The organism is Luteibacter yeojuensis (assembly GCF_000964085.1).
In the GTDB taxonomy this organism is placed as follows: Bacteria; Pseudomonadota; Gammaproteobacteria; order Xanthomonadales; family Rhodanobacteraceae; genus Luteibacter; species Luteibacter yeojuensis_A.
On record NZ_JZRB01000004.1, the window covers coordinates 111074 to 168025 of the forward strand.

Below are 56952 nucleotides of genomic sequence, written 5' to 3' on the forward strand. Positions count from 1 at the left end.
AGTGGGCGGAACGGTTGTGGTCCTGGGCGACGTGGTCACCGTCGGCGTACATGACGCCGACGCGAAACTGCGCCTGCGCGTCGCCGAGCTGCGCATCCTTCTCAAGCCGGCCGAATTTTTGCAGCGCATCCATCTCGGCGACAAAACGGTGGTCGCCGAGCACGCCGCCCCTGGTACCTTCCGACATCCCGTTCCCCTGCAAACGCCTGTCGTCGTTGTGGGCGCATCATAAGTGGTTGCGCGGCGTTGGGAAATCGGCAATTTCGGCCGGGGGCCTACCCGAGCATGCCCCGTACGCGCTCGTACAGGGTCGCGACCTCGAACGGCTTCAGCAGCAGCTCGACGCCGGGCTCCAGGAAGGTGCCCGGTTCCTCGGCGTTTTCGGCGTAGCCGGTCATGAAAAGCACGGGCAGGCCGGGCCGCCACGCGCGGGCCGTCTTTGCCAGTTCGCGCCCATCCATGTCGGGCATGCCCACGTCGGTCAGCAGCAGGTCGAGCGTTTCATCGCCACGCAGGTGGCGCAGGGCCGCCTCGATATCGCCCGTGGCCGTGCAGTGGTAGCCCGCCGATTCGAGGGCGGCGCAGGCCAGTTCGCGCAGCGTCTCGGTATCCTCCACGATGAGGATGTGCTCGCCATGCCCACCCTCCACGGGGGTGCCGCGCGGCTTCACCGGTTCGATCTCGCCCTCGTCCACCGGCAGCCACAGCGAGACTTCCGTGCCCTTGCCTACCTCGCTGGCGATCTGCACGCGGCCGCCCGATTGCCGGGCGAAGCCGTAGATCATGGACAGGCCCAGGCCGGTGCCCTTGCCGATGGGCTTGGTGGTGAAGAAGGGCTCGAACACCTTTTCCAGCAGGTCCGCGGGTATGCCCTCGCCCGTGTCGGCCACGCCGAGCACCACGTAGGCGCCCGGCCGCAACTCGCCGTCGGCGCCCACGGTTTCCAGCCGGGTGGATAGCGTGATGCTGCCGCCGGCGGGCATAGCGTCGCGCGCGTTGATGACCAGGTTGAGCAGGGCGTTGTCGAGCTGGTTGCCATCGACGCTGGCCACCATGCGCCCGTAGGCCAGCTCGGCCCGCAGCACCACGGCCTCGCCCAGCGTCCGCCGCAACATCTCGTCCATGGCGTGCACGCGTTCGTTGATGTCGGTGGCGCGCGCGTCCAGTGGTTGCTGGCGGGCGAAGGCCAGCAGGCGGTGCGTCAGCGAGGCGGCGCGGCGTGCCGAGCCCAGGGCGGCATCGGCGAAACGCTGCACGCCCGCCGGCTTGCCCGCCTCCACCTGGCGGTTGATGAGGTCGATGCCCGTGATGATGCTGGTGAGCAGGTTGTTGAAGTCGTGGGCGATGCCGCCCGTGAGCTTGCCCAGGGCATCCATCTTCTGCGCCTGCACCAGCTGCGATTCCGCGCGCTCGCGCACGGCGATCTCCACCGCCAGCTGGGTGTTCGCGCTATCGATCTGGGCCAGCTGCGACCGTTCGCGGCGGCGCTGGTCGGTCACGTCCTCGACGAACACCATGCCGGCGCCATCGCGGTAGGGCGTGATGCGCCATTCGGTCTCGCGGGTGCCGCCTGGCGCACGCATGCACAGCACGCCACGCCAGCGCAGGGTGCCGCTGAGCGCGCGGCGCATTTCCTCGATGGCCTCGTCCTGCCCGGCGTCGAACCACGCCGTGAGCCCCTTGCCTTCCACGTGGGCGTCGAACAGGCGGGCGAAGGCATCGTTGTTTTCCAGCACGCGCAGGTCGGCGTCCACCACCGCGATGGGGGCGCCGATGGTGGTGAAGATCTCACGCACCCGCGCCTCGGATTCGCGCAAGGCCCGCTCGGTGTCGCGGACGCGCAGCAGCGTGCGGATGGTGGCGAGGAGGATGCCCGGGTCGACCGGGTGCGGCAGGTAGGCGTCCGCGCCGTTGTCGAGGCCGGCGATGAGGTCGTTGGTGTCGATCGATGCCGCGGACACATGCACCACGGGCAGAAGCTGGGTCTCGGGCGCCGCGCGCAGTTCGCGCACGATGTCGAAACCGGTCATGTCCGGCAGGTTCACGTCCAGCACGAGGCCGTCGATGCCGCCCCCGCGCAGGGTCTGCAGACCCTCGGTGCCGGTGCCGGCTTCCAGCACGTGGTACCCGGCACGCTCGAGCGTGCGCTTGATCGCGTAGCGCGTGGGCCCGTTGTCGTCCACCACCAGCAGCGTGTCATGCCTGGTCATCGTTCGCCTCCGCGGGGAGCGCGAGCGGCAGGGTCACGAAGAACGACGACCCCTCGCCCACCACGCTGTGCAGGCCGACGCTGCCACCGAGCAGCCCGGCGAACTGCTTGCACAGCGACAGGCCCAGGCCGGTGCCGCGCACCCGTTTCTGCAGGGGTGAATCCACCTGCGTGAAATCCTCGAACAACACGTGCTGCAGTTCTTCGGGGATGCCGATGCCCGTGTCGCGCACGGTGAAACATACCTGGTCGCCCTCCACGAGGCTGGCGGAAACGCGCACCTCGCCGCGCGGCGTGAACTTCAGCGCGTTGGAAATGAAGTTGCGCAGGATCTGCGAGACCTTCTTGTCGTCGGTATACAGCTTCGGCAGGCCTACCGGGCTTTCGAACACCAGCGTGGCCTCGGTGCCGTCGACGATGGGCCGGAACATGCCGCGCAGCGCGGAGAACAGGTCCATCAGCTCGAACCACGCCGGCGAGATGGTGATGCGGCCTGCCTCGATCTTGGCCAGGTCGAGCAGGTCGTCCACCATGTCGCTGAGTTCGCGGGCCGCGCCGCTGACGAAGCCCACCTGCTTTTTCTGCTCGTCGGTCAGCGGGCCGTCCATCTCGTCGGTGAGCAGGCGCGCGATGCTGAGAATGGACCCCAGCGGCGTGCGGAACTCGTGGCTCATGTAGCTGAGGAAGCGGCTCTTGAGCTCCGAGGCCTCGCGCAGCTGCGCGGCCTGGTTGTCGAGCTCGGCGTACAGGGCCAGCACGCCCTGGTTGGTTTCATCCAGCTCGGCGCGCAGGGCGGCGTTCTCCTCCTGCAGCCGCGCGGTATCGGCATCGGTCATGCGCGGGCCTCCAGGCGCAGGGCGAACACGGTCACATCGTCGCGGCCGCGGTTGAAGTCACGGTGCAATACCGCGGTGGCCACGGCCGGGTGGCGGTTCACGAGCCCGGGGTAATCGCGCAGCGACCAGCGCGATTGCAGGCCATCCGAATGCATGAGCAGCAGCTTGCCTGCGCTGCCGGGGAAGTCGAACGGCTGCGGCCGGCGTGCCTGCACGCCGACGATGCCGGGATGCGACGCCAGGCCACGCGAGCCCTCCAGGGTCTGCAGCGACCCGGCGATGTTGCCGATGCCGGCGTAACGCAGCAGGCCCTCCTCGTAGCGCGCCAGCGCCACGGCGCCGCCGCGCGTGCCCGACATCGCGTCGTCCAGCACGGCCATGAGCCCCACCGGGTCGGCGAGCGGCTGGGCCTGCCACGCATCGATGCAGGCCGTGGCGGCTTCGTTGGCCGACGGGCCGTGCCCGAGGCCATCGACAACCAGCACGCAGGCTTCGCCGCCGCTGATGGCGAAGCCCCACCCGTCGCCGCACGCCGGCTCGTCGCGGAGGCGCGTCTGCGTGGCGCCAAACGGGATGTCGGCATCGCCCAGCCCCCGGGCATACAGGCGCGCCAGCACCACGGCCCCGCGCGCGTCGGCGTACATGTCCATGACCTGGGCCTGGCGCTGCACCGCACCGAGGCCCTCGCCGCGCGTGCCGCCCGTGGAATACCCGTCGGGCAGGCAATCGGCCAGGTTGAACCCGGGGCCACGGTCGACGGCGACGATTTCCACGCCGCGGGCGCCGCGGCCCGGCACCGCCGCCACGTGGATCTCGCCGCGCTGGGCGTGCTTGAGCACGTTGGTGGCGAGCTCGGTGGCCACCAGGGCCACGCGGCCCGTGTCGGTGTCATCGAAGCCGCAGGCCGCGGCCACCTGTGTCGCGACGCGGCGCGCCTGGCCCACCTGGCTCGGCTCTTCCACCGGCACCACGGCGGTCTCGCCACCCCGGCATATCACGTCCATTTGCAGATGGTCACCCGGGTGCCGGCGCCTGGGGCGCTCTCGATCGAGAATTCATCCACCAGGCGCCGCGCGCCGGTGAGCCCAAGGCCGAGGCCATTGCCCGAGGTCCAGCCATCGGTCATGGCGAGCTTCACGTCGGGGATGCCCGGGCCGTTATCGCGGAAGACGAGCCGCAGCCCTTTCTTCCCGCCCTCTTCCACCAGCGCCCAGTCCATGTCGCCACCTCCCCCGTAGATGACGGTGTTACGGGCCAGCTCGCTGGCCGCGGTGACGAGCTTGGTCTGGTCGACGAGGCGCAAGCCCGCTTCCACCGCCAGCTTGCGCGCGGCCTGGCGGGCCAGCACCACGTCCTGCTCGACGCGCACGGCCTGCGTGCCGCTGCGGACCGCGCTCATCGCGCTTGCACGCGTTCGCGCAGCAGGCGCATGCCACGTTCCACATCCAGCGCCGTGATGACGCCGGGCAGGTTGAGGCCCAGTTCCACCAGCGTGATGGCGACCGCGGGCTGCATGCCCACCACCACGGTCTCGGCGTCCATGATCTTCGACAGGCCCGAGATGGTGCCGATCATGCGGCCGATGAAGGAGTCGACGATATCCAGCGCGGAAATGTCGATCAGCACGCCCTTCGCCGAGGTCTTGCTGATCATGTTGGTGAGGTCGTCCTGCAGGGTCAGCGCGAGCTGGTCGTGCATGTCGACCTGGATGGTGACGAGCAGGAACTCGCCCATGCGCAGGATCGGGATGCGCTCCATCGCCTTAGCCGCCCTTCGACACGTGGAAGCCCGAGCGCTTCAACGCGAGCGAGAGCGCATCGGCGAGGTTGGCCTTGGTGACGATGCCTTGCAGGTCGAGGCCCAGGTGCACGATGGTCTGCGCGATCTGCGGCCGCACGCCGCTGATGATGGCGTCGGCGCCCATGAGCCGGATGGCCGTGACCGTCTTCAGCAGGTGCTGCGCCACCAGCGTATCCACCGTGGGAACGCCCGTGATGTCGATGATGGCGATCTCCGCGCCGGTTTCGACGATGCGCTGCAGGAGCGACTCCATCACCACCTGCGTACGCTGTGAATCGAGCGTACCGATCATCGGCAGCGCCAGCACGCCTTCCCAGAGCTTCACCACGGGCGTGGAAAGCTCGAGCAGTTCTTCCTGCTGGCGGTTGATCACTTCCTCGCGCGATTTCTGGTACGTCTTGATGGTGTGCATGCCCAGGCCATCGAGCAGCTCGGAGATGGCCCATGTCTGCGCCGCGAGCTCGGCGGCGTTATCGGCGTACACCTGCTGCAGCAGGTCGAACAGGGGGCGCTTCAGCGAGAAAATGAAGTTGGCCGTGTTCGCCGAATCAAAGCCCTGCAACGCGCGGCTGCGCGAGAGCTTCTCGAGGAAACCGCGCGTCTCGCTCCATTCGTTGCTGGCGATGCTGGCCGCGTCGCCCGTGGACGACCCAGCCACCAGCAGGCGGAGGAACTCCCGCGTCTGCCCCTCGAACTCGCCGTGGCTGATGCGCGAATCACGCGATGCGCCGCTGGCATCGAGCGTGGCCGACCAACTGGCGAGGAGCTGCGATTCGTTCTTGCGGATCGCTTCGATGGTGCGCTGGCTGAGTGCGGACATGGGTTCCCCCGGGCATAAAACCCTATGATGCGGTGCACGTTCGCGCAATGGAATAGCGAATGTGGTACCGCTTGCATTGACGCCGCATTCACGCCCGTCTCGCTATTTGCCTCGTTGATCCACGCGCGAACCGAAGAACCATGCCCACCGCTCCCCTGGTCATCCTCCTTGTCGAGGACGACGACGCCATCCGTGAAATCTCCGCCATGATCCTCGAAGGCGAAGGCCATACGGTGCATACCGCGCCCAATGGCGACGAGGCCGAGCGCTGGCTCGAAAACGGCACGGCCGACATCCTCTTCACCGACGTGCGCATGCCCGGCTCCATCTCGGGCCAGGAGCTGGCCACGCGGCACGCGGACATGCGCGTGCTGGTGGCGTCGGGCGAGGTGCGTGAGCAGCACGACTGGCTTTCGCCGCGCATGGAATACCTGGCCAAGCCTTACGACCGGAAGAGCCTGCTGGCGGCGATGGCGCGCCTCGCGGGCCAGGGCGCTACGCCCGGTCGACCACCCGGCTGATCTTGCCCTGGGCGAAGCCGAATTCGGTGGTGCCCTGCATCTCGACGATGGTGCCCGCGCGCGGGCCGTCGGGGATGTCTTCGGCGATCTCGCCGTGGAAATCGATGGTGGCCACGATGGCGTCGCCCTGCTCGTCGAGCGCGACGATGCGTTGCTCGCGCGCGGCGAACAGCTGCGCGCCCACGCGCGCCAGCTTCTCCAGGTCGGCCTTGCCGGTAGTGGCCACGCTGAGCTCGCCGCCCTGGTAGTGCTCGAAGCGGACGTCGTCGGTCATCGCGGCGAGCATGCCGGCGATGTCGAAATGGTTGTACGCGGCGAGGTAGATCTCGATCAGCTGCCGTCGCGCCGGGTCGGTCATGTCGGTCTCCATGGTCGCTTACATCGCATGCCGTTCGCGCAGGAAATCCACGAAGACGCGGAGCTTGCGGGGCATGTGCACACGGCTGGGATAGTACAGGTGGAACGCGCCATAGGTGGGCCAGTAGTCCGTTAGTACGGGTACCAGCGTGCCGCGCGCGAAGTCCGCGGCCACCAGGCTCTCGAAGTGGCAGCCCACGCCCAGCCCCGCGCGCGCCGCTTCCACCAGCAGGTCGCCGTCGTTGCTGACAAGCGCCGGCCCCACTTCCACCTCGACGATGCGCCCGTCGATCGTGAACTCCCAGCGCAACACGCTGCGGTCGTGGTCGAGGCGGATGCATGCACACCGGTGCGCGAGCAGGTCCGCCGGCACCTGCGGCGCCCCGTGTTCCGCGATGTAGGACGGCGACGCGAACGTGGCGATGCGGCTGGGCCCACCGATGGGCACCGCCACCACGTCGTTGGCCAGGCTCTCGCCCAGGCGGAAGCCCGCGTCGAAGCCCATGGCCACGAGGTCGAGGAAACGGTTGTCGCAATGCATCTCGACGGTGACATCGGGGTAGCGCCGCGCGAACTCCGCCATGTGCGGCATCACGACCACGTCCGCCACGGCCTTCGGCAGGTTCAGCCGCAGCAGGCCGGCAGGCGCCTCGCGCGAATCGTTCACCGCGTCCACGGCACGCTCGATGGCACCGAGGCCGGCCTGGGCCTCGTCGAGGAAGCGCTGGCCGATCTCGGTGACGCCGACGCGGCGCGTGCTGCGGTCGAGCAGGCGCACGCCGAGCCGCGTCTCCAGGGCGCGCACGCTCTGCGACAAGGCCGAAGGCGAGACACCCAGCTCGCGGGCGGCGCGCGTGAAGCTGGCATGGTGGGCGACGCGGGCAAAGGCCGCGATGGCGGGCAGCAGGTCGTTGGGCACCGGGGCCTCGGATTATGAAGGAGTGCTTCAAAGCGTATGCGCGCAAGATCCGTATATCCAGCCCTATAGAACGGCCTAAGGTGGTGGCCTCCCCACCCACCCGAGGCCTTCCGCCATGGCTCTGCAACTGGATAGCTACACCACCCTGGGCCGCTCCGGCCTGCGTGTCAGCCCCGTCTCCCTGGGCACGATGACCTTTGGCGAGGACTGGGGCTGGGGCGCCGGCGAAGCCGAAAGCCGCGCCATGCTCGACACCTACATGGAGCGTGGCGGCAACTTCATCGACACGGCCAACTTCTACACCGGCGGCACCGCCGAAACCCTGCTCGGCAAATTCCTGGCCGGCCGCCGTGACCGCGCGGTGATCGCGACCAAGTACAGCCTCAACGTGGAACCCGGCAACGTCAACGCCGGTGGCAACCACCGCCGCAACATGGTCCGCGCGGTGGAAGCCAGCCTGAAGCGCCTGGGCACCGATTACATCGACCTCTACTACCTGCACGTGTGGGACTACACCACGCCGGTGGAAGAGATCATGCGCGGGTTCGACGACCTGGTGAGCTCAGGCAAGATCGTCTATGCCGGCATCTCCGATGCGCCCGCGTGGCAGGTGTCGCGCATGCAGACGCTGGCCGAACTGCGTGGCTGGGCGCCGTTCGTCGCCTTGCAGATCGAATACAGCCTCATCGAGCGCACCGTGGAGCACGAGCTGCTGCCCATGGCCGCCGAGATGGGCCTGGGCGTGCTCGCCTGGTCGCCACTGGGCAGCGGCGTGCTTTCGGGCAAGTACACCCGCGCCGACATCGAGGCGAACAAGGGCAAGGACATGTTCAATGGCGGCCGCGCGGCCGTGGCGGCGGGCATGGGCGCGCTCAGCGAAAAGAACCTCGACCTGGTCGACGTGCTGAAGCAGGTGGCCGAAGACGTGGGGCATTCACCCGCGCAGACCGCCATCGCATGGTTGCTGGCGAAGCAGGCGCCGCGGGTCATCCCCATCCTCGGCGCACGCACGGCCGCGCAGTTCGAAGAGAACCTGGCCGCGCTGGACGTGACGTTTACCGATGCGCAGATGCAGCGCCTGGACGAGGCCAGCGCCATCGACCCCATCTTCCCGCATCGCTTCCTGCCGCGCGTGCAGGCCCAGGTGCGCGGCGGCGCCAGCATCGACCGCGCCTGGTAAGCCAAGTGTCCGGCCGGTGTCCGCGGACACCGGCCGATGTGCTGCAACCCGCATCGCACCGTCGTGGCCCGCGCCTTGCAACGGCGTCTCCCGGATCATCACGGAGATGCCACGCATGGCCCTCGCTTCACGGCCGCTCGCCCTTGCCACCCTGCTCACCTTGCCCGCCATCGCGGCGGCTACCGAACCCCCTGCGCTGCACTACACGGTCACGCCGGTGGTCGAGCAAGGTGACCTGAAGGCGCTGGATGTCGTGCTCGAAGGCATCGCGGGCCCCGATGGCACGCTCGATGTCGTGCTGCCCGGCAAACAGGAGCGGCTCGCCGCGAACGGTGGCCTTTCGGCCGGCAAGGACGGCCACCTCGTGCTTTCGGCGAAGCCGGGCGCGCCCGTGGCGCTGCGCTATCGCCGCAGCGGCACGGCGCCATTCACCAACGACCCCGGTATCGAACCCTATGTGACGGCAGGCTGGATGCAGGCACCCTGCAGCGGCCTGCTGGCCATGCCGGCCGATGGCGTGGCGCGCGCGATCACGGTCACGTGGCACGTGCCACCCCGCTGGCGTGCGATCACGAGCCTCGACGCCCACCACCCCACCACGCGCGCCGAGGCCGGGGCGTCGGCCTGCTTCCTTGGCCGCGATGTGAGCGAAGCCAAACAGCCCATCGGCCATGGGGGCGCCCTGCATGTGTACACGACCGACCCGGCCGGTAGCGCCGCGTTCACCGATCTCGTCGCCAAATCCCTATCCGTAGTGGCGTCGGCCGCGGGCGGTACGGCGCGCGACTACGCCGTATACGCCACGCCGGTGCAGGCCGATGGCGCCGACATCGCAGGCTGGAGCCAGCCCGGCTTCATGTCGGCGGTGTTCGCGCGAGGCGCCAGGCTGTCGGCGCTCGCCGGCCCGGCCATCAACGACTATGCGCGCATGCTGGCGCCCACGCCGGTCGACCCCGCCACGGCGTGGTACACGCAGGGCCTGCGCTCGTACCTGGTGGCAAGTGACCTGCTCAGCAGCCACGCGCTCGGCCGCGAGGACATGGCCGGCTACCTCGACCAGATCATCGCCAACTATGGCAACTCGCCGTTTCGCCGCGCCAGCAACGCGCGGATCGTGTCCGAATGGCAAAGCTCGCCTGATCTCCAGGCGGTACCTGGCGAGCGCGGCATCCTGTTCGGCTGGCTGCTCGACGCGCAGCTGCGCAAGGCCACGGGCGGCCGGGCCTGCCTGGCGGACGTGCTCCGCACGCTGGCGCCGTCGGTGTCCGATCCCGGCGTCGCGCTGGCGGCCGCGGTGAAGCAGGCCGGCGGCGGTGACATCACGCCGCTGTACGAGAAGTACATCGTGCGCGGCGAGTTGCTGCAGCTGCCGCCGGGCGCACTGGGCCCGTGCATGGTCGTATCCACCGAGACCGATCCCTACGGCTGGCAGGTGCAGCGCGTATCGGCGCGCTGCACCGCGGCGACGGAGTGATAAGGTGCGGGGCACCGTCCCACCGCGAGCCCACGCCCGATGACCCACCCGCAGGAAACGAACCCGGAGCACCTCCGGCGCAGCCTTTCGAACCGCCACCTCCAGCTCATCGCCATCGGCGGCGCCATCGGCACCGGCCTGTTCATGGGTTCGGGCAAGACCATCAGCCTCGCGGGGCCGTCCATCCTCTTCGTGTACCTCATCATCGGCGTGATGCTGTTCTTCGTCATGCGCGCGATGGGCGAGCTGCTGCTGTCGAACCTGGAGTACAAGTCGTTCATTGACTTCTCCACCGACCTGCTCGGGCCCTGGGCCGGGTTCTTCTGCGGGTGGACCTACTGGTTCTGCTGGATCATCACCGCCATCGCGGACGTGATCGCCATCGCCAACTACGCGCAGTTCTGGTTCCCCTCGCTGGCGCCGTGGATACCCGCGGTGCTGTGCGTGTTGCTCCTGCTCACGCTTAACCTCACCACGGTGCGCCTCTTCGGTGAACTCGAGTTCTGGTTCGCGCTGATCAAGATCATCGCCATCTGCGCGCTCATCGTCACGGGCTTCGGCATGGTGGCGTGGGCGTTCCGCTCGCCCGATGGCCACGTCGCCTCGCTCGCCAACCTGTGGAACGACGGCGGCATGTTCCCCATGGGGGTGAACGGCTTCTTCGCGGGTTTCCAGATCGCGGTGTTCGCCTTCGTCGGCATCGAGCTGGTGGGCACCACCGCGGCGGAGACGGCCGACCCGGAGCGCAACCTGCCCAAGGCCATCAACTCGATCCCCGTGCGCATCATCATCTTCTACGTGCTCGCGCTCATCGTGATTATGTCGGTGACGCCATGGCGCCAGGTGCTGCCGGGCAAGAGCCCGTTCGTTGAACTGTTCGTGCTGGCGGGCATCCCCGCGGCGGCGAGCCTCATCAACTTCGTGGTGCTCACCTCGGCCACGTCGTCGGCCAACAGCGGCATGTTCTCCACCAGCCGCATGCTCTATGGCCTGGCCGAGGAGGACCATGCACCGCGCGCGTTCCGGCGCCTGTCGAAAGCGGCCGTGCCGTCGCGCGGGCTCATCTTCTCGTGCGTCTGCCTGCTCGGCGGCGCCATGCTTGTCTACGTGGTGCCGAACCTCGTCACCGCGTTCACGCTGGTCACGACGCTGTCGGCCATCCTGTTCATGTTCGTGTGGTCGCTCATCCTCTGCTCGTACATGGCCTACCGGAAGAAGCGGCCCGAGCTGCACGCGGTGTCGTCGTACAAGATGCCCGGCGGCGTGCTCATGTGCTGGGTGTGCCTGGCATTCTTCGCCTTCGTGCTGGTGCTGCTCACGCTGGAAGCCGATACCCGCCAGGCGCTGCTGGCCAGCCCGGCGTGGTTCGCGATCCTGGGCATCGGGTACGCGCTGCGCCGCAAGCGTTAACGCCCCCTCTGTGGCTTTCCCTGTGGGAGCGCGCTGCGCGCGATCGCGCGCAAGCGCGCTCCCACAGGTGAGGTGAGGGCCATCATCTTTGTGAAGGCTCCGGGTGGGCCTTCACACCCCATGGCATAGCCATTGCTGCGTTCCCGGGACGAGGGTGCCGGTGTCGGTTTCCCATCGCGCCTACCCGGGAACCCAGCGCCCATGACCCTTCCGTGCCCTGCCGCGTCGCGGCCAAAAGTGCCCCTCCTCGCCGCCCTCGGCGCCGGCGTGGGACTGTTCCTGTCGCACCCGGCCCACGCGGCCACCGAGGGTGGCGACCTTTTGACATCCAACCGCACCGCCCTGCTCGACGACGGCCGGCAGATCCGTGCGTCGGTACTGCGCCATACGCTGGTGCAGGCCACCGGCGGGGCCCGCGACGACGGCATGTGGACCTCGACCTGGGGCCACTGGGGCGACCACGACGGCAACGCCGGCGCCGCGCGCCTGCGCAGCAACGGGGGCGGCGTGGTGGGGGGCATCGACCGCGACCTGGGCGAGCTCCACGTCGGTGCGCTCGTGGGTGCCGGCAACCTGACCGCCCGCGCGCCGGGTGGCGTGGTCCAGGCCCAGTCGTCGGTCGCCGGCGGCTACGTCAGCGGCCAGCAAGGCCATTGGGAATGGCAGGGCGGCGCCAGCTACACCTGGAGCCGGATGGATAGCCACCGGCGCACGCCAGGTGCCGTCGCCGAAGCCCGCTACGGCGGCGGCATCGCCCAGGCCTGGGTGGACGGCGGTTACCGCTTCGCCACCCCGCGTGGCTCCATCACCCCATTCGTGAACCTGGCCCGCGCGCAGCTGTTCCAGGACGCGATCAACGAAACCAACGCGCCCACGGCGCTGCGCGTGGACGGCACCCACGGCCATGTCGACATCGGCACCGTGGGCGTGCGCGGTGCCATGCAGTTCCAGGATGGCGTCGTCGGCCACGCCGGCCTCGGCTACCAGCATGCCTGGGGCGACGACGTGCGCCCCACCGATACCCAGCGGCTCATCCCCGACGGCGACCCGATGCGCGCCATCGGCGTGCCGACGCCCCGCAACGCCGCGGTCGCCGACCTCGGCATCGCGTTCGCGACCAGCAAGGGCACCTCGGTGGATGCGAGCTACCGCGGCATGTTCGGCGGCGGCAGCAAGGACCAGGCGCTGCGCGTGAGCGTCACCATCAAGTGGTGACGCCCAGGGCGGGCGTCAGCGCGCGGCGCGGCGCGCGATCTGCACGTTGAGGGCCTGGTGCACGGCCGGCAGGCCCGCCAGGTCGAACGTATACGGAAAGAACGAGGGCGCCCGCATGTGCAGCACCGTGTGCGAGGCGAGCAGGCCCTCGAACGCACGGCGGGTAGGCGTGCTGCGCGGCACGAAGGTAAACGTGCCATTGATGCATTCGCGGCGGAACGCCAGGCGCTGGCCCTCGATGTCGAAGACCGCGCTGCGCCCGATCGAACCCGCGGCGCAGTTGGCACGCTGCGGCAGCTCGCGGAAGCCATACGAAACACGATGCGTCGGCCGGTCCTCATAGGCGACCAGGCCAAACTGCGCACCGTGCTGGTCCGGCAGCAGGTACACGCCGCGACCCTGGTCCCAGCCCTGGGTAGCGAGATCGGCGGCGAGCGTGGGGGCGGTGAAGGCGCACAGCGCGAGTGCGCCGGCGACGAGGGGGAACATCCGTGAAGCACGTGCCATGGTGTCGGCTCCTGCCGGTGGGGATGCCGTGTGTATAGCACCGGGTCGCAAGTTCCTGCTACCGCGTGGCGCCCACATGACAGCGAATTAATGTGACAGCGATGCCCCTTGGCGCACCAGCGCGGCGATGAACGCGTCGCGGTCGTCCGGGGCGAGCAGCAGCTTGCGGCCACCCGTGGGCTGCAGCACCACGGCGGGGCCACGGTGGCGCGAGGCCACCTTCAGCATGCCCAGGCGCCGCGAATAGAACAGGCCATCGAAGGCGAAGAAGCCGCCATTGCCGAAGACGCGGATGAGGCCGCGGAACCCGTCGTCATCGGCATGCACCGCCGCGCCGCGCAGTTCCACGGTGGTGCGGCCGACCTGGCGGCGGATGACGAGCCGGCCATCGCCCACTTCATAGCGAAGCGGTGAAACGGCATAGCAGACGGCCAGTGCCAGCGTGAGGATGCCGGCGAACGGCACGCCGAGCACCGCTGGCGCATCGCGTGTCATCACGATGGCCACGGCGGCGACGACCAGCAGTACCGTGGCGATGCCGATCCAGCGGACCGTGCCCGACATGCTGGTGGCGAAGGTTTGCATGGCGCGGGCCTCAGTGGCTTTCAGGTGCCGGTGCGGGCACCGGGGCGGCGAGCAACAGCTTGCCACGGTTCACCGAGATATACGCCGCCGCGGCGGGCACCGCCTTGCCGTCCTTCACGCGCCACGCCGCCACCATCCAGTCGTCGTTGACGCGCCAGCCCACGTGGCCGTGGTCGATGAGGCCGAGCAGGGTTTCGCCGCGGAACACGAGCGGGAACGGCTGCGCATCGCTGCTGTAGCCGGTCATCTTGCCACCGGCATCGTCGAGCAAGGGCAACTCGGGCGGCTGGCCGTCTTTTTCCAGCGGGCCGCCGGTGGCCTGCGCCGCCTTTAGCACGGCCGCATACGCACCCTTGTCGTAACCCGGGAACGCGGCATCCATCGTGCCCTTCTGCGGGCTGCGGTCGAAGCGCGTCGCGGCGGCGAGCGCCGCCCTGGCGAAGTCGTCGCAGGGGGCCTTGTCGGGCCCGCACGTGGCCGCGTCCACTTTCAGCGCGCGGTCGAAGCGGAAGACGAGCATGCGCGCATGATCGAAAGTCTTGCCGTTCCAGGCGGCGGCGATAAGCCCGGCTTCGTCCTGCGAGCCGCCGCGGACGAGGAACGCGACGGTGCGGTCACCGATGCGCGCCATCCCGTGGTTCGTCATGCAATCGCCATCGCCCCACACGTCGGGGCGCGGCACCGCGATGGCGCGCTTGCCATCGATGCGAAAGGGGGTTTCGCTCCAGCAGTGCGCGGTACCGCCCATGGACCACAGCGAGCTGACGGGCGAACCCTCAAGCTTGCGATAGCCGGCGTAGCTGTCGAGCTCCTTCAAGGCCGCCGCCACTTTGGCGTCGGGTTCGTAGGGGAACCCTTTGCCATCCTCCAGCTGCACGTCCTGGGCGAGCGTGATGCCGGCCCCCAGCTTCGCGAGGTCGTCGGGAATCACCGCACCGGCCGCGGGGAGCTTCGCCGCGGCGTCGCGCAATGCCTCGAAGGGCGCCGGCCACGCTTTTGCATCGAGCCCTTTCAGGAACGCGATGCGGTCGCCATAGAGCCCAAGCACGCTGGCCTGCGCCTTGGCCACCGAAGGGTAGGCCGACAGCGTTTCATCGCGTGCCGCCAGCCAGTGCCGCTGGTCGAGCTTCAGTGCGTCGGCCAGCTCGGGGTGGGTGGCCAGCGCGGCCTTGAAGGCCTCGCCCAATTGGCCGTCCGCGGCCGAGACCTTCGGCGTGGCGCAGATGGCCTTCTCCACGCCGGTGGACGCTTTCGCGCAATCGAACCCGGCCGCCTGCGCCCACGGTGCCAGCACGGCCAGCGCCAGCCCGATCCCTGCCTTGAACTTCCGCACGTGGTTCTCCTTGGGTCATGGTCGCGAAAGGCGCCATTGTACGAACACGCCCCCACGCGGCTGTGTGATTTCACGGTTTCTTTGCGCGATCGGGGCATTCGCACCGGGAACGTGTAGGCGTAGGACTACAGAAATGCCCGCGCCCGCGGGTTACATTGCGTCACCCGGTGGGATCCGGGGTCCGGGGGGATTGAACATGGCCGTATCGCGGGGTGCCGGGAGGCACCACGTCCTCGCAGCAACACCCGTGGCGCGCGTCGCATGAGCGGCGCGTTCAAGCCCGTGCGCCATCTTTACGCCGACGCGCTCAGCCGGCTGTCGTGGCTCGACTTCGAGAAGCAGGTGGCCCGCCACTTCGAAAGCCAGGGGTATGCCGTGGAGCACGCGCGCCATGGCGACCCGGCCCATCGTGGCTTCGACCTCGTGCTGCGCCGGGGCGACGAGACCGTCATCGCCATGTGCAAGCACTGGACGGCGTTCCAGGTGCCGCACGAGGACGTGCACCGGGTGATCGGCCAGATGCCGCACGCCGGCGCCACCAGCGCCATGCTCATCACCTCGGGGGAATTCACCCGGGCCGCCATCGACGCCGCCGCCCGCTTCCGCCACGTGCGCCTCGTGGATGGCCGCGCGCTGCGTGCCCTGCTGGGCCCCGTCGAGGAGCCCCACGGGTTCCGCCTGCCGCCACCCGAGTCACCCATCTGGGCCCCCGTGCAGGCGCTGCCGCCAGCACCTCCCGAGCCCTCGCCCGGGCGGGGCGCCGCCGTCGCCAGCGTCGTCGCGGCCATGGTCATGGCCCTGGCCATGGTCACGCTGTTCACCTGGTACATCCGCGATATCCATGCCACGCGCGGCGGCGCCACCGCCGAAAGCGCGGTCTACCGCAACGGCGGCGTGGCCCCGGCACCGCCGCCGCTGGCGGTCGCGCCACCGGCGCCGGTGCCGGGCACTGGCGGAACACCTTGACCGGGCATAGGATCCGCACTGTCCGCGCCCGCGGGCACAGGGGAAAACACATGGAACTGCCGCACAGCACGGCACCGGCCGCGGACCGCCCGTCCGTGGCCCACCACCGGCCTGGCCGGGCCCGGCGCACGCGCCCGGACCACGCCGCGCCGCGCGCCCGCCGCCCGCTTTCCGCGAAGGTGCGCCGCTATCTCTGGTACACGGCCGCCGCCGTCGGCATCTATGGCGCCAGCCTGGCCTACGCCCATCTCGAAGAGGCCTCGCACCAGGCCGTCCAGGCGACGAACGCCGCCCACTAACGCTCCCGGGCGGCCCTGGTGGGAGCGCGCTTGCGCGCGATAGACCGTCGTCGACAAGCATTCATGCGAAAATCGCACCCATGAATGCCTTCTCCCAGCTCAACCTCTCCCCCGCCCTCCTCGCCGCCGTCGAGGCCATCGGCTACACCGAGATGACCCCGGTGCAGCGCGAAAGCCTGCCGCCGATCCTCGAGGGCCGCGACGTGATGGCCGAGGCCCGCACCGGCAGCGGCAAGACCGCCGCGTTCGGGCTGGGGCTGCTGCAGCGGCTCGACCCCTCGGTGATCCGCCTGCAGGCGCTGGTGCTGTGCCCCACCCGCGAGCTGGCCGACCAGGTGGCCAAGAGCATCCGCCGCCTCGCCGTGAACATCCCCAACGTGAAGCTGCTCACCCTGTGCGGCGGCATGCCGCTGGGCCCGCAGCTGGCCTCGCTGGAGCACGACCCGCACATCGTGGTGGGCACGCCCGGCCGCGTGCAGGAGCACCTGAAGCGCGGCAGCCTGCATGGTGGCGGCATCAACACGTTCGTGCTCGACGAGGCCGACCGCATGCTCGACATGGGCTTCGAGGAAGCCATCGACGACATCATCAAGCGCATCGCCAGGCACCACCAGACCCTGCTGTTCTCGGCCACGTACCCGGATGAGATCCGCGCGGTGAGCGGCCGCGTGCAGAAGGACCCGGTCGTCGTCACCATCGACGAGCCGCACAACGAAACCACCATCGAGCAGCGCGTGGTGGAAGTGGAGCCGGCGCTGAAGACCGATGTGCTCGCCCGCATCCTCGGCCACGAGAAGCCGGAATCGACGCTGGTGTTCTGCAACATGCGCAAGGACACCGACGAACTGGCCGCCGCGCTCGACCGCCTGGGCTTCAGCGCGCTCGCCCTGCACGGCGACCTCGACCAGCGCGACCGCGACGAAGCGCTGGTGCGCTTCGCCAACCGCAGTTGCAACGTGCTCGTCGCCACCGACGTCGCCGCGCGCGGCCTCGATATCACCGGCCTGCCGCTGGTGGTGAGCTACGACGTGGCCCACGACGCCGATACCCACACCCACCGCATCGGCCGCACCGGCCGCGCGGGCGCCAGCGGCCTCGCCATTACCCTGGCCGGCTCGCGCGAGCTCACCAAGGTGCGCACCATCGAGGAGCGCCTCGGCGCGCCCATCCCCCGCTACCCCGCCAAGCCCGGCGACGGCCGCAAGGTACTGAACCTCGCGCCCATGAAGACACTGGTGATCGACGCCGGCCGAAAGGACAAGCTGCGCCCGGGCGACATCCTGGGTGCGCTCACGGGTGATGCGGGGCTCAATGGCAACGACATCGGCAAGATTGATGTGTACGCCACGCGGGCCTACGTGGCGATCAAGCGCGATCTCGCCAACAAGGCGCTGGGGCGCTTGCGCGAGGGGAAGATCAAGGGGCGGAATTTCCGCGTTCGGTCGATCTGAGGAAAGAGCGCTAGCCCTCAAGCATTCGCCAACCGCTCGGCCGCCTCGAGCGACGCCTTGTCCCGATTGACCGTGGCCACGGCCAGTTCGCGGCCGTCTTTCTTGAAGCGCACTTCGCAGTCCTTGCCTTCGATCGAGCCGAGCACTTCCACGTCATCCCATTCGCTGGCGTGGCCGACGTAGCGGATGCTGGTGTCGTAGTGCATCGTCCAGAAGAACGGGGCTTCGTTGTAGATCTCGTCGATGTCGAGCATGGCCGCGGCGGCGACCTGGCCCTGGCGTTCGGCCACCACCCAGTGTTCGACGCGCTGGCGCGTGTCGTCGAGGCCGGGGAAGCGGGCGATGTCGCCCGCGGCGTAGATGTCGTCGTCGGAGGTACGCATCGCGGCGTCGACGAGCACGCCATCGTCGATCTGCAAGCCCGCCGCTTCGGCCAGCGCGATTCGCGGCGCCACGCCAAGGCCGAGGATCACGGTGGCTGCCGCCACCTTGCTGCCATCGTCAAGCACCACGGCGCCGTCTTCGTACCCCGTGGCCTTGCGGCCAAGGTGGAAGTGCACGCCGTGCGATTCGTGCAGCGCGCGGATCATGTTGCCCAGGCCCTCGCCCAGCACGCGCTGCAGCGGCACGGCCTCGTGCCCGATCACGTGCACGTCGATCTTGCGCTCGCGCAACGCCGCGGCCACTTCCATGCCGATGAAGCTGCTGCCGACGACGGCGACGGGGCCTGCGTGGCCCAGTGCATCGATGATCGCCCGTGCATCCTGCATCGTCCGCACGGTGAACACGTTCGGCCCGTCGAAGCCCGGCCCGCCAGGCCGGATCGGCTCCGCGCCCGTGCATAGCAGCAGGGTGTCGTAGTCGAGGCGCTCGCCGGAATCCAGGGTCACCGTGCGGTGCTCGGCGTTGACGTGGTCGACGGTGACGCCAAGGCGCAGGTCGATCTCGTGCTCTTTGTAGAAATCCTCGTCCTTCAGCGGCATCCATTCGGGCTGCGCGGTGCCGGCGAGGTAATCCTTCGAGACGTTGGGCCGGTCGTACGGCGCGTCGGTGTCGTCACTGATCATCGTCAGCGTGCCGTCGAAGCCCAGCTCGCGCAGGCGCTGCGCGGCGGCGAAGCCTGCGCCACCGCCGCCGATGATGACGATGTGGCGATCGGGCGTGTCCGTCGGGTCGGCGGCGTCCGCGGCTGGCAGCTTCTCGTGGATGAAGAGCTTGCCGTCGCGCTCGTCCACCCGCCACCGGTCGACGGGTGCCAGTGCCGGTGCGCGCACGGCGCGGCCCGTGGTGAGGTCGAAGCAGGCGTGGTGCAGCGGACAGAACACGTTGCCACCCACACGGATGCCTTCGCCCAGCGCACCGCCGTAATGGCTGCAGGAACCCCCGATGGCCGCGAACCCATCGGCCGTGCGGCCCACCACCACGGCGTCATCGCCGACGCGACCGGCCAGCACGCCCTCGGCGGGCACGTCACTGGCGGGGATGCCTTGCGTGAAATCGGGACCGGGCGGCGGCGTGGCTTCGGACATGGCGTGCTCCTGTGCGGCGTGGCGGCGCGCGAGCGGCGGGTGTCGGAAAAAAGAACGGCGCCACCGAGGGTGGCTATACCGGGGCGCCGGGGATTGAAGGAATCCACGCCCGATGATGGCGGGCGGCGCGTGTTTGAAATGTCAGAGCACGATGCAGGTATTGCGGCCCGCGCGCTTGGCGGCATACAGGGCGCGGTCGGCGCGGTCGAAGGCCGTGGCGGCCCGCTCGTCGGCGCCGAAGCGGGTGAGCCCGCCCGACATCGTCACCTTCACCGGCTTCTGGCTCGCATGGAAGGCCAGGCCTTCCACGGTGGCACAGAGCGCACGCGCGACGACGAGTGCGTCGTCGGGGGCGGCGCCCGTGAACACCGCCGCGAATTCCTCACCGCCATAACGGGCGACGAAAGCCTTGCCTTCCAGCGCCTTCGCCAGGGTCTGGCCGACGATGCGCAGCACGGCATCGCCCGCCGCATGGCCGTAGGTATCGTTGATGACCTTGAAGTGGTCGATGTCGAAGGCGCCGATGCAAGCCGTGGCCCGGCCCTCGCGCACGTCGGCCTCGAGCTCGGCCATGCGTCGCTCGTACGCCAGGCGGTTCGGCAGGCCCGTCAGAGGATCGGTAAGGGCCAGCTCGTGCTCGCGGCGCAGCGAGTCCTGCAGCGATTCGGTCTGGGTTTCCAGCTCCTCCACCCTATCGCGCATGCGTTCGGCGCGTTCGCGGTACGAGGCCAGCCGGGCGTCCTCGCGCTCGCGGTAATCGCGGAAATGCTGGTCGATCATGGCCAGGCGGCCGGTGACCTGCTCGCGCAGGGCGGCGAGGTCGCTGGCATCGTGCACCTGCTCGCTTAGCTGGCGCATCTCCGCGCCCACCTGCTCGCCCAACACCCGGCCCGGATCGGCCGAGGCCGCGGCGCCTTCGAGCTCGGCGACGAGGTAACGGGTCATGTCGCCGAGGCGGCCGCTGACTTCGGCCAGCAGGTTCTGCAGCTTGGCCACGTCGGCGCGCAACGACGCGATGGCTTCGGCATCTTCGGCGCGGGTGGCGGCGGCCTCGGCCACGGGTGCCGGCTCGGCCCCGGCGGCCTCGGTCGTGCCGCCGGCACCGGGCGGCGCGACGGCTTCGGCCAACGCCGGCGCACGCGCGTCCAGCGCCGCCACGGCCTCAGCCAGCGCATCGAGGATCGGTTCCAGGCGTTCGGGCTCGCAGGCCTCGCGCAGGCCTTCACCCAGCTGGTCAAGCAGGCGGTCGGCCGCGGCGCTCTGCCCGCGGGCGAGCGCCGACAGCCTCAGCACCAGGCGGCGCAGGCTCTCCTCGATGGCACGGAAGTCGCGCTCGTCGCGCTCCATCCGCTCCAGGGCGAGGTTGTATTTACGCTCCCAGACGTCGTGCTCCACCCCGTGCCCCTTCAATAAAGCATCCGCGCCAGCAGCTGCACCTGGTTGCCCCGCTCGCGCGGGCCCAGGCCAAAATCGAGCCGCCCGGCGCGCGTGGCGTCCACGCGCAGCCATTCGGCGCTGAGGCGCAGCCAGTCGAGCGGGCGCCAGTTTAGCGCGGCGGTGAGCGCATGCCCGCGCTCGCCGGCACGCCAGGTGCGGAAGGTTTCGTAGCGCAGCGTCGGGCGCCAGGCGCCGCGGTTCCACCCCGCCAGCAGGAACGCCGACTGGAACCGGTAACGGAAACACTGGATCGGCGGGCAGGCTTCGGTATCGCCATCCATGTCCTGCGCGATCCACGTGACCGGGCCGGTTTCCATCTGCGCGCCCAGCGACCAGAAATGCGTACGCCACGCGTACAGGTGGTCGTTGCCATCGTTGTACAGGCGCGACGCCGTGGGGTTGCCGCGGTTGTCGTAGCGCAGCACGTGCACCTGGAACCCGCGCGGCGAGCTCCAGCCACCGTCGGCGTACCAGCCGGTGCGGCGGCCGATGGACTGGAACGGCGCATAGCGTTCGTGCCCGCCTTCGTCGTCGGGCTCGGGCAGGCGGCCGCCCAGGCCCAGCGTGGCGTCGTTGAACGACCACCCGCGCGCGGCGAGCGCCTGGCCGGCCACGTCGTTGTGGCGCACCAGGCCGCCGCCGAACGTGGCCGTGCCGCTTTCGCCGCGCCACTCCTCGCGCAGCTCGGCGCCGATGCCGCGGATTTCTTCGCCCACCCAGCTGTTGATGGCCGAGGGCGTGATGGTCCATGGGCTGGTCCAGCCGATGCCATCGTTTTCGAGCGAGATGGGCAGGAAGTATTCGCCCACCTTCACCGAGGTGCGCCACGCGGAGAGCGATAGCGGCCGGTAGCGCAGGTACGCCTCGGGCACCTGCCAGTCGTCGCGGTCGGTGCGCTGCACCTGCACGTCGGCCAGGGCGAACAGCGCGGGCGTGAGCTGGGCCGTGACCACCACGCCGGCCGCGCCGAAGCGCACGCCGCGGGCGTCATCGCCGTAGCGTGTGCGGCCCGGGCCACCCTGCATGAAGCTGGCGTCGTCGGGCGCATCGACCAGCCGCGCATCCGCGAACGCATGCACTTTCACATCCTGCGCGGCGGCGAAGGACGGGGCAAGGCTGGCGAGGGCGAGGAGGAAGGCAAGGCACCGCGTCACGCGCCACCCGGGTCCCGCGCGCCGATGCGCGCCACGAAGGCAGCGAAATCCACCGGGCGGCCGACGTGGTATCCCTGGGCGTGGTCGCACCCCACCGATGCGAGGAACGCCATGCTCTCCGCATCCTCGACGCCTTCGGCCGTCACCTGGTACCCCAGGCGATGGCCGAGCTCCACCAGCGAACGCACGATGGTCCGGTCGGTGGGGTCGGTGGCGAGGTGCTGGACGAACATCTTGTCGATCTTCAGTTCACGGACAGGCAGCCGGCGGAGGTAGGCGAACGAGGTCTGGCCGATGCCAAAATCATCGATCGCCATGTCGATACCCGTATCGGCCAGGCGGCGAAGGACTTGAAGTGCCGCCTCGGGCTCGCCGATCACCGCGCTCTCGGTCACCTCCAGCGCGATGGCCGAGGCCGGCACGCCGTGGGCGTGCAACAGCTCGGCCACGCGGTCGGGCAGCCCCGGGTCGCCGATATCGCGGGCGGAGAGGTTCAGCGACACGCGGATGCTATGCCCCGCATGGATCAGCTCGGCGGCATGCGCGATGCCGTGGGCCAGCACCCAGCGGGTGAGCCGGCCGATGTTGCCGGTCTCCTCCGCCACGGTGATGAACATCTCGGGCGGCACCATGCCCCGCCCCGGCCGGTGCCAGCGGATGAGGGCCTCGGCCGCGTCGACCTGGCCATCGGCCAGGCGCAGCTTGGGCTGGAAGAACAGCTCCAGCGCGTCGGCATCGATGGCCGCGCGCAGCTCGCTCATCAGCGACAGGCGCTCGGGGCGGTGCGGATCCGATGGCGGGTCGTACACATCCACGCCGCGCGTGGATTTCAGCGCCGCGAACTCCGCCACCTCGGCACGCCGCATCAGGGGCGCGGCGCGCTCGCCGTGCGCAGGCGCCAGCGCGATGCCGACGGCGGGCCCCATGTCCATGCTCACGTCGCCCTCGTGGTAGGGCTGGCCCAGGGCATCCACCATGCGGAAGGCGGCGGCGATGGCCTCGGCGCGGTCGGCGCCGCGCAGCCACACCACGAACTGCGTATCGGTGGCACGGCCAACGAAGTGCTGCGGCGCCGCCTGGCACAGGCGCTGGCCGGCATCGCGCATGAGCCGGTCGGCCAGCGCGTGGCCCACCGTCTTGATGATGTCGGGCAGGCGCGTCACGCCCACGATCAGCAGCGCGCCCACCTGCGCCGCGGCCGAGGCGAGGTCGTTGTCGATGGCGTCTTCGGCGGCGGCGCGGTTGGGCAGGCCCGTCACCTCGTCGTGCAAGGCCTGGTGGCGGATGCGCAGCTCGCGCTCGCGCACCGCATCGCCCATGGTGCGGAACGCCGTGGCCAGTTCGCCGATCTCGTCGCGACGGCGCACGTCGGGCGCATCGTGGTAGTCGCCACCGGCGATGCGCCGCGCGGACTCGGCCAGCGCTTCCACGGGCCGCGACACGCCGCGCGCCACCAGCCACGCCACGAAGAAACCGGCCACCAGCGCGAAGGCCAGCAGCGCCAGCCACGCGTTCCACACCGGCTGGAACGGGTGCAGCGCGTCGTCGAGCGAATAGCCGAGCACCGCGTACACCGCGCCGCCACCGCGCGCCTGGGTCAGCGGCTGCGCCAGCACGAGGTATTCGCGGCCCATGATGCGAACCAGCCGCGGCTCCGAGGGCAGCCGCGCGCCCGCGCCCTGGAACTGCGCAGTGAGTTCGGAATGCGACGTGCCCCGCGCGATGACGGCGTAGCCATCCTTCACCGGCGTGGCCAGCTCGACATCGCGCGGCAATGCGGAGAGTTGCTGCATGTGCGCGATGAGCGCGTCATCGACCGGGATGCTGGCCACCACCAGGCCCACCGGCTGCGGCGCGTAGATCGGCACGACCACGACCCAGTACGCCTTGCCGCCCGTGACCGCCATGGCCGCCGTACGCTCGTCGTAGGCGCGCGCGAGCAGGTCGGGCCATGCGAACGGCTTGCCCTCGTCGGTGCCCGCGGTATCCACCTGCACGCTGCCGTCGAGGTGCAGCAGCTGCATGCGCGCCGCGCCCACGCGGCGGCCGTGGTTGCGCAGCACCGAGAGGATGGTGTCGCGGTCACTGGCGGCGATGGCCGAGCGCAGGCCGTAATCCAGCGACATGATCTGCACGCCAGCGGCCACGCTGGCCGAGAGATCGTTCATCTGCGCCACGAAGGCATGGGCGTTGGCGGCCAGCTGGCGGCCACCCTCCTGCACCAGTTCGCGCCGCGCCACCGTGTAGCCCAGCACGGCGGTGACGCCCTGGACGAAGATCAGCGTGGCGACGAAGAAAAGCGCCAGCCGCGTGCGGAAGCCGGGCACGCGCATGGGCGGCTCAGTACCCGATGTGCTCGCGATCCATGGGGCCGCGCGGGTTCGGCAGCAGCGCGAGCACGAAGCGCAGCGTGGCCGGCGCGCCCTCGGCCACCGTCACGCCCTGGATCGGCAGCGTGATGCCGGGGCGCAGCTGCGGGTGCCACGCGTGCGCCTTGTAGCCGCCCGCGGCGAGGCCATCGATGCTTGCCCTGCCCTTCGCGTCGGTCACTGCCATCTCCGGGTCCTTCGTCACGTACAGGTACGTGAGCATGTGGTCGTGGATGTTGCAGCCCACGGCCGCGTTGCCGGGGTTGTTCATCACGAGCGGCGCGCTGCTCTCGCCGGGTGCCAGCATGTACTCGAATTTCTGCAGCGCCGAGAACGAGTACACATGGTGGCGCGTGATGTCGCTGTTGCGGAACACGACGCTATCGCCCACGCGCAGCGCCGTGACGTACGGGATGAAGGTCTCATCCTTCTGGTCGACGAAATGCGTGGCGGCGGCGCCGCTGCGCGCAGGCGTGCCAGGGTTGGGCGCCAGGGTGACGACGGCATCGGGGATGGGCTTGCCAGCGGCATCCACCACTTCGATGGCCACGCGGCCGGCGAAGGCGGGCGCGGCCGACAACATGGATAGCGTCGCGATGGCGAACAGGCAGCGCATAAGGATCCCCCGGTGAGGGCCCTAGCCTAGCCGATGTGGTGGCTTACCCGCGAACGGGGCGCAGCATGCGGCAGATGCCCACGATGGGGCGCGTCGGGCCGCAGGGGTCGCTGTGCCAGGGGTCGGGGCGATGGCGCAGTGCAACGCTGTCGAACGATGCCTGGCCGAGGCCGCCGGCGCTGCCACAGGCCACCGTGAGCGCAAGGCCCGCGAGAAACAAAGTGATGGTGCGCCTGGCTGCCATGGCCGAACCCCCTGTCGTCGGCATTGACGTTAGGCCGGCCGGCGTGAAGGGACAATAGTCCGAATGGTGGGGAGGGCGTCTACCTCGGCATAGCCCGCGGCCACCCGGACGTGCACGTCGGCGATCGTGGCCACGGCCTCGCGGTGCGAGACCACCAGCAGGATCGTGCCCGGCAGGCTGGCCCGCACGCCGCGCAGCACGGCCAGTTCCGAGGGCCCGTCGAGCCCGCTGGTGGCCTCGTCCAGCACGGCGAGCACGGGGCGGCGCAGGATCACCTGGGCCAGCATCAGCCGCTGCATCTCCCCGCCGGAGAGGCGGCTGGCCGGGCCATTCACGTCCAGGCCCAGGCCTTCCGTGGCGGCGTCGACGCGGGCAAGCAGGCCCACCGTGCGCAAGGTGGCGCGCAAGGTGGCGTCGGTGGCCTCCGGGTCGGCCCACTGGAGCACCTCGCGCACCGTGCGCTGCCACGGCCGCACGCCCTGCGCCACATAGGCCCCGCGGGCCACGTGGGCCTGCCAGGCGGCGAAATCGAGCGGCGTTGCGCCGCGGCGTGCCGCGAACGTTGCCGGCGGCGCCATGCCGGCGAGCGCGTCGACCAGGCTGCTCTTGCCGATGCCGGAATCGCCCGTCACCAGGATGAGTTCGCCCGGGCGCAGCACGAGCCCTTCCAGGATCAGGCCATCGCGCGGCGGCTGCACGCGCAGGTGGTCGATCGTAATGGGGGCGACCTCGCCGCCACCGGGCGGCGGCTCGTCCTGCGATGGCGCGGCGGCAACGTGCATGTAGCGTTGCCACAGCACCAGGGCGGGTTCCGCCGAACGCAGTTGCTGGAAGCCCTGCCGCGTGGACACGAGGTACGGCAGCAGGCGGCCCAGCAGCAGGCCGACCGCGACGAGCCCCGCGCCGTCCACGCTGCCACCACGATGGGCAAGGACAAACACCGCCGGGATACCCAGCGCGGCGCCCAGTTCGAGCACCAGGCGGCTCGACGCCACGAGTTCGAGCTGGCGGCGGTAGCCCTCACCCAGCCGTTGCGAGACATCGCCGTAACTCGCGCGCTCGGCGTCTTCACGGCCGAACGAGCGCACATGGCGCAGCCGGCGCGGGAAATCCTCGCTGTGCCAGAACAGCGCCGTCATGTCGGCGACGTAACGGCGGCTCACGTCGGCCTGCTCCTTGCCCGTCACGCGCGAGGTCAGCACGATGGCGGCGAGCAGCACGGGGATCGACAGCATCAGCAGCGGCGAAATCCAGAAGGCGAAGCCGATGCTCACCAGTGACGTGAGCAGCGCCACGGCCAGCTGCTGCATCGCGCTGAACCCCTGCACGAGGATCTCGCCGTTGTAGGTGAGCACGTTGGCGATCTCCGCGGAGCGGCTGCCGTCGAGCTCACGCAGGGGTGCGCGCAGCAGGTGCGCGTGCACGTCGCCGCGCAGCGCCACCGCGAAGCGCGCCACTTGTGCCGCGCCCAGGCGGGCCGACTGCCAACGCAGCCACGCGAAGGCGACGCCGGCCAAGGCAAACCCCGCGGCGTTGGTGGCAAGGCTCGCGCTGGCCAGGGGCACGTCGTGGCCCGGTTGCACGAGGGGCACCAGCAACACGGCCGATACGCTGCCGCTGACGGCTGCGCCGACGGAGAGCAACGCATACACCAGCAGCGACACGCGCTCGGCGCGTGGCAGCAACGCCAGCACGCCACGCCAGGCGGGCGCGATGCGCATGCTCAGCCCACCGCTTCCTGCAGCGCGAGCCACGGCGCCATCGCTTCGAGCGTCGTGCGCGGGTCTGCCCCGCGCCGCAGCACCCACACGCCGCGCTGCAGGGCACCGTCGACGAACCGGCGCCAGTGCGGCTGATGCGAGGCATACGGCTGGTCTTCGGCCAGGCGCATCGTCGCTTCGTCGCGCGCCAGCGGCTCGAGCAACGGGCCATCGCCCCGCTGCGACGAGAGCAGCACCGTCGCCACGATATCGAGCGGGGCGGCCGCGGGGCGGAACGCGCCCTTGCGCAGGTCGATCTCGTATTTTTCGGCGCCGCTACGGCGGCGGATGCGCGGGAATGCCGCCACGGCGCGGCGCGTGGCAGGGTCAAGCCAACCCAGGCTGCCGTCGGCCACGTGCAGGTAATGCGGCACGCCGGTGGCCCGCAGGCGCTTCGGCTCGACGAACACGCCGTCTTCCGCCATCACGTCGTAGCCGTCGACGGCGGCCTGCAAGGTGAGCGTGGACTTGCCCGCGCCCGATGGCCCCAGCAACAACACGCCACGGCCGTCACCGCCGATGCACGCGGCATGCAGCGACACCAGTTCCTGCCCGCGCGCGGCCAGCAAGTACACCGCGAACTCGATCATCTCGTAGCGCACGTGGTACGGGTGCGCGAGGCGGTCGGCCGATACCGTCACCACGGCGCGGCGCTGCGCGGGCGACACCAGCACATGGTTCCACGGGTCGGCGATACCCAGCACCATGCCGCCACCCGACGACGTGCGCATCGGCGGGGGTTCGCCCTCGCAGGGTGGCCGGGCCGGGCCCAGGCGCAGTTCGACATGGAACACCGGGGGCACCGGGCCCAGCCGGTGCGCGGGAAGCCCGTCGTAGGCCTCGCCGGCGATCGCCAGCAACGCCTCGCTGTTGCTGGCGAAGACGAACGACGCGCCCAGCACGGGCCAGCGGCAGCCGAAGGGCAGCCGCACGCCCTCGCCGAACGGGTCGGCGGCCACGTCGTGGGCATCGCCTGGATGGGTCGTGGTCATGGTCGCGCCGCCGGGGTAACCGCCGTATGTGCGGCTCCCCGCCGCGAAGGTTGCCGTGCGGTGCCGGCAACCTGCCCGGCGGCCGCGCGCACTCACGCCTATCCCGCTTGGCGTGAAAGGCCCCACCCCCATGTTGAAGATCCAGGTTGGCCACTCCTACTTCCTGCGCTACGACCGGAAGCAATGGGAGCGCGGCAAGCCCTACCCGCCGCTGGCCACCCTGCAGATCGCCGCGCTGCTGCGGCGCATGGGCCATGAGGTAGGCCTCTTCGACGCGATGCTGGCCGAGGGCGTCGAAGCCTATGCGCCAAGCCTGCGTGCCGCCGCGCCGTCGCTCGTGGTGTTCTACGAGGACAACTTCAACTACCTCACCAAGATGTGCCTGGGCAACATGCGCGACGCCGCCTGCCGGATGATCGGCGAGGCGAAAGCCGCGGGCGCGCGCGTGCTGGTCGCCGGTTCCGATGCCTCCGACCACCCCGAGGCCTTCCTCGCCGCGGGTGCGGATGCCGTGCTCACCGGCGAAGGCATCGGTGCGTTGATCGAGCTCGTGGAGCGGCTGGCGCGCGACCCTGCGCTGGATGCGGCCGCGTGGACCGATGGCGTGCCTGGCATCGCGACACGCTCGCCCGCCGGCACGCGCGTCACCCGCCTTGGCATCGTGCCGCCCGACCCGCGCATCGGCGGGCTGCCGGCGTGGGACCTGGTCGACATGCCGCGTTACCGCGCGCTGTGGACGGAACGGCACGGCTATTTCAGCCTGAACATGGCGGCATCGCGCGGATGCCCGTTCCGCTGCAACTGGTGCGCGAAGCCGATCTGGGGCAACCACTACAACCAGCGCTCGCCGCAGGATGTGGCGGCGGAGATGACCTACCTGAAGCGCACGTTCGCGCCCGACCACCTGTGGATGGCCGACGACATCTTCGGCTTCCACATCGACTGGGTGACGGAACTGGCCGCCGAGCTCGCGGCAAGCGATGGCTCGATCCCCTTCATGATCCAGACCCGCGCGGACCTTTCCAGCGAGCGGATGGCGAAGGCGCTTGCCGCCGCCGGTTGCGTCGAAGCCTGGATCGGCGCGGAAAGCGGCAGCCAGCGCGTGCTCGATCGCATGACCAAGGGCACGAAGGTGCCCGACCTCATCGCCGCGCGGCAGCGCCTCGGCGCCGAGGGCATCCGCGTGGGCTTCTTCATCCAGCTGGGTTACCTCGGCGAAGAGCTCGATGACCTGCTCGCCACCCGTGCCCTGGTGCGGGCGGCCGCGCCGGATGACATCGGCGTCAGCGTCTCGTACCCCCTGCCCGGCACGAAGTTCTTCGACGAGGTGCGCGCGCAGCTGGGCCGCAAGACGCACTGGAACGAAAGCGACGATCTCGCCATGATGTTCCGCGGCACCTACGAGACCGACTTCTACCGCGAGGTGCGCGACCTGCTGCATCGCGAAGTCACCGCGCCAGGCATCGCGCTCGACCACGCATGGGCGGAGCTCATCACCCGCGAGCACCTGCATCGCAACGCCGAACCCACGCCCGCCGCGTGGGCGCGGCTCGCCACCGGGGCCTGAGCATGCTGCCGCCGCTGCCCGTGCTCAAACGTGGCCTGGGTGTCACCACCGAAGCCCTCGCGACCGAGCTGGCCCTCGCCCGCCCGGGCACGGCGATGCCCGCCTGGAGCGAACTCGAGTGGCGCCTGGCGGGCGCGGCCGCCGTCGCGCATGGCGTCTCGCCGTTGCTGGCGGGGTTCTCCACCTGGGCGCCGGCCGGCTGGCAGGCGTTCCTTGCCACGCAGCGCGAGCACGTGGAAATACGCCAGCAACGCATCGCCGCGTTGCTCAACCGCATCGATGCACGCGCACGCAGCATGGCGTTGCCACTGGTGGCGCTGAAGGGTGCCGCGCTGCACGGCATGGGCATCTACATCGCCGGTGAGCGCCCCATGGCCGACATCGACCTGCTCGTGCGGCCGCAGGACATGCCCGTCGTGCATGCGCTGCTTGGCGAGCTGGGTTATGACGAATCGTTCCGCCAGTGGAAGCACCGCGTTTACAAGCCACGCGCCGGCACCCCCGTGCGCGGCCTCGGCGAGCATCGCGACACGCCGGTGAACATCGAAGTGCACACGCGGATCCACGAACGCCTGCCAATCCACACCGTGGACATCACCGACCGCGTATGGCCCGGCGAGGCGTCGCCCGGCATCAACCCTTACCCCTCGCGCGGCGCCTTGATGGCGCACCTGCTGCTACACGCCGCGGGCAATGTCTGCGGCCGCAGCCTGCGCCTGCTGCACCTCCATGACATCGCCCAGCTCGCCCGGCGCATGCCACGCGACGAATGGGCGGTGCTATGGGAGGGCCCCGCGCTGCCATGGTGGGCCTACCCGCCGCTGCGCCTCGCGGCCAGGTATTTCCCAGGCACCGTGCCACGCACCGTGCTCGAACGCCTGCGCCGCGACTGCCCGCCGTTGCTTCGCCTCGCCGCACGCCGCCAGACCCTCACCACGGTCTCGTGCTCGCACCTGTGGCTCAACCTGCTCCCGGGCGCCGAGTGGTCGCGCACGCCCGTCGACATCGCCCGCCTCGTCATGAACCGCCTGCGCCCCACGCAGGAAAGCCGCGACGAACGCGCCGACATGCTGCGCACACAAGTGTGGCTGCAAGGCCAGCCATGGGTACGCCGCAACCACCTCACCCGCCTCGTCACCGGCCTCACCCGCCCCGTCCCCCGCATGGACACCCTCTACGTCATCCGCGCCGCCCTAGGCGAACTAGCCTGACCCCCCAGATTCTTCTCATGTGGGAGCGCGCTCGCGCGCGATGGCCCGCCTGAAACGCGACGCCACACACACGACGCAACCGTACACCCCCACACCCTATCCCCACGCTTTAATCGTTGAGATTTGTCTCGCCGAAAGATTTGGCTGCTTCGTCCGCTCACGGACTTACAAAAAAAGCAGGCCGAGGTATGCCTGCGCGATGCGGAAAATTCTCACGAATAGAATAATTCTGAAAAAGCCGCACATATGACGCAGGTCACACTGCACCGACAGACGAACAAGCGCGGGATGTCTAGACTTCGCGCCCTTCGTATTCGCCCATCGGAGCACCACGTGCCAAGGAACCGCTTTTACCGCACAGCTGTCGCCACCCTATCCGCGGCGGCCTGTTCGCCGGCTTTTTGCCGTCGATGTCGATCCCTACTTTGAGTATGAGGTAATTCAAAAGGGCCGGCCAACACGGTACTTCACCGATGTAAACCAGGCCTCGAAAGAAATCATTGCCATTGACTGCGATCGGTTGCGGCGAACGAACTGCGAGCTAACCAACCTCAGCTTCGTTGCCGGCGCCTATGTACCTGGCTACAACTACATCAACAAGGACGGAATTGAGCTTCATGACTCTACCTATGGCTACCGCTATTACGCGTGCGACGTTTCACCCAGCCTCTACTTCGTAGGCGACGACGGGCAAGAATCGGGCCCCTATGAGAATCGAAACTGGGTCCCATTCGAGAAAGACGGGACACCCGTGTGCCGGGTGACACTGGATCCCGGCGCCGAGGCCGAGCGCCAGTCGGAGCTTGGCAGCGGCGATTGCCAGACGCGCCCCAACGCGGGCAACCCCATCAACGTCGGGCTCGGGAATAAATACCAGGAGGTGGTCGACATCCTGCCTACCGGCGCGTCTTCTCTTCGCTGGTCACGCTTCTACAACAGTGGCGCGGTGCTTGACGGCGACGACGCAAATGACCCCGGCAAAAGGATCGATCCGACGCTGGCACGGCTCGGGAGTCAATGGCGCGGAACCTATGATCGATCGATCATGCAGATCGACGGGGCAAGGCACGTCAGGTTGTTTAGACACACTGGCGAGCGCATCGACTTCATCGAGGAGAACGGGCGCTATCGAAGCACGGTCGATCCGCGCGGGATGCTCGTTCGTGAAGGGGCCACCTGGCGCTACGATGGGAAGGACGGCGATATAGAGCGCTATGATGCCTCCGGCCGCTTGACCGATCTCAACCCCGGCACGTCGCAACACATCCGCCTCCGGTACTCAGACGCGCTGATCGAGGCGACCGACTTGCAGGGTCGGGCCCTGGCTTTCACGTACGACCCACTCGGCCGGATCACGGATATCCGCGATGGATCGGGTGTAGCCGTGAGCTTCACGTACGCAAACGATTCCGACCGCACTGCCGATCTCCTGGCCGCTACCTACGCGGATGGCACATCCCACCGTTACCTGTACAACGAGCGACCCTACGTTACGAGCGACCTGCCCCACGCCCTGACCGGCATTGTCGACGAAACCGGCAAGCGGTTTGCCAGCTTTTACTTCGACGCGAGCGGCCGCGCCATGCGTAGCGAGCACGCGGACGGCGTGGGGCGGACGTCGCTGCAACGGGACGTGGACGGTACGGTCAAGGTCACGGGGCCGATGGGAGCGGTACACGCCTTCAGGTATGCGGAAGTCCGCGGCGTGCGGCGTCTCGTGGGCGTTGACCAACCCGGAGGTTCCGGCTGTGGGGCCGCGTTCTCCAGACTCGAATACGAAGCCGACGGTACGCTGAAGCGTGCGGTCAACTTCGATGGCATGGCTACGGAATACACCCATGACAGCGAGGGCCGCGAAACCAACCGTATCGAAGCCGCTGGCACGTCCGTCGCACGTGCGGTGCGCACGGAATGGGCTGCCAACTTCGTGCTCCCAACGAAAATCACCCTTCCCGGCCGTGAAGAACGCTTCACCTACGACGACGCGGGCAATCTCACCCGGCGCGAGCTGTGGGCGGCCATCGACCCCACGGCGAAGGATGCGCCGCTGACCCTGTCGCGGGTGTGGAAGTTCACCTATGACGCCGAGGGCCGCCTCCTGCAGGAGGAAGGCCCCCGTAGCGATGCCTCGGGGGTCGCCGTGCTCCAACGCTACACGTATCGTCCGTCGACCGCTTCGAGCTGCGGCAGTGGTTCGGCGTGCGACTACCGGAAGGGTGACCTGTGGACGATCGAGAACGCCGCTGGCCATAAGGGAGAAATCCTCCGATTCGATGCCTCCGGGCGCATCCTGGCCGAGCGAAGTGCCACTGGCGCCCTGGTCGAAAACGAGTACACCAAACGTGGCTGGCTACTTTCCCGTAAGGAAACGCGAACCGACGGTACCGTCGCCATCACATCGATGACTTACAACGAGCGCGGTGACGTTACGTCGATCACGGATGCCGACGGGGTCACGCTTACCTTCGACTACGACGCCGCAGGGCGACTCATCATGGTCGCCAACCCATCGAACCATCGCCTCATGTTCGAGCTCGACAAGGCGGGTAACCGTATTCGCGAGACGGGCTACGATTCGTTCTTCCTGAAAACCCAGCTCAAGCGTACGTTCGACGCCCTTGGCCGCCTGGAGACCGAGCAGGGCGAGGATGCAGGCATGTCGACCTTCACCTATGACGAGGTCGGTCGCCCCACGGGCATGAAAGATGGCGACGGACGCCGTAGCAGCTCGTCGTATGACGCGCTGGGTCGCTTGCGCGAAGCCATTGGTGACCTTGATGGAAAACAGGCGCGGATAGAGGCCACGCACGATCCGCTGGACCAGGTGACCTCGGTCGTGGACCCCGATGCCGTCACCACCCGGTACCTCACCACCGGCATGGGAGATCTCGCGAACGTGGAAAGCCCGGACGGCGGCAGCGCCTTTGATGAGTACGATGCTGCGGGGCTACTGAGCAGGCACGAAGGGCCAGGCGATATCGGCAGCTTCCGCGTGACGCGTGACGCCCTGGGCCGTCCCCTGACGATGTCGTACAGCGACCCGAAGGACGACACTACTTACGTCTACGATTCGCCCGACGCCACGTGCCCCGGCGACAGGCGCAATGGCACGGGCCAGCTGACCGCCATGACGACCCTGCGCGGCACGACCCTTTTTTGCCATGACGCGGCAGGCAACGTAGCGCTACGTATCCAGCGCTGGGGCACCACGGCCAAGACGGCCAGCTACACGTATACAAAAGCCGGTCGATTGGCGTCCATGGGCGTGGACGGCGGGGCGACCGCCGTCTACCGGTACGATATCGACGGCAAGGTCAACGGCGTGAAAGTCGAGCAGGCGGGCATATCCACGGACCTCATCACCAAGGTGGCGTATCGCCCCTTCGACAATATCGAGAGCTGGACGTACGGCAACGACTACACGTTCTCAAATAGCCGCGATAAGGCAGGTCGCATCACAGCGTGGGGTGGGCTTGATCCCAACGGCTCGAACTATTGGGTCGATCCGTCGCCGGGTGGCGACATCCGGGCAGACGTGACGCGAGGGTACGCCTACGCCTTCAACCACAACGGGCTTGGCTACCTCGACGAAGTGCGGGATTACAACACCGGAAGCAACCTGGTCTCCTTTGACTACAACGCCAGCGGTGACCGGCTAGCCCTAAGGGGCGGCGGCCTCACCGATAGCTACGTCTACCAGCCAGGCACGCACCGCCTGACCATGGCTGATGGCAAAGCCCGTCGTTATGACGACGCAGGCAACCTGATCGCGCTTGGCGATGCCACCCTGGCCTACGATGGCGCGGCACGCCTTGCATCAGCCAGCGAACAGGGGCGGACCGTTGTCAGCTATGGGTACGATGGCGAAGGGAACCGGGTTGCCCGCACTGTCGGCACGAACGGCAAGACGACGCTAACGCTGTTCGACGAGGCCGGGCGCTGGCTCGCCGACTATGACGACACTGGGAAGGTCTCGAAGCAGGCCGTGCGGATGAATGAGCTGCTTGTCGGGCTCGTCGCCGACGGCAAACTCTATTATGTCGCGCCTGACCACCTCGGCTCGCCGCGCGAGATTCTTGATCCGGTACGTAACGCCATCGTGTGGCGGTGGTGGCACAACCGCGATCCGTTTGGGTCAATGCTGCCGGACGAAGACCCTGACGGCGATGGAACGGCGTTCAACTTCAACCTAAGGTTCCCCGGACAGCGCTATGACCCGCTGACCGGCCTGCATGCCAATGGCGCTCGAGATTACGACCCGACCACGGGCCGCTATGTCCAGGCAGATCCGATCGGACTGGCTGGAGGTGTGAATCCGTACGCCTACGTCACTAACCGGCCACTGTCAGCCGTCGACCCCCTCGGGCTTGTAAAATGGGAGGGGTACGTTGAAACAAAGTCGATATCCGCCATTCTTGCCATAAGCGCGTTTAAATTTGGCCTGATCTCTGAGTGCGTCGGTGGGAGGCGCGCCGCGGTCCTTCTGGATGCAGGTGGCGTCGGCATTGGCGTGGGCCTCAAATACTCGCCGCCCGTCGCCGGGACGGGATCAGCCGTGAGTTTCGAGGACGGCATGCATCACGTCGATCCAAACATACTCAATGGCTGGTTTTCAGCCTGGAGCGCTGGAGCCGCAGTCCAGCACGGATATGGAGTGTCGATGATCCAGCTAGGCGGAGTTGGACGTCAGTTCGCCAAACCGGTAAATGCCGGTGCCAGGGCAAAGCTATCGTTCGGCCCCCAGCATGGATTTGATCTGAGCGCCAGCGGCATTGCCGGGCGCAGCGAGGTCACTCACGTCGAATGGACGCAGTGTGGATGTGCTAACAAGTGATCAATCTACTGAGAGTTATCAACGCCAGCATCGCGGCCACCCTAGCGGCAGGAATTCTCGTCATCATTCCGATGTTCGTCCTAGACGGAATGGGATATCACAGTCTATCGAATCTACTTGTCTTCGACTTGAACCTTGGAATGATCGTCTACGCAATAGTCTTTTTTCTGCACTACAAGCTAAGTTCAAGAACAGCACGAGCGAGACGCGACGAAAGACAAAAAGATGAATAGGTAGTAGCCAATTGGAGGCTAGCCAAGATCAGCAACGTTTCGTTAAGTGCGGATTTGATAGCTCTGCCGACATAGGCTTGTATTTCGTAGTTAGCCTCCTCCCAACACTTATTGATCAATGTCTCTTATTACATTTTTTTCGTTGCCATCACTGCGAAGTTGAGGCTTGCAGAAGCGCACGTACGCGCGACCACGCGTGAGTGCGCTCCTGCATATCCAGGAGATTTTCGAAGGCGCAGCACGTCAAATCCGAATCTAGCTCACCAACAATCGGATCCAAGCAAAGCGCAGGAAAGGATGGTCTAGTTCCCGATGCATACCGCGCATGGCCTTCGCCATATTCGTTCTTAGAATGAGGTGCCGTAGCCGCAACGTCAGCCGATTCGGCTACTAGCGTGGCCAGTCCGTTCATCGATGACGATTGCGAATGCAACTGACAAGCTGAGCGCGCCCTCATGATCCCGCTCCAATATGTTTCGCGACTACGGATAACCTATGCCCAAGTCAAAACTGCCTCTCAATGCCCTGAGGCACGTCACAGCCACAAAGCTCAGTGGGATGAGACTGAGCTCCATAGCTATACAAAGAATGTTGCAGAGCGCTAGCGCGGTAGCGAATCGATGCGAGGCAACTAAGATTGAGTGGCCCCATTTCGGCTGTACCGCACAATGAGGCGAATGTCGATATTTCTTAATGCAGGAATCGTTGCCGCAATCGCCCCTGGAATTCTCGTTTTCTTGCCGACGCAAATTCTTCGCAAAATGGGGCATGACAGCACCGCCGACTTCCTGGTGTTTGATCTAAGTCTAGGCATGATTGTGCAAGCCCTAACGTTCGTCGTGGCCTACGTAAAATTCAAATGAGGTAAGACTCGAATGGAACTCGTGACCTTCTCTATCAAAAGCCCTCCTAGAGCATTCGGATGACGCTACAGCAACAAGCCGACGATGGCAGGACGCACACGTCAGCGAGGTGGAAAATGAGTCAGGCCTTGCGGCTCATCCACGCAGGATTCGCGGCATCCCTTGCGTCTCTGCTTCTCGTCATCGTGCCGTCCCAAGTCCTGGCGGAGTTGGGCTACCACAGGTCGCGCTATATAGCAGACCTCGACTTCTTCCTGCTCCCAATCGTATACACAGCTACCTTCGTTTTTACGTATAGGCGCATGAGGTGAACGGCGGATGCGGGGATCCTGCTAAGAACTACATCTCTAACTCTATGATCGATAGCGGCTGCAAGGATGGACAGGCTTGGTGAGAAAGGTATGGATCTACACCGCATTCATTTGTCCGCTGGGCTTTTTCATGGGCTGGATTGACCGGGAATTTGGCGGCCTAGCGCTCTTTGCGATTGGCTTGCCCTATGTCGTAGTAGCGCGACTCGTTGCAGAGAGGTTTGGGCGCGACCGGTAGGCATCATAGGTCAGCTATGCTCCAGGATCGCCAGCCTGGGGCATAGCTTATCCGGCAGCGTCTGGCCAAATGGCGGAAGCTTTGAAGCGGCCAGCGGCTCATGTCGCCATCGCCGTGCGGCATGATGTGATGAAGCAGCCCGGCTGGAACATTTTTCACCAGCGGTGCCAGAGCGCGCTTGCGCGCGGTCGCCCACGGGGTGGGCTCCTACAAAAGGGATCGCGCTGTCGGCGCACAATCGCGCGCAAGCGCGCTCCCACATGGGGGACATGGGGCGAGGGGGTTAGGGCGAGGGGGGCATGGTCGACGCCGGCGTGTTGAGGCCTAGCATGGACTGGTAGCGCTCGAGGAACGCTGCTGCCGTTGCGTCGGCGTCTTCGCGCAGGGCGCGGCGTTGCGCTTCCGCGGCTAGCCGCAGACGCAGCGCCTCGTCGAACGCTACCGTCGCGATGGCCAACGCCAGTTCCACGGTGTCGCCCGGTGGCGCCGTGAGGGCGGCGCTGCCATCCCACTCCGCGAAGTGTCCGACGGCGGTGCCGACCGCGGGTACGCCAAGGACAGCGGCTTCGAGCAGCACGAGGGGCCCGGCTTCGTGGCGCGACGACATGACGAGGAGATCGGCTTCCAGAAGCAACGGCCGCAACGCGGCCTGCGTGCGGAACCCGAGGAACGCCACCCTGTCGCCAATGCCCAGCGATTGCGCCAGGCCTTGCACCTGGCCGCCGAGGGTATCGACGCCCACCACCTGCAGGGTGAAGGCCACGCCGCGCCCGGCGAGCATGGCCAGCGCGTGGAGCAAGGTGGCCTGGTCCTTCACCGGGTTGAGGCTGGCCACGTGGATGAGCCGCAGCGGTGCCTGTGGGCGCTTCCGCGGTGATGCTGGCGGCCAACGCGAAACGTCCACGCCCAGGGGGATGCGCGCGGCACGCACGCCGAGGCCACGCAGGCAGGAAAGCACCGGCTCACTCGCCGCCGTTACCAGCGAAGCGCGGCGCAGCACCACCGATTCACTCAACCGGCTACGCAATCGCCGCCGGCCGCCGTAGCCAATATCGTCGAGGGCTACCAACTCGCCGCCAGCGATATGCACCGCATAGGGCACGCCAAGCCACGCGGACGCCATCGCCGCCACCTGCCCGCACGCGCCCGAAAACAAGGCCTGCAACACATCGAACGGCGCGGCGCGATGTTCGCGGCGTATCGCCAGCACCGAGCGCCACCGCGTCCACCCTTCCCCGATGTTATGGATCTGCGCACCACGCAACGCCCACCGCGCCGGCCGTGGCTCCTGGTGGAACACGAACACATGCACCTCGTGCCGCCGCGCAAGGCGCTCGATCAACGCAAGGAAGGTGGGGATCACGCGCTCCTCGCCACCGCGGTCGACGCCACCGGGCAGCACGATGCCGATCTTCATGCGCGGCGCCTGCGCGCATCGGCAAGCTGCGCGTACGCCGCGGCCCAGCGCCGGCCCATCGCGGGAAATGACAGGTACTGCTGGAAATACTCGCGAACCAGCTCGCGTGGCGGCTGCGAGCGTGCGACGGCCAGCAAGGCGTCGCCGCAGCGCGCGCCGTCGCCCGCGGGGTAAAGCCGCCCCACCGCCCCGTTGCCGGTCAGCTCGCGGAACGATGGGATATCCGTCACCACGGGCACCGTGCCGCAAGCCATGGCTTCCAGCAGGGCGAAGCCGCAGCTTTCGGCATGGCTGCCGCTGACGTAGATATCCGCTGCGCGCATCAACGTCTCGACCTCGCCGTGCGGCACGCTGCCGATGAGGCGCACGCGCCCGGTGAGCCGGGTGTCGCCGTCAATCCGTGCGCGCACGGCATCAAGCAACGGCGCACGGCCGTAGACACAGTGCAGCCGCGCCCCCGGCACCTCGGCGGCCAGGCGGGCGAACCCGTCCAGCACCGCCAGCGGGTCCTTGTTCTCGTTCAGGTGGCCCACCCACGCGACGGCCGGTGCGCCGTCCACGCCGGACGCCGCGCGGGCGGCGTCACGTTGGCCAGGGGTGAACCGGCAACTGGATTCGGGGATGGCGAATACGCGCAGCGCCGGCGGGAACAGCCCCGCCGCCTGGAAACGCTGGGCAAGCAGCGGTGCGGTGAAGGCCACCGCGTCCACGCTGCGCATCCAGCGCCGCCACGCCGGGCGGCGCCACCAGTTCGGCACGCGGTCGGCGTGGTCCTGGAGGAGGATTGGCAAGGCGGGCAGCGCGTGCGCGATGGCCGCGGCCTCCTCGGCACAGGCCAGGCTATGGATATGCAGCACGTCCGGCATGCGCGTGCGCAATAGGTCCGCGACGCGCCTGCCCCGCGCACGCGGCGAGGTGGCATCGCGCAGGTCGACGAACACGTAGTCGATGCCGTGCCGCGTGAACCGTGTGTCGTGGTCGGCCGCCTGCAGCACGGTGACCCGCGGGCCACCCGCGGCCACCGCCTCGGGGATATCCGCCAGCGACGTCCAGTGCAGGAACAGCTCCGCCGGCGGCATGCCGGCAGGCGCGGGGTGGAGGTTGAGCTGCACGACGCGCATGGGCGGCGCGGCTAGATGCCGGCGACCTGCGGCAGGCGAAGCTTCACCAGCCGGTTGGCCAGGTTCAGTTCCCACGGCTTGTCGTAGCGGCGGCGCTGGTAACGCCACGCGGCCAGCGCACTCAGCCCGCGCTTGGCCCAGGGTGGCGAGCGCATGTCCTGCACGGTGGGGAAGCGGCAGCGCAGCACGGTGACGAAATCCTGGATGTGCCGGCGCAGGTCGTCCGTGAGCCACGGGGCGTCGGCGTGGCAGGCGTAGTCCACCCAGCGCTTCTCGGTCCATTCCTCGGGCGAGGAGGGGAACACCACGGGCTCGCCGTGCATGTCAAGCAGTGGTGTCGACGCGCGCTTGCCGCGATCCTTCTCGTGCTTGCTGCTTTCCCGCAGCGGCGTGTAGATGTACACGATGATCTCGGACGCCGGGTTGATGCGCTTCAGTTCACGGATGAACTCGAACGTGTGCTCGGTTTCTTCCACGGTGTTCTCCGGCGGCGCCACCATGAACGAGAGCTCCGGGATCACGCCGTGGCGGCGGCACAACTCGGCCACCTCCAGCGTCTGGTCGGGGCGCGTGCCCTTGCGGATCTCCTTCAGCATCGCCCCGCTGGGCGATTCGGCGCCGATGTAGGCCATGCGCAGCTTGCTCTTGCGCACCCGCTTCCACGTGCTCTCCGACATGTTCAGCAGCGCATCGCTGCGGGCATAGCACCACCACGGCAGTTCGTGCTTCGCCATCACATCGAGGAGCGGGATCATGTCTTCTTCGCGGTCGAAGAAGTTGTGGTCGAAATACTGGATGGAATCCGCGCCCAGCGTGTGTTTCAGGTACGACAGGTCGCGGTCGAGGCGCGCGGCGGCGGGCAACTGCGTGGTGCCGCCGAACATCGCCGCCACGCCGCAGAACGTGCAGCGGAAGCGGCAGCCGATGGCGGCCTGGTGCGCGGCGGTGCGGCGGCCGAGAAAGGTACGTGCGAGGTAACGCCGCGGATCGCCCAGCTTGTCATAGGGCAGGACGATGCCCGGGTCGTCGAGGTGGAACTTCCGGTTCGGGTTGTGCACCACATTGCCATCGGCATCCTTCCACGACATGCCCGCGATGCGCGACACGTCGCGCCCCGGGCGCGCCAGCGCCGCGATGAGGTCGGGCATGGTTTCCTCGCCCTGCCCGCGCACGGCGTAATCCACGTAGGGCGCGGACAACGCCGTATCGGTATACAGCGTGGGGAAGTACCCGCCCCAGATGATGGGCAACCGGGGAAAATGCTCGCGCACGGCCTTCGACACCGCGATGGAAGGCGCCATCTGCGGGCCACCCATGACGCTGATGCCCACGGCATCCACGTTGTTTTCGACGATGGCACGCAAGGTGGCGTCGACGATGTCGCGGTCGATATTGCCGTCGACGATGGTGCTGCCGCCGAAGCGGTCGAGCGTCACCGAGAGGTTGAGCAACGCGAGCGGAAAGCGCGCGCTTTGCCGGGAGGTGATCGTCGGGTTGACCAGCAGGGTATGGGGCATGGGGAAGTCGTCAGGCAGCGAGGCGGCGCAGGCGCAGCACCAGGGCCACGGGCACGTCGAGGGCCACGGGGTCGAAACGGGCGCCCGGCGGGATATCCGCGGGATCGAGCAGGGGTTCGGCCACGGCATCGATGGCGAGGCCGGCACGGGCGCACGCGGCATGCCAATGGCTGTAGTAGTAGGTGGCGTGGCGCACGGCATAGCGCTGGCCGTCGGCACGGAAATCGCGACGCCAGCCGAGGGCTGCGCCCACGGGATGGAAGTCGCTGGCCACCAGGGTCGCGCCCGGCCGCGTGACGCGGGCGAACTCGCGCAGCACGGCGTCGAGGTCGTCGACATGGCCCACGGCCAGGCCGGACAGCAACACGTCGACGCTGGCCGACGGCACCGGCAAGGCCGCCAGGTCGCCCTGCGCCAGTGCCATGCGCGCATCGGCCGGCGCGTCGTCGAACAGTGCCGTGGCGCGCGACAGCATGGGCGCGGAAAGATCGACGCCCACCAGCGTCGTCGCGCCGCGCGCCATCGCGTGGCGCAGGTATCGACCACTGCCGCAGCCGGCATCCAGCACGCGCAGCCCGTCGAGCCGCGGAGGCATCAACGCCAGCATCGCGCGCTCTTCCGCATGCATGAGGGGGTTGTGGGCGTGCGCAGGGTACGAGGCCGCCCACAGCGCATAGGCCGGCGCCGGATCGAGGACCGGTGTCGCGTCCATCAGTGCACCCTCCGCGCGAGTTCGAAGCCGGGTTCCAGCGCCATCAGCGCGGGCTCGGCCAGCCTTGCGTCCACGAGCTTGGGCCGGCCATCGAGCGTGACGGCCACGGTCGGTACGCCCACGGCGGCGAACCAGTAGCCCAGGTCCGGGTCCGCGATGCAGGGCTTGCCACCACGCACGACGGCACGAAGATCCGCGCGGCGGACACCCTCAAGCGCAGCCGACGCCGACTTCGCCCGGTCGGCCACCACGATGAAATCCGCGCCCTTGCCGGCGTCCAGCGTCCCATGCCCATCCAGCCGCAGGATGCGCGCGGCCGCTTCGGTCACAAGCGAAAGCGCACTCGGCGCAGGGAGCTCGTCGCGTTCGCGCACGCCGCACAGCTCGTCGAGCAGGTCGCGCGCGCCCGACAACCGCGAATCACTCCCCAGCGCAAGCCTGCCCGCCGCCGCCAGGCGGCGCGGATCCAGCGTGGTGCCCAGCAGGTTGCGATTGCTGGCCGGGCACCACACGACGGCGGCGCCGCGTTCGATGACACGCGCCATGTGTTCCTCGCCAAGCCCCACGCCGTGCACGAGCACGCTGTTGGCGGCGAGGCAGCCGAGCTGGTCGAGCGCATCCAGCTCGGCGCGCGCCACGGCATCGCTGCCTTCCGCGAGATGGATGACCCAGGGACGGTCAGCGGGCGTCGCATCGAAACTCTCGCGCACCGGGGGGCCGTACGAGCCATGGCCCAGCGCATAGCTCCACCCTGCCCCGCGCAGCAGCGCCACGGGGAAGTCCGGCGCATCCAGTGCCGCATGCCACGGATCGTGGTGCGCGACACAGGTGGTGCCCGCCAGCAGGTTCTTCAGCGCGCCGTGGCGCAGGCGAACCTCCTTGGGCACGGCCAGCGCGGCTTTCACGTCGGCGTGCTCGAAATGCGCCTGGAACGCGTCGATCCACGCATAGCTGTTGGGGAATACCGCGCCACCCGGCAGCGGCGGCACGCAGTTCTGCTGCAGGTGGTCGTGCGCGTTGATAAGCCCGGGCAGCGTGGCATGGTCGCGCAGGTCCACGTCCACGGCGCCCCGTGGCGCCCGCGCCGCGAACCGCGTGCCGGCCACTGCCGGGGCAAGGCGCGAAACGCCCCCTGCCGTGACGGCGATGGCGCCGCGCAGGACGGCGCCCGTGGCGCGTGGGGTGCTCAACGGCGGTGCATCACGATGAGGAAATGATCGCCCATGTCGCGCAGCAGGGGCGCGCCGCCGAAGCGATCGTCCAGGCGGCCCAGGCGCTCGTAGAACGCGGGCCGGCGGCGGACGCGGTCCACCATGTACGGCGGCGGCATGAACAGGCTCAGCGCGCGGTAGCGGCTTAGCGTGAAGTGCTCGGCGAACGCCGCGTAGAACTCACGCGGGAAGTAGTAATAGGTCCAGATCGTGTGCTTGTTCATGCCCACGGGCGTGACGCCGCGGTTGCCGCGCACCAGCGCCCGGCGGAAGCGCCCGCGCATGGCGTAGTGGCCCACTTCCCACGGGCACACGCGGCCGATCACCGAGAACACCAGCGAGCCGCCGGGGCGGACCAGGCGCGCGCACTGCGCCGCCACCGCCTTCATGTCGGGTGCGCAGTTCAACGGCCCGAAGTTGGAATAGATGCCGTCGTAGGTGCCATCGAGGCGGTCGAGCTCCTGCACGCCGACATGCACGGCCTCCATGCGCGACGACACGCCCGCCGCTTCCGCGCGCTCGCGTGCCCGCTCCACCATCCGTGGAGACCAGTCGCTGGCCGTGACGTGGAAGCGGCTGCGGGCGAACTCCACGGCGTCGATGCCCGTGCCGCAGCCCAGGTCGAGCAACCGCGAGCCGGCCGGGAGCTCGTCGCGCACCGTGGCCCACAGGGTGAGCCGCATGCGCTGGATAAGTTCATTGTTACCGCGCGGGCCGTCGTAGTCGGCGGCGACGCTGTCGAAGGCTTCCTGCGTTTCGCGCAGGCGTAGCTCAAGCGGCGTCGGCGTTGCCAGGTCGTGCCTCATGTCCATCGTGTTCTCCGCCGTGCCGGTTACCTGCCCAGTGAGTGCCACTGGCGGGCGCGCGGGTTGAACGGTGGCGCACATCGGCCGCGATGGCCGCCAGCGCGCCCAGGAACAGGCCGCCCAGCACGCCCAGGCCGGCCACCAGCGGCACGATAGGCTTCACCGGGTCATCCGAGACGTGCACCGGCCACGGCATGGAGGTCTCGTAGGTGTAGTTCTGCGCCAGCCGTGCGCGGATCTCGTTGCGGGCCTGCTGCAGGTCGCGAATGCCCTGGTCGGTGCCGGCCAGTGAGACGCTCGCCAGCGCCCCGTCGGCATGGCCGCCCGCCAGTTGGGCGCGCAGGCGGTCGCGGTCCGCGGTGGCCGCCGCGAGGTCGCCCTCGATCTCGGCCAGCCGCGCGCGGGCCGCAGCCAGCGGCTGCGCGCCGATCACGTCGTGGATGGCGCGCAGGTGGGCCACCGTGGCCAGCGCCAGCTGGCGTGCGTCCCCAGGCGAATACGCCCGCACGGTGATGTGCAGCAGGTTCGCGTACGGCTGCGGGTCCATCGTGAAGCTGCCGCGGTAAAGCCGGGCCGCCGGCGCGTCCCACGGGATGCCGATGCCGGCGAGCACGTCGTTCTTGAACGCATCGGTCTTCATGCGCTCGATGACCCGCAACAAGGGTTCCACCTTCGGGTCCTGGCCCACGGGCGCGGCGCCCACCTGGCCGATCTGCACCCAGGCATCCACCTCCCACTGCCGGTTCGCGGTGGCTAGGTAGGCGCCCACCGCGGTGGCCACCAGGGCGAACATGCCAAGGAACCACCAGCGCTGGCGGTGCAGCAGGCGCCACATGTCGATGAGATAGACCTCGTCGTGTTGCATAGGGGTGTCGTCGTCAATGGGTGGGGGAAAGATGCAGCCGGCGGCCCGGCAGCCACGCAGCCACTACCTGCAGCACCAGGCACAGGCCGATGAAGCCGAAGTTCATCCAGATGAAGGCCTGCGGCGCGAACGGCGCCATGACGCACACGTAGGCCATGCGCAGGAAGATCAGCAACGCGAACAGCGAGCGCGATGCGGCCACGCGGCGCACGCTCCAGCGCATCAGCGCGTACAACGTGGCGATCGCCGCCAGGGCACCCAGCGGCCCCCACGCGAGCAGGAATGGCAGGAACTCCGTGCCCACGTTCACGTTCGAGGCATCGAGCGGGATGGTGGTGCCCGCCGTGGCGATGGAACCGCGCAGCGGCACCAGCTGGTTCATCAGGAAATCGGCGTTGCGGTAGCCCTTCGCCATGAGCGAGGCGAAGTTGTATGGCCCCGCGCTGACATACAGCAGCAGCCACTGGATGCCGGCGGGCATGGCCTTGTAGAACGCGCCGAACGGCAGCGCCACCGTGGCCACCGAGCCGGAGCGCAGCATGCCAAGCAGCGCGAACGCCGTTGCGCCGAGCAACCCCAGGCCGGTCACGGCCTTCCACGGCAATGGGCGTGCGGGGTCGCGCCGGAACATCATGACCAGCGCCAGCGCCACCACGGCCGCGAAGATACGGTTGCGGTCCACGACGAGGACGGGGAACAGCAGGCCCGCAGCCACCAGCGCGATGCGCAACGGGCGGCGGCGGGTGCAGAGCATGCCCAGCACCGGCAGCGTCCAGCACAGGTCGGCGAAGCGGCGGATGTGTTCGTGGCCGCCTTCCATGGTCGCGTACGACGAGGGATCGTGGATCAGCGCGACGGGGAACAGGGCGAGATCGAGGAAGCAGAACACCAGCACGCCGCCGGCGAACGCCAGGCCAAGGAAGCCATCGCGTGCTTGGGCGTACTCGCAGCCACGCAACGTCTGCCACGGGGGCAGCCGGTCGTGGCCGACGAAATCCGCCACGACCAGCCCCAGCGCACCGAGCACCAGGAGCAGCAGCCCCGGGCCATAGCCCTCGGGCAGGTCGAAGATGCACGCCGTGAGTGCGCAGGCGGCCAGCAACGGCCACGCGATATACGTCGACGGCATGCGCAGCAAGGCCCTCATGCCTGCTCCGGGTGTGGGTGCGGTGCCGCCGGTCGTAACGCCGCGAAGGCGCGCAGCAGCGCGAAACAGGCCATGCGGCACGCCACGGTGCCCGGCCTGCCCTGCAGGAAGGCGATCTTGGCGCCGATGTAATGCACCTGCGCGCGCAACAGCGTGCGGCACGGCTCGTCGAACAGCGGCATGCGGCGGATCGCCACCTCGCGCGATTCCTCGAGGTTCACGATGCGCGTGGCGCGGTGGCGGGTCTTGCTGAGGTTGCTGCCATGCAGGCGATAGGCGCACACGGGCACGTCGATGAAACCCAGCGCATCCGACGCGGCAAGGCGCAGGAACAAATCCCAGTCGTCGATGCGCAGGCCCTCGGTCCAGCGTGCCACGGTCTCCAGCGCGCTACGCCGGAGCAACGCCACGGGGCCGCCCACGGCCCACCGCGTGATCACGGCGCGGCGGATGCCCTGGTCGGTGGCGTAGAGCCGCTTGTCGGCGTGGTGCAGGTCGGCCATGCCGCTGCCGTGCAGCCGCCGCCCGTCGCGGTCCACGACCACCGAATCGCCGATCACCGCACCCTTGCGCGGGTGGCTGGCCAGGTAGCGCACCTGCGCCTCCAGGCCACCGGGCAACAGGTAATCGTCACTCGCGCCCAGGCGGAAGAATTCCCCGCGCGCCCGCGCGGCCAGCTCGTTCAACGTGGCGGCGATACCCTTGTTCGCGCGGTGGGTGAATTCGATGGCCACCTCGTGGCCGTGCCGGTCGATCCATGCCTGGATCCGCTCGCTGGTCTTGTCGGTGGAGCCATCGTCGATGATCACCACTTCCTTGGCCGGGTACGGATCCTCCAGCACGCTGTCGAGGCAGCGCTCCACGAAGGCTTCGTGGTTATAAGCCGGGATGAGGATGGACACGAGCGGCAGGCTGCTCATGCGGGCAGCCGCCCAAGGTAGCGGCGGACCACGACGAGGTTGAACGCGAGGTAGCCGAGGTAGTTCACGGCGAACGCCACCATCGCGCCGGGCAGGCCGAAGCGCGCCGTGCACAGGTACACAAGGCCAAGGTAGGTGGCGGCGAAGACGCACTCGGCGACCACGAACAGCCTGGTCATGGCCTTGGCCAGCATGAGGTACGAGAGGATGAACGCGGCGATCTTCACCACGTCGCCCACCAGCTGCGGGGCGTAGAGATCGTTGGCCGGCGCGAAATCCGTGCTGAACAACAACCACGTGACCCAGCCGCGCGCCGCGTAGATGGCCAGCGCGCTCACGGCCACGGCGGGCAACAGCACGCGCGCCGCGCCCTGCAGTTCCGCCGCCAGCGCCGCCCTGTCGCGCGTCGAGGCCAGTTTCGGCAGGTAGTAGATGTTGATGGCCGTGGTGAAGAACAACAGGTAGGCGTCGGACACCCGCGCCACCGCCTGCCAGTAACCCACCTGCTCCCAGCCAAAGGCACCTGCCAGGTGGTCGCGCACGGCGATGTTCACCAGCGGCGGTAGCAGGGCCGAGGACAGGCTCATAAGCGAAAACGCCGCGAGGCGGCGCGTCATCTCGGCATCGAAACGCACGCGCAGCATGCCGCGCTGGAAGTACGGGCTGCGCCACCACGCGGGCAAGCCCACCAGCAGCCAGAACAACTGGCCCAGCACCACGGCCAGCAACGCACCGTACAACGCGAACCAGCGGGCCAGGCACAGCGCCAGGCACACGCTGAGCACCGAGCCCATGACCTGGATCAGGGCCAGCCGCCGCACATCCATGAAACCGTTGATCACCGCCAGCACATAGTTCACCAGCGCGATGCCGAGCTGGGCCACGGCGAGCACGCGGATAAGGCTTGCGTAGGCCGGGTCGCCCAGTAGCCATGCCGCCAGCGGCGTGGCGAACAGCAGCGCGCCGCAGGCCATGCTGCACGACGCGGCCATGGCATAGCCGAGCGCAGAAGCGAGCAGGCGCGACAGGCGTTCCGGGTCGTCGCGGTACTCGGCGACATACTTGACGATGCCGGCGCTGATGCCGCCGCCGGCCAGCACGGCCAGCAACGACATGAGGCTCATGAACTGGCCCAGCCGGCCCACGCCGGCAGGCCCGGCCAGCCACGCCACGAGCTTCACCAGCACCAGCGCGGCACCCAGCCGCGCCGCGGTGCCGATAGCCGACCAGGCGCCCGCACGCAGGATGTTCATGCGGCCTCCGCGAACGCACTGCACATGGCGATGACATGGGCCACCTGCGCATCAGTCAACGTGGGGCTCATGGGCAGGCTCAACACCTCGCGATGCAGTTGTTCCGTCACCGGCAGCGACAGGCCATGCAGCTCCGGGTACGCATCCTGGTGGTGCGGTGGCACGGGGTAGTGCACCTGGGTCTGTACCCCAGCTGCCCGCAGGTGGCGCTGCAAGGCGTCGCGCCAGCCGCAGCGGACGACGAAGAGATGCCATGCGTGGGCGTCCTCGTGCGCCACCGACGGAAGGATCATGCCGGGTTGCCTGATTCCTGCGCGGTAACGCGCGGCGATCGCCCGCCGCCGCGCGGTATCGTCATCGAGGTAGCGCAGCTTCACGCGCAGCATCGCGGCCTGGATCTCGTCGAGCCGCGAATTGATGCCGCGCATGGGGTGGTCGTATTTCACCTCGGAGCCATAGTTGCGCAGCGCGGCCACGTAGGCGGCCAGTTGGTCGTCGTCGGTGGTCACCGCGCCACCGTCACCCAGCGCACCCAGGTTCTTGGCCGGGAAGAAACTGAAGGCGGCGGCGTGGCCGAACGCACCGGCACGCACGCCGCCCCATGCGGCACCGTGCGCCTGCGCGGCGTCCTCCAGCACCAGCAGGCCATGGCGCCCCGCGATATCGGCAAGCGCGCCCATGTCGGCCAGTTGGCCGTACAGGTGAACCGGCATGATCACGCGCGTGCGCGGCGTGATCGCCGCTTCCACCCGCGCGGGGTCGAGCGTGAAGGTGGCCGGGTCCGGCTCGACCGGCACGGGCCGCAGGCCCGTCTCGCTGATGGCGAGGAAGCTGGCGATGAAGGTGTTCGCGGGCACGATCACTTCATCGCCCTCCGCCAGCTCGCCCATCTCACGCCAGGCGCGCAGCACCAGCGACAGCGCATCGAGGCCATTGCCCGTGCCCACCGCGTGCCGCGTGCCGCAATACGCGGCGAATTCGCGTTCGAAGGCGGCGAGCTCGTCACCCAGGATGTACCAGCCCGCATCGATGACGCGCGCCACCGCCGCCTTCAGCTCATCGGCGTGGCGGGCGTTGATGTCGCGCAGGCTGAGGAACGGCACGTCCATCACAGCACCCATTCGTAGCGGTCGTGGACCACGGCGTGCGCGCCGAAGGATTCCTTCTGCGCCACCAGGCCGGCATTGAGCAGCCGCCCCTCGTCCTCGGTGGAGATGCCGAAGCTGAAGCGTTGGCGGGCCGCATAGACATCCGCCACCAACTCGCCCAGCAGCAGGCTCAACGCGCCGCAGGCCCTGCCCGCCGCCGAGGCGGCGAGGTATTGCGTATGCACGACCCGGCCGAAGTCGTACACGACCGCGCCGGCCAGCAGCTCGCCGCCGCGGAACGCTTCGTGCAGCACGATCTGCGCGGGGAAGCGCGAACGCAGCAGCTGCAGCTCAGCGCACGTGTGGGTCGGCGTCGCGTCGTGCCGCCGCAGTACCTCGGCCAGCAGCGCGTGGAACGGTGCCATGTCGCCCCCGGTGCGCGTCGTGACGCCGGCGGCCCGGGCCTTCGCCACCGCGCGGCGGCGCATCCCGCTCATCGGCGGCTTTTCGACCGGCGCCAGCACGGACGAAAGGTCGCGCCGTACCAGCGTGGCGCCCACGCAGTGCAGGGCGTAGAGGTCTTCCTCGGCCGCCGCCGCGTGGAATACGTGCGGCACGGGCTTGTAGACGATGCGCCCCACGCCGGCGCCACGGTAGTGGGCACCAATGCGCTCGAAGGCCTCGAGCGTGCGCCCCGCACGCAAGGCCCGCGAGGCCACTAGGCCGCCGTAGGTGAGGCCGGCGTGGCTGCTGACGGTATCGCCCGCGCGGTTCGCCGGCAGTACCGCGACGGCCTCGCCATCGTCTTCGATGAGCAGCGAGGCGTCGGTGAAACGGTCGGCGTGGTAATCCATGTACGCGCGCCGGTGCAGGAACGTGCCGTTGCGCGACGCGGCCACCACCGCATCCCAGCGCGCCTCGTCGGCGGCCACATAGGGCCTAACCGTGAGCATGCACGGCCTCCGCCAGGCCGAAGCCATCCACGCCCATGTCGTTACCGTTGTAGAACATCAGCGTGCGGGCACCGTGGCGCAGCAACGCGGGGTAGCAGATGGTGCGCGAATCCCAGCCCTGCGCCGACAACCGCAGGCCGAACAGTTCGTCGCGGCGCTGCCAGTGGATGCCGTCGTCGCTCGTGGCGCAGCCCGGGAAATAGCCACCCTTTGTGTCGCCCCGTGTGAAGTACATCGTGTAGCCCCCGGCCTCGCGGTAAACGCGCGGGCGGCCAATGCGGTATTCGTCGCCTTGCGGCAGCAGGCACACCTGGTCACGCAGGGGCGGGCCATACAGGTCGGCCTTCTCCATGTAGCGGATGTGGTAACGCGGGAAGGGCTGGCCACCGATGCGCTCCCAGCCGTCGCCGGCCGCGTACCACAGGCGCCAGGTGCCATCCTCGTACGCCGCCGAGTGGATGGCGGCGATGCTGCTGCGGCCGGGGGCACGGTCGAGCACGGGTGTTTCGGCCGCGCGCCGGAAGGTGTCGCCACCATCGGTCGACAGCGCCAGCCCCGAGAAGGCCAGGAACTTGGCGCGGGCCACGCGCTGGAACCCGACGTAGAACAGGTGCAGGCCACCCGGCCCGTCGACGATATCGCCCAGGATCATGCCGTTGTCGTCGAAGCAACCGCCACGGCCGATGTCCAGCACCGGTGCCTGGCCCACGCCGAGCACCTCGCCGGGCGCATCGCCGCGCAGGTCGACATAGCCGATGCGGCCGACGCCCTCGTTATCGCGGAAGCTCGCGTACACGCGGATACTGCCGTCGTCGCGCCGCCACGGCGTGGGGGTCAGCGCCGAGTGGCGCATCCAGCCGCCCACGCCCTGGCGCTGGGTATCGAAGACGAGGCCGTGCTTGGTCCAGGCTGTCATGCGCACGCCCTCACAGCGGCACATCCCACGCGCGCTTGCCGGGCAACGCTTTCGCCGGCGAGCCCACGTAGACGAGGCCCGGTTCCGTATCGCGCACCACCAGGGCGCCCGAGCCGATGACGTTATCGGCGGCGACGCGCACCTTGTCGTTGAACGTGGCGTTGACGCCGATGAAGCTGCTCTCGCCGATCTCGCAGTAGCCCGACACCACCGCGTGCGACGCCATGAAGACGTTATCGCGCACCACCGTGCGGTGGCCGATGTGGTTGCCGCTCCACAGCACGCAGTTATTGCCGATGCTGGCGAACGGCTGGATCACGTTGTTCTCGAAGATGAAGCTGTTCTCGCCCACCGTGGCGTTGCGCCATACGAAGGCGCGCGAACTGATGTAGCTGGCGAAACCATAGCCACGGCCCTTCAGGTCGCGATAGAAGCGCGTGCGCAGGCGGTTGAGGCCGCTGGCGGGGATCGCGACGAAGACATCCACCGCGCCGGGCGGGTACAGCGCCTCGATATCCTCGTAGGCGACCACGGGTGTGCCCTCGATGGCTTCCTCATCACGCCACGCGCGCTCCACGGCGAACGCCACGACGTCGCGGCCGGCGTCGTGGGTGAAGTATTCGTGGGCGATGCGCGCGAACTCGCCCGCGCCGACGAGGACTAGCGGCCGGGCCATGCGCCCGCCACGCCGGCGTAGGCCGCGCCACTGGCTTCGCGGACGAACTGGTCGTAGTCCGCGATGTAATCACTGGCGTCGTAGGGCTGGCTTGCCAGCACCATCACCACGCAGTCGTCGCTGAAATGGTGCAGCTCACGCCACACCATGGGGCCGATGAGCACGCCATGCGATGGGCTATCCAGGGTCACCTCGGCGGGGCCCGTGCCATCGTCGAGCATGAACGTGACCGAGCCGCGCACGGCCACCGCCATCTGGGTCAGCGTGCGGTGCGCATGCTGTCCGCGGCGGGCATCCTCGTGGGTGCCATAGATGTAGTACACGCGGCGGATATCGAACGGCACGTCGCGCATCCCTTCGAGGGCGACGAGCATGCCGCGGCTATCGCCGTGCGTGGGGAAAGGTATGCGTTGGATATCCATGGCGAATCCCGGCGTGCCGCGGTGGTCTTCGAATGAGTGCGGGCGCCGCGGGGAAAGGTTGCCGCCCCTGCCGCGCAACCTTTCGCGTGGGTGGCGGGCACTCATGCCCAACCCCTGGGGATACAACCGCATGGCCTGGACCCACCACGACGACCGCCCGGCACCCTGGCCGCGCCCCCTGCGGGTGCTGCACTGGCTCACCGTGCTTTGCGTCACCGCCGCGGCCGCCATCATCCTGTTGCGTGATGAAGTCTCCGGCCGCGCGTTGCGCACGTGGCTGCTCGAAGGCCACCGCCATGCCGGCCTCATCGTGCTGGTGCTTTTCGTGGTGCGGGTCATCGTCCGCGCCCGCGCCGCGAAGCTGCCCGCCATCCCCATGCCGCCCGTGATGCGGCTGGCCGCCGGCGCCACCCACGTGGCCCTCTACCTGCTGCTGCTCGCCATGCCCCTGCTCGGCTGGGCCATGTGCAGCGCGGGCGACCAGGACGTGCATTTCTTCGGCCTCACCCTGCCCCGCCTCGTGGCGCCCGACGACGACCTGGCCGACCGGCTGCAGGCCCTGCACGTGGATGCCGCGTGGGTGCTGCTGGCCCTCGTATGCCTGCACATCGGCGCCGCCCTGTTCCATCACTTCGGCCGTCGCGACGGCCTGCTACGCCGTATGTGGCCATGACCAAGGAGCTTCGATCCATGCCACCGTTTTCTTTCCGACGCCACGCTGGTTGGTGGGCCGCGGTCGCGCTGCTGCTCTCGCTGGTGAGCCTGGATGCGCAGGCCATCCCCGCGTACGCCCGCCAGACCGGCTCCGCCTGCGCCGATTGCCACGCGGGCGCCTACGGCCCGGGCCTCACGCCCTACGGCATGCGCTTCAAACTCAACGGCTACACCGATACCGATGGCCAGGGCACGAAGATCCCCGTCGCCGTGCAGCTGACCGAGACCCATACGGCGCCCGCGACGGCCCCGAGCAGCACCAGCCTCACCGAGGGCGACCTCTATCTCGCCGGTCGCCTGACCGAGAACGTGGGCGGCTACATCAAGGTCGAAGCCGACCACACCGGCCACAACACCTACAACACGCGCCTCGGCAATCTCGACCTGCGCTTCGTGGCGAAAGAGCTGAAGCTCGGCGGCAAGGACCTCACCCTTGGCGTCAGCGTCAACAACGCCCCGGGCTTCCAGGACCCGATCGCCGCCTTGCCGAATGCCTCGTTCATCGCGCCGGGCGGCGTCACCGGCACGCTGCTGAACCTGGGCAGCCCCAACTCACCGACCAACCGCGTCATCGGTGCGACGGTGTACGCGCTGTACGACAAGGTCTGGTATGCCGAGGCCGGCACCTATCGCTCGCTGGCGGCAGGCACGCAGGATGAGCTCGGCTACAACCGCAACGGCGACCCCGGCAAGCTCAGCGATACCGGCTATTTCCGCTTCGCGTACATGAAGGACATGCGCCGCCAGTTCTTCTCCGCCGGCCTGGTGGGGCTCACCACGAAGCGCCGCCTGCCACACGCCGCGGCACGCGACGATATCGACGACCTCGGCTACGACCTCACCTACCAGTACCTGGGCAACCGCGAGCACATCATCCAGGCCAGCTACGTGAACATCTACGAGCGGCGCGATTACGGCCAGCGCCTGCCGAGCCCGGTGCTGCCCGGCACGCTGGAACCCAAGCGGGGTTCCGCGCGCGACCAGACCGCGTCGCTGTCGTACACGTTCCGGCAGAGCTACGGCGTGCAGCTATCGCACCTGAAGAGCACGGGCAGCAGCAGCGATGCGCGCTACCCGCCCTTCGGCAACCCCGATGCCACCAGCAACCTCTACACCATCTTCTGGACCCCGTTCGGCCGCGACGATAGCTGGATCACCAAGGGCAACCTGAAGCTCGCGGCCACGTGGTTCCGCTTCACCCGCTTCAACGGCCGCGGCTCGAACGTCTTTGGCGCGCCGCCGGGCGTGAAGGGCGTCGACCCCGGTGACTTCAACGCCTTCTCGATTTCCGCGAGCCTCGCTTTCTAGCCACACAAGGAACCACCGCGTGAAGCTCCCCTTCCCCACCCACCTGCCCGCGCGCCTGCTGGCCGCGGGCTTCATCACGGGCAGCCTGCTGGCATCGTTGCCCGCGGCCGCCGGCGATGCGAAGGCAGGCCAGGATGTGTTCAAGTCCGAATGCGCCGAATGCCACGCCGTCGCCGAAGGCCGCAACAAGAAGGGCCCCAGCCTGTTCGGCATCGTGGGCCGCAAATCGGGCAGCGTGGCCGGCTATGAGTACTCCGATGCGCTGAAGAACATCGGCTGGACCTGGACACCCGAACAGTTGCACACGTACCTATCGCAGCCGGCGAAGAAGGCCAACCCCGGCACCAAGATGAAATACGATGGCCTCGACAACGCGAAGGACCTCGACGATCTGCTGTCGTACCTCGCCACGTTGCACTGAGGAAGGGCACGTTAGTCGCAAGAAGATGTGATGTCAGGAAACCGGACCGAGGGCAGGCCAGGCGGTATCCCGGCCCGCCGTGGTGCATGGGCACCGCGGCGGCGCGCCACCGTGGCCGCGGGCTTCGCGCTGCTTGCGTCGCTGGAGGCCCACGCCGGCGACTGGGGCGGCACCATCGCCGCCAGCTCGCAACTGGTGGACCGCGGCGTGGCCATCACGCCGCCGGTGCCGGTGGTGCAAGGGGCGGTGAACTGGGTCTCGCGCAACGGCTGGTCCATCGGCGCATCGGCCAGTTACCAGGTCCGCGACCCGGGCCGCGTGGCCGAGGCCATCGCGCAGGTGGCGCGGTCGTGGTCGCTATCCGACGACTGGCAGGCCCAGGCCAGCTTGATGGATTACCACTACCCCGGGGGAAGCGCGGGGCTACGCAGCTACAACCGCATCGAGCTCGGTGGCAGCCTGGTCTGGCGCGATGTGCTCACCATCGGCGCGTCGGCCATCCGGCTCAATCGCTGGGGCGGTGGCTTGCGCGGCGCGGCCGACGTGGGTGCCCGCTGGCCGCTCGGCTGGCACCTGGCCGCCACGGGTGGCGTCGGCATCGCCCAGTACCTGGCACCCCTGCGCCAGTACTATCCCAGCCGCCCCGACCGCTATACGTACGGCCACGGCGGCCTGGTCTGGCAGAATGGCCCCTGGCGGGTGGAGCTGATCCACGTCTTCACGAACCGCGAGCGCAACCGGGGCGAACAGCGGGTATCGCCGTGGACGGCCACCGTGGCCCGCACCTTCTGAGCCATGGCAACCATCGGGCCCCGGGGCCGCACTCACGTTCCAGGCACCCCAACGCAACCCGACCCCATGCCACAGCCCGATACCGACGCCAACGACCGCCTGCTGCTGCAGCGCATGTCCGCGGGCGACCGTGCCGCCCTTTCCGTGATGTACCGCGCCTACCACGGCCGCCTGGCCCGGTTCCTGTCGCGGCTCACCCGCCGCGCGGACATCATCGAGGAAGTCATCAACGACTGTTTCTGGATCGTCTGGCAAAAGGCCGCCACGTTCCAGGGCGAATCCCGCGTCTCCACTTGGATCATGGGCATCGCCTACCGCTGCGGCCTGAAGTCCCTGCGCCAGCACGGCAGCGAGCCGGTGGATGAGGACAGCGTGCCGGAAGATCGCCTGCCCTCGCACGACCCGGGCGATGACCGCGAGCTGCGCGACTGGCTCGGCCGCGGCATGGACCGGCTCTCGGCCGACCAGCGGCTGGTGGTGGAACTCGTCTACGGTATCGGCCACTCGCTCGACGATGTGGCCGCGATCATGCAATGCCCCGTCGGCACGGTGAAGGCGCGCCTGTTCCATGCGCGCGTGAAGCTGCGCAACGTACTACCGGGCCTGGCCGGCGAAGACGCGCCGGCGCCCAAGGAGAAACTGCCATGACCCGCCCCACCCCAGCCGGCAGGGACTGTGCCCGCGCCTGGGAAGCGATGCCCTGGGTGATCCAGGCCACCGCCAGCCACGACCAGCAAGCCTGGCTCGAAACCCACCTCGCCACCTGCGATGACTGCCGCATGGCGTTCGAGCAGCAGCGCCAGCTCGCCCGCGCGGTACGGCTGCCGCACGACGTGCCGCTCGACCCGGAACAGGGCCTGCAGCGCCTGTTCGCGCGCCTCGACGTGGATGACCCGCAGAAGGCCGAGCCCGCGCCGCGCCAAGCAAGCAACGGCTGGCTGCTGCGCTCACTCGCCGCGGCCGTGGTGCTGCAGGCCGTTGGCCTCGGCGCCCTGGGCCTGAAACTGTGGTCGTCACCCGATGCGCCCACGGCGCCCGCCAGCTATCGCACGCTTAGCAACGACGCCCCGGCGGCAGCGCACGGCGCCATCCACGTCGTGCCCGACAAGACGCTGGACATGCAGGCGTGGAACGCGGTGCTGCAGGCCCAGCACCTGCGCGTGGTCGATGGCCCCAATGGCGTCGGCGCGTACACCGTGGTGGCTGCCGATGCCTCGGTGACGCCCAAGCAGGCCGCGGAGCGGCTCCGTGGCACCAGGGGCATCCGTTTCGCGGAGCCGGTCGCCGGGGCGCCATGAAGCAAGCGTTGCTCCTGCTGGGGTTGCTTGGCACCGCCGCGCTGGCGGGCTGCACCGGCACGCGGCCGTCGAACGCCGCGCTGACGACGCCCACGCCCGCCGCGGCGGCGGAACCGGCCGGCGTCGCCGTCGCCATGGACAGCTCGCGCGACATC

General features: G+C 68.7%; 53 protein-coding genes (2 of these 53 only partly in view). 18 read left to right on the forward strand and 35 right to left on the reverse strand.

The genetic code is table 11. From position 1 onward, the window contains the following. From VI08_RS03210 to VI08_RS03240, 7 genes are all read right to left on the reverse strand, one after another. Positions 1-187, reverse strand: partial view of a tetratricopeptide repeat protein gene (locus VI08_RS03210; protein WP_052697663.1) — the beginning only. It extends 1052 nt beyond the left edge of the window; 187 of the gene's 1239 nt are visible here — the first part of the coding sequence; it begins with the start codon at positions 185-187; its stop codon lies off the left edge, out of view. 88 nt (positions 188-275) lie between these two features. After that, a complete protein-coding gene (locus VI08_RS03215; RefSeq protein ID WP_045828083.1) occupies positions 276-2210 on the reverse strand; it encodes a response regulator in 1935 nt (644 codons plus the stop codon). Continuing rightward, positions 2197-3045, reverse strand: a complete 849-nt coding sequence (locus VI08_RS03220) for a sensor histidine kinase (RefSeq protein WP_045828084.1) — start codon at positions 3043-3045, stop codon at positions 2197-2199. The genes VI08_RS03215 and VI08_RS03220 overlap by 14 nt, the downstream gene beginning before the upstream one ends. Continuing rightward, on the reverse strand, positions 3042-4049 hold the full coding sequence (locus VI08_RS03225) for an ATP-binding protein (protein ID WP_045828085.1): 1008 nt from the start codon (positions 4047-4049) through the stop codon (positions 3042-3044). The genes VI08_RS03220 and VI08_RS03225 overlap by 4 nt, the downstream gene beginning before the upstream one ends. Next, on the reverse strand, positions 4040-4444 hold the full coding sequence (locus tag VI08_RS03230) for an anti-sigma regulatory factor (protein WP_045828086.1): 405 nt from the start codon (positions 4442-4444) through the stop codon (positions 4040-4042). Before VI08_RS03230 ends, VI08_RS03225 begins: the two co-directional genes overlap by 10 nt. Next, positions 4441-4803 carry an STAS domain-containing protein gene (locus tag VI08_RS03235; RefSeq protein ID WP_045828087.1) on the reverse strand — a complete coding sequence of 121 codons (363 nt, stop codon included), beginning with the start codon at positions 4801-4803 and terminating at the stop codon, positions 4441-4443. The genes VI08_RS03230 and VI08_RS03235 overlap by 4 nt, the downstream gene beginning before the upstream one ends. Before the next feature lie 4 nt (positions 4804-4807). Next, the gene (locus VI08_RS03240) at positions 4808-5665 is read right to left on the reverse strand and encodes an STAS domain-containing protein (protein WP_045828088.1); all 858 of its coding nucleotides are present in this window, start codon (positions 5663-5665) and stop codon (positions 4808-4810) included. A gap of 140 nt (positions 5666-5805) precedes the next feature. Between VI08_RS03240 and VI08_RS03245 the strand changes: the two genes are divergently transcribed. Beyond that, entirely contained in the window at positions 5806-6186 is a 381-nt protein-coding gene (locus tag VI08_RS03245) for a response regulator (RefSeq protein WP_045828089.1), read from the forward strand. On the opposite strand, the gene VI08_RS03250 is transcribed toward VI08_RS03245, so the two are convergent. Continuing rightward, on the reverse strand, positions 6161-6544 hold the full coding sequence (locus VI08_RS03250) for a nuclear transport factor 2 family protein (protein ID WP_045828090.1): 384 nt from the start codon (positions 6542-6544) through the stop codon (positions 6161-6163). The two genes, VI08_RS03245 and VI08_RS03250, sit on opposite strands and share 26 nt — an antisense overlap. 18 nt (positions 6545-6562) lie before the next feature. Then, positions 6563-7462, reverse strand: a complete 900-nt coding sequence (locus VI08_RS03255; RefSeq protein WP_045828091.1) for a LysR family transcriptional regulator — start codon at positions 7460-7462, stop codon at positions 6563-6565. A 115-nt stretch (positions 7463-7577) separates the two neighbouring features. Here VI08_RS03255 and VI08_RS03260 point away from each other — a divergent pair, with 115 nt between their 5' ends. The 4 genes from VI08_RS03260 (at position 7578) to VI08_RS03275 (ending at position 12741) form a co-directional block, all read left to right on the forward strand. Further along, positions 7578-8642 carry an aldo/keto reductase gene (locus VI08_RS03260; protein WP_045828092.1) on the forward strand — a complete coding sequence of 355 codons (1065 nt, stop codon included), beginning with the start codon at positions 7578-7580 and terminating at the stop codon, positions 8640-8642. A gap of 115 nt (positions 8643-8757) precedes the next feature. Next, on the forward strand, positions 8758-10116 hold the full coding sequence (locus VI08_RS03265) for a hypothetical protein (protein ID WP_045828093.1): 1359 nt from the start codon (positions 8758-8760) through the stop codon (positions 10114-10116). 39 nt (positions 10117-10155) lie between these two features. Continuing rightward, positions 10156-11526, forward strand: coding sequence for a D-serine/D-alanine/glycine transporter (gene cycA, locus VI08_RS03270; protein ID WP_045828094.1), 1371 nt, complete (start codon positions 10156-10158; stop codon positions 11524-11526). Positions 11527-11727: 201 nt separating this feature from the next. Continuing rightward, positions 11728-12741 (forward strand): autotransporter outer membrane beta-barrel domain-containing protein, encoded by a 1014-nt coding sequence (locus VI08_RS03275; protein ID WP_084621218.1) that lies wholly within the window; start codon positions 11728-11730, stop codon positions 12739-12741. Between the two features lie 15 nt (positions 12742-12756). Here VI08_RS03275 and VI08_RS03280 read toward each other — a convergent pair whose 3' ends face one another. The 3 genes from VI08_RS03280 to VI08_RS03290 form a co-directional block, all read right to left on the reverse strand. Then, positions 12757-13248, reverse strand: coding sequence for a hypothetical protein (locus VI08_RS03280; protein WP_157006287.1), 492 nt, complete (start codon positions 13246-13248; stop codon positions 12757-12759). Positions 13249-13335: 87 nt separating this feature from the next. Then, a complete protein-coding gene (locus VI08_RS03285) occupies positions 13336-13833 on the reverse strand; it encodes a PH domain-containing protein (protein WP_045828097.1) in 498 nt (165 codons plus the stop codon). A 10-nt stretch (positions 13834-13843) separates the two neighbouring features. Next, on the reverse strand, positions 13844-15166 hold the full coding sequence (locus VI08_RS03290) for a lysozyme inhibitor LprI family protein (RefSeq protein ID WP_045828098.1): 1323 nt from the start codon (positions 15164-15166) through the stop codon (positions 13844-13846). Positions 15167-15427: 261 nt separating this feature from the next. On the opposite strand from VI08_RS03290, the gene VI08_RS20710 reads away from it, so the two are divergent. The 3 genes from VI08_RS20710 to dbpA all read left to right on the forward strand — a co-directional run bounded on the left by VI08_RS20710 (position 15428) and on the right by dbpA (position 17882). After that, on the forward strand, positions 15428-16132 hold the full coding sequence (locus tag VI08_RS20710) for a restriction endonuclease (RefSeq protein WP_052697664.1): 705 nt from the start codon (positions 15428-15430) through the stop codon (positions 16130-16132). Between the two features lie 50 nt (positions 16133-16182). Next, positions 16183-16431, forward strand: coding sequence for a hypothetical protein (locus VI08_RS03300; protein ID WP_045828099.1), 249 nt, complete (start codon positions 16183-16185; stop codon positions 16429-16431). An 80-nt stretch (positions 16432-16511) separates the two neighbouring features. After that, complete coding sequence (gene dbpA, locus VI08_RS03305) at positions 16512-17882, forward strand: ATP-dependent RNA helicase DbpA (protein WP_045828100.1); 1371 nt, start codon at positions 16512-16514, stop codon at positions 17880-17882. A 17-nt stretch (positions 17883-17899) separates the two neighbouring features. Here dbpA and VI08_RS03310 read toward each other — a convergent pair whose 3' ends face one another. The 8 genes from VI08_RS03310 to VI08_RS03345 form a co-directional block, all read right to left on the reverse strand. Beyond that, a complete protein-coding gene (locus VI08_RS03310; protein WP_045828101.1) occupies positions 17900-19411 on the reverse strand; it encodes an FAD-dependent oxidoreductase in 1512 nt (503 codons plus the stop codon). A gap of 141 nt (positions 19412-19552) precedes the next feature. Next, on the reverse strand, positions 19553-20806 hold the full coding sequence (locus tag VI08_RS20715) for a GGDEF domain-containing protein (protein ID WP_052697665.1): 1254 nt from the start codon (positions 20804-20806) through the stop codon (positions 19553-19555). Positions 20807-20817: 11 nt separating this feature from the next. Further along, positions 20818-22002, reverse strand: coding sequence for a hypothetical protein (locus tag VI08_RS03320; RefSeq protein ID WP_045828102.1), 1185 nt, complete (start codon positions 22000-22002; stop codon positions 20818-20820). Further along, positions 21999-24335 (reverse strand): putative bifunctional diguanylate cyclase/phosphodiesterase, encoded by a 2337-nt coding sequence (locus VI08_RS03325; protein WP_045828103.1) that lies wholly within the window; start codon positions 24333-24335, stop codon positions 21999-22001. The genes VI08_RS03320 and VI08_RS03325 overlap by 4 nt, the downstream gene beginning before the upstream one ends. A 7-nt stretch (positions 24336-24342) precedes the next feature. Beyond that, a complete protein-coding gene (locus tag VI08_RS03330) occupies positions 24343-24987 on the reverse strand; it encodes a carboxypeptidase regulatory-like domain-containing protein (RefSeq protein ID WP_045828104.1) in 645 nt (214 codons plus the stop codon). Positions 24988-25030: 43 nt separating this feature from the next. Beyond that, complete coding sequence (locus tag VI08_RS03335; protein WP_045828105.1) at positions 25031-25231, reverse strand: hypothetical protein; 201 nt, start codon at positions 25229-25231, stop codon at positions 25031-25033. Positions 25232-25260: 29 nt separating this feature from the next. Next, complete coding sequence (locus VI08_RS03340) at positions 25261-26952, reverse strand: ATP-binding cassette domain-containing protein (protein WP_045828106.1); 1692 nt, start codon at positions 26950-26952, stop codon at positions 25261-25263. A 2-nt stretch (positions 26953-26954) separates the two neighbouring features. Beyond that, the gene (locus VI08_RS03345; RefSeq protein ID WP_045828107.1) at positions 26955-27983 is read right to left on the reverse strand and encodes a hypothetical protein; all 1029 of its coding nucleotides are present in this window, start codon (positions 27981-27983) and stop codon (positions 26955-26957) included. Positions 27984-28113: 130 nt separating this feature from the next. Here VI08_RS03345 and VI08_RS03350 point away from each other — a divergent pair, with 130 nt between their 5' ends. The 3 genes from VI08_RS03350 (at position 28114) to VI08_RS03360 (ending at position 35595) form a co-directional block, all read left to right on the forward strand. Beyond that, positions 28114-29550, forward strand: coding sequence for a B12-binding domain-containing radical SAM protein (locus VI08_RS03350; RefSeq protein ID WP_045828108.1), 1437 nt, complete (start codon positions 28114-28116; stop codon positions 29548-29550). 2 nt (positions 29551-29552) lie between these two features. Then, positions 29553-30761 carry a nucleotidyltransferase family protein gene (locus VI08_RS03355; protein ID WP_045828109.1) on the forward strand — a complete coding sequence of 403 codons (1209 nt, stop codon included), beginning with the start codon at positions 29553-29555 and terminating at the stop codon, positions 30759-30761. A 520-nt stretch (positions 30762-31281) separates the two neighbouring features. Continuing rightward, positions 31282-35595, forward strand: a complete 4314-nt coding sequence (locus VI08_RS03360; protein WP_045828110.1) for an RHS repeat-associated core domain-containing protein — start codon at positions 31282-31284, stop codon at positions 35593-35595. A 1928-nt stretch (positions 35596-37523) separates the two neighbouring features. Here VI08_RS03360 and VI08_RS03375 read toward each other — a convergent pair. Genes VI08_RS03375 through VI08_RS03445 form a run of 15 tightly spaced genes read right to left on the reverse strand, consistent with a single transcriptional unit; the run spans position 37524 to position 52264 of the window. Next, positions 37524-38657, reverse strand: a complete 1134-nt coding sequence (locus VI08_RS03375) for a glycosyltransferase family 4 protein (protein ID WP_045828113.1) — start codon at positions 38655-38657, stop codon at positions 37524-37526. Next, on the reverse strand, positions 38654-39778 hold the full coding sequence (locus VI08_RS03380) for a glycosyltransferase family 4 protein (protein WP_045828114.1): 1125 nt from the start codon (positions 39776-39778) through the stop codon (positions 38654-38656). Before VI08_RS03380 ends, VI08_RS03375 begins: the two co-directional genes overlap by 4 nt. Positions 39779-39789: 11 nt before the next feature. After that, positions 39790-41295 carry a B12-binding domain-containing radical SAM protein gene (locus VI08_RS03385; protein WP_045828115.1) on the reverse strand — a complete coding sequence of 502 codons (1506 nt, stop codon included), beginning with the start codon at positions 41293-41295 and terminating at the stop codon, positions 39790-39792. A gap of 10 nt (positions 41296-41305) precedes the next feature. After that, entirely contained in the window at positions 41306-42007 is a 702-nt protein-coding gene (locus tag VI08_RS03390; protein WP_045828116.1) for a class I SAM-dependent methyltransferase, read from the reverse strand. Beyond that, entirely contained in the window at positions 42007-43197 is a 1191-nt protein-coding gene (locus VI08_RS03395; RefSeq protein WP_045828117.1) for an amidohydrolase family protein, read from the reverse strand. Before VI08_RS03395 ends, VI08_RS03390 begins: the two co-directional genes overlap by 1 nt. Continuing rightward, positions 43194-44024 (reverse strand): class I SAM-dependent methyltransferase, encoded by an 831-nt coding sequence (locus VI08_RS03400; protein ID WP_232309452.1) that lies wholly within the window; start codon positions 44022-44024, stop codon positions 43194-43196. The genes VI08_RS03395 and VI08_RS03400 overlap by 4 nt, the downstream gene beginning before the upstream one ends. Continuing rightward, a complete protein-coding gene (locus VI08_RS03405; protein WP_157006290.1) occupies positions 43990-44889 on the reverse strand; it encodes a hypothetical protein in 900 nt (299 codons plus the stop codon). Before VI08_RS03405 ends, VI08_RS03400 begins: the two co-directional genes overlap by 35 nt. A 13-nt stretch (positions 44890-44902) precedes the next feature. Continuing rightward, complete coding sequence (locus VI08_RS03410) at positions 44903-46036, reverse strand: hypothetical protein (RefSeq protein ID WP_045828119.1); 1134 nt, start codon at positions 46034-46036, stop codon at positions 44903-44905. After that, complete coding sequence (locus tag VI08_RS03415) at positions 46033-46956, reverse strand: glycosyltransferase (RefSeq protein ID WP_045828120.1); 924 nt, start codon at positions 46954-46956, stop codon at positions 46033-46035. The genes VI08_RS03410 and VI08_RS03415 overlap by 4 nt, the downstream gene beginning before the upstream one ends. Continuing rightward, positions 46953-48209: an O-antigen translocase gene (locus VI08_RS03420; RefSeq protein WP_045828121.1), complete on the reverse strand. Its 1257-nt coding sequence runs from the start codon at positions 48207-48209 to the stop codon at positions 46953-46955. Before VI08_RS03420 ends, VI08_RS03415 begins: the two co-directional genes overlap by 4 nt. After that, complete coding sequence (locus VI08_RS03425) at positions 48206-49330, reverse strand: DegT/DnrJ/EryC1/StrS family aminotransferase (RefSeq protein ID WP_084621220.1); 1125 nt, start codon at positions 49328-49330, stop codon at positions 48206-48208. The genes VI08_RS03420 and VI08_RS03425 overlap by 4 nt, the downstream gene beginning before the upstream one ends. Further along, positions 49318-50250: a GNAT family N-acetyltransferase gene (locus VI08_RS03430; protein WP_045828123.1), complete on the reverse strand. Its 933-nt coding sequence runs from the start codon at positions 50248-50250 to the stop codon at positions 49318-49320. The genes VI08_RS03425 and VI08_RS03430 overlap by 13 nt, the downstream gene beginning before the upstream one ends. Then, positions 50237-51166: a hypothetical protein gene (locus VI08_RS03435; protein ID WP_045828124.1), complete on the reverse strand. Its 930-nt coding sequence runs from the start codon at positions 51164-51166 to the stop codon at positions 50237-50239. The genes VI08_RS03430 and VI08_RS03435 overlap by 14 nt, the downstream gene beginning before the upstream one ends. A 10-nt stretch (positions 51167-51176) precedes the next feature. Beyond that, a complete protein-coding gene (locus tag VI08_RS03440; RefSeq protein ID WP_045828125.1) occupies positions 51177-51842 on the reverse strand; it encodes an acetyltransferase in 666 nt (221 codons plus the stop codon). Then, positions 51827-52264, reverse strand: a complete 438-nt coding sequence (locus VI08_RS03445; RefSeq protein WP_045828160.1) for a sugar 3,4-ketoisomerase — start codon at positions 52262-52264, stop codon at positions 51827-51829. Before VI08_RS03445 ends, VI08_RS03440 begins: the two co-directional genes overlap by 16 nt. A 130-nt stretch (positions 52265-52394) precedes the next feature. Between VI08_RS03445 and VI08_RS03450 the strand changes: the two genes are divergently transcribed. The 7 genes from VI08_RS03450 to VI08_RS03480 all read left to right on the forward strand — a co-directional run. Continuing rightward, positions 52395-52937, forward strand: coding sequence for a cytochrome b (locus tag VI08_RS03450; protein WP_052697668.1), 543 nt, complete (start codon positions 52395-52397; stop codon positions 52935-52937). Between the two features lie 17 nt (positions 52938-52954). Then, positions 52955-54286, forward strand: coding sequence for a hypothetical protein (locus VI08_RS03455; protein WP_045828126.1), 1332 nt, complete (start codon positions 52955-52957; stop codon positions 54284-54286). A 73-nt stretch (positions 54287-54359) separates the two neighbouring features. Continuing rightward, positions 54360-54707: a c-type cytochrome gene (locus tag VI08_RS03460; protein ID WP_052697669.1), complete on the forward strand. Its 348-nt coding sequence runs from the start codon at positions 54360-54362 to the stop codon at positions 54705-54707. Positions 54708-54737: 30 nt separating this feature from the next. Further along, on the forward strand, positions 54738-55499 hold the full coding sequence (locus VI08_RS03465) for a hypothetical protein (protein ID WP_157006293.1): 762 nt from the start codon (positions 54738-54740) through the stop codon (positions 55497-55499). 66 nt (positions 55500-55565) lie between these two features. Continuing rightward, the gene (locus tag VI08_RS03470) at positions 55566-56147 is read left to right on the forward strand and encodes an RNA polymerase sigma factor (RefSeq protein WP_045828128.1); all 582 of its coding nucleotides are present in this window, start codon (positions 55566-55568) and stop codon (positions 56145-56147) included. Beyond that, the gene (locus VI08_RS03475; RefSeq protein ID WP_045828129.1) at positions 56144-56797 is read left to right on the forward strand and encodes a hypothetical protein; all 654 of its coding nucleotides are present in this window, start codon (positions 56144-56146) and stop codon (positions 56795-56797) included. Before VI08_RS03470 ends, VI08_RS03475 begins: the two co-directional genes overlap by 4 nt. Continuing rightward, a protein-coding gene (locus VI08_RS03480) for a S8 family serine peptidase (protein ID WP_045828130.1) crosses the window boundary here: on the forward strand, positions 56794-56952 show its 5' end (the start). 1146 nt of this gene lie beyond the right edge of the window; 159 of the gene's 1305 nt are visible here — the first part of the coding sequence; the start codon lies at positions 56794-56796; its stop codon lies beyond the right edge, outside the window. Before VI08_RS03475 ends, VI08_RS03480 begins: the two co-directional genes overlap by 4 nt.

What these genes read in the sequence shown, in the direction of transcription:
- VI08_RS03300 (WP_045828099.1), top strand. Translation starts at nt 16,183, where the DNA reads ATGGAACTGCCGCACAGCACGGCACCGGCCGCGGACCGCCCGTCCGTG.
- VI08_RS03340 (WP_045828106.1), bottom strand. Translation starts at nt 26,952, where the DNA reads ATGCGCATCGCGCCCGCCTGGCGTGGCGTGCTGGCGTTGCTGCCACGC.
- VI08_RS03230 (WP_045828086.1), bottom strand. Translation starts at nt 4,444, where the DNA reads ATGAGCGCGGTCCGCAGCGGCACGCAGGCCGTGCGCGTCGAGCAGGAC.
- VI08_RS03215 (WP_045828083.1), bottom strand. Translation starts at nt 2,210, where the DNA reads ATGACCAGGCATGACACGCTGCTGGTGGTGGACGACAACGGGCCCACG.
- VI08_RS03235 (WP_045828087.1), bottom strand. Translation starts at nt 4,803, where the DNA reads ATGGAGCGCATCCCGATCCTGCGCATGGGCGAGTTCCTGCTCGTCACC.
- VI08_RS03470 (WP_045828128.1), top strand. Translation starts at nt 55,566, where the DNA reads ATGCCACAGCCCGATACCGACGCCAACGACCGCCTGCTGCTGCAGCGC.
- VI08_RS03275 (WP_084621218.1), top strand. Translation starts at nt 11,728, where the DNA reads ATGACCCTTCCGTGCCCTGCCGCGTCGCGGCCAAAAGTGCCCCTCCTC.
- VI08_RS03325 (WP_045828103.1), bottom strand. Translation starts at nt 24,335, where the DNA reads ATGCGCGTGCCCGGCTTCCGCACGCGGCTGGCGCTTTTCTTCGTCGCC.
- VI08_RS03225 (WP_045828085.1), bottom strand. Translation starts at nt 4,049, where the DNA reads ATGGACGTGATATGCCGGGGTGGCGAGACCGCCGTGGTGCCGGTGGAA.
- VI08_RS03310 (WP_045828101.1), bottom strand. Translation starts at nt 19,411, where the DNA reads ATGTCCGAAGCCACGCCGCCGCCCGGTCCCGATTTCACGCAAGGCATC.
- VI08_RS03280 (WP_157006287.1), bottom strand. Translation starts at nt 13,248, where the DNA reads ATGGCACGTGCTTCACGGATGTTCCCCCTCGTCGCCGGCGCACTCGCG.
- VI08_RS03380 (WP_045828114.1), bottom strand. Translation starts at nt 39,778, where the DNA reads ATGCGCGTCGTGCAGCTCAACCTCCACCCCGCGCCTGCCGGCATGCCG.
- VI08_RS03220 (WP_045828084.1), bottom strand. Translation starts at nt 3,045, where the DNA reads ATGACCGATGCCGATACCGCGCGGCTGCAGGAGGAGAACGCCGCCCTG.
- VI08_RS03330 (WP_045828104.1), bottom strand. Translation starts at nt 24,987, where the DNA reads ATGCGCTGCCTGTTCGCCATCGCGACGCTATCCATGTTGTCGGCCGCG.
- VI08_RS03355 (WP_045828109.1), top strand. Translation starts at nt 29,553, where the DNA reads ATGCTGCCGCCGCTGCCCGTGCTCAAACGTGGCCTGGGTGTCACCACC.
- VI08_RS03390 (WP_045828116.1), bottom strand. Translation starts at nt 42,007, where the DNA reads ATGGACGCGACACCGGTCCTCGATCCGGCGCCGGCCTATGCGCTGTGG.
- cycA (WP_045828094.1), top strand. Translation starts at nt 10,156, where the DNA reads ATGACCCACCCGCAGGAAACGAACCCGGAGCACCTCCGGCGCAGCCTT.
- VI08_RS03385 (WP_045828115.1), bottom strand. Translation starts at nt 41,295, where the DNA reads ATGCCCCATACCCTGCTGGTCAACCCGACGATCACCTCCCGGCAAAGC.
- VI08_RS03250 (WP_045828090.1), bottom strand. Translation starts at nt 6,544, where the DNA reads ATGACCGACCCGGCGCGACGGCAGCTGATCGAGATCTACCTCGCCGCG.
- VI08_RS03415 (WP_045828120.1), bottom strand. Translation starts at nt 46,956, where the DNA reads ATGAGCAGCCTGCCGCTCGTGTCCATCCTCATCCCGGCTTATAACCAC.
- VI08_RS03335 (WP_045828105.1), bottom strand. Translation starts at nt 25,231, where the DNA reads ATGGCAGCCAGGCGCACCATCACTTTGTTTCTCGCGGGCCTTGCGCTC.
- VI08_RS03455 (WP_045828126.1), top strand. Translation starts at nt 52,955, where the DNA reads ATGCCACCGTTTTCTTTCCGACGCCACGCTGGTTGGTGGGCCGCGGTC.
- VI08_RS03240 (WP_045828088.1), bottom strand. Translation starts at nt 5,665, where the DNA reads ATGTCCGCACTCAGCCAGCGCACCATCGAAGCGATCCGCAAGAACGAA.
- dbpA (WP_045828100.1), top strand. Translation starts at nt 16,512, where the DNA reads ATGAATGCCTTCTCCCAGCTCAACCTCTCCCCCGCCCTCCTCGCCGCC.
- VI08_RS03350 (WP_045828108.1), top strand. Translation starts at nt 28,114, where the DNA reads ATGTTGAAGATCCAGGTTGGCCACTCCTACTTCCTGCGCTACGACCGG.
- VI08_RS03345 (WP_045828107.1), bottom strand. Translation starts at nt 27,983, where the DNA reads ATGACCACGACCCATCCAGGCGATGCCCACGACGTGGCCGCCGACCCG.
- VI08_RS03435 (WP_045828124.1), bottom strand. Translation starts at nt 51,166, where the DNA reads ATGACAGCCTGGACCAAGCACGGCCTCGTCTTCGATACCCAGCGCCAG.
- VI08_RS03410 (WP_045828119.1), bottom strand. Translation starts at nt 46,036, where the DNA reads ATGAGGGCCTTGCTGCGCATGCCGTCGACGTATATCGCGTGGCCGTTG.
- VI08_RS03260 (WP_045828092.1), top strand. Translation starts at nt 7,578, where the DNA reads ATGGCTCTGCAACTGGATAGCTACACCACCCTGGGCCGCTCCGGCCTG.
- VI08_RS03400 (WP_232309452.1), bottom strand. Translation starts at nt 44,024, where the DNA reads ATGAGGCACGACCTGGCAACGCCGACGCCGCTTGAGCTACGCCTGCGC.
- VI08_RS03450 (WP_052697668.1), top strand. Translation starts at nt 52,395, where the DNA reads ATGGCCTGGACCCACCACGACGACCGCCCGGCACCCTGGCCGCGCCCC.
- VI08_RS03405 (WP_157006290.1), bottom strand. Translation starts at nt 44,889, where the DNA reads ATGCAACACGACGAGGTCTATCTCATCGACATGTGGCGCCTGCTGCAC.
- VI08_RS03465 (WP_157006293.1), top strand. Translation starts at nt 54,738, where the DNA reads ATGTCAGGAAACCGGACCGAGGGCAGGCCAGGCGGTATCCCGGCCCGC.
- VI08_RS03375 (WP_045828113.1), bottom strand. Translation starts at nt 38,657, where the DNA reads ATGAAGATCGGCATCGTGCTGCCCGGTGGCGTCGACCGCGGTGGCGAG.
- VI08_RS03425 (WP_084621220.1), bottom strand. Translation starts at nt 49,330, where the DNA reads ATGGGTGCTGTGATGGACGTGCCGTTCCTCAGCCTGCGCGACATCAAC.
- VI08_RS03285 (WP_045828097.1), bottom strand. Translation starts at nt 13,833, where the DNA reads ATGCAAACCTTCGCCACCAGCATGTCGGGCACGGTCCGCTGGATCGGC.
- VI08_RS03420 (WP_045828121.1), bottom strand. Translation starts at nt 48,209, where the DNA reads ATGAACATCCTGCGTGCGGGCGCCTGGTCGGCTATCGGCACCGCGGCG.
- VI08_RS20710 (WP_052697664.1), top strand. Translation starts at nt 15,428, where the DNA reads ATGAGCGGCGCGTTCAAGCCCGTGCGCCATCTTTACGCCGACGCGCTC.
- VI08_RS03475 (WP_045828129.1), top strand. Translation starts at nt 56,144, where the DNA reads ATGACCCGCCCCACCCCAGCCGGCAGGGACTGTGCCCGCGCCTGGGAA.
- VI08_RS03430 (WP_045828123.1), bottom strand. Translation starts at nt 50,250, where the DNA reads ATGCTCACGGTTAGGCCCTATGTGGCCGCCGACGAGGCGCGCTGGGAT.
- VI08_RS03440 (WP_045828125.1), bottom strand. Translation starts at nt 51,842, where the DNA reads ATGGCCCGGCCGCTAGTCCTCGTCGGCGCGGGCGAGTTCGCGCGCATC.
- VI08_RS03445 (WP_045828160.1), bottom strand. Translation starts at nt 52,264, where the DNA reads ATGGATATCCAACGCATACCTTTCCCCACGCACGGCGATAGCCGCGGC.
- VI08_RS03265 (WP_045828093.1), top strand. Translation starts at nt 8,758, where the DNA reads ATGGCCCTCGCTTCACGGCCGCTCGCCCTTGCCACCCTGCTCACCTTG.
- VI08_RS03245 (WP_045828089.1), top strand. Translation starts at nt 5,806, where the DNA reads ATGCCCACCGCTCCCCTGGTCATCCTCCTTGTCGAGGACGACGACGCC.